The sequence below is a fragment of the Heyndrickxia camelliae genome (assembly GCF_002844575.1).
Taxonomy (GTDB): Bacteria; Bacillota; Bacilli; order Bacillales; family Bacillaceae_C; genus Margalitia; species Margalitia camelliae.
In genome coordinates, this window is the sequence record NZ_PIQO01000004.1 from 115,343 (window position 1) to 173,013 (window position 57,671).

At 36.3% G+C, this 57,671-nt stretch carries 58 protein-coding genes (2 of these 58 running past the window's edge); 42 read left to right on the top strand and 16 right to left on the bottom strand.

Annotated features, from left to right (window positions below; translation table 11 throughout):
• On the top strand, positions 1-239 hold the 3' portion of the coding sequence (gene proC / locus CWO92_RS07660; protein ID WP_101353627.1) for a pyrroline-5-carboxylate reductase. It extends 598 nt beyond the left edge of the window; 239 of the gene's 837 nt are visible here — the last part of the coding sequence; the start codon falls outside the window, past its left edge; the stop codon is at positions 237-239.
• Positions 240-434: 195 nt separating this feature from the next.
• On the opposite strand, the gene CWO92_RS07665 is transcribed toward proC, so the two are convergent.
• Entirely contained in the window at positions 435-1,697 is a 1,263-nt protein-coding gene (locus tag CWO92_RS07665; RefSeq protein ID WP_101353803.1) for an Nramp family divalent metal transporter, read from the bottom strand.
• 315 nt (positions 1,698-2,012) lie between these two features.
• Here CWO92_RS07665 and CWO92_RS07670 point away from each other — a divergent pair, with 315 nt between their 5' ends.
• The 10 genes from CWO92_RS07670 (at position 2,013) to CWO92_RS07715 (ending at position 10,831) form a co-directional block, all read left to right on the top strand.
• Positions 2,013-2,441 (top strand): MaoC family dehydratase N-terminal domain-containing protein, encoded by a 429-nt coding sequence (locus tag CWO92_RS07670; protein WP_235851576.1) that lies wholly within the window; start codon positions 2,013-2,015, stop codon positions 2,439-2,441.
• Positions 2,442-2,454: 13 nt separating this feature from the next.
• Entirely contained in the window at positions 2,455-2,841 is a 387-nt protein-coding gene (locus tag CWO92_RS07675; protein WP_101353629.1) for a MaoC/PaaZ C-terminal domain-containing protein, read from the top strand.
• Between the two features lie 127 nt (positions 2,842-2,968).
• Positions 2,969-3,436: a flavin reductase family protein gene (locus CWO92_RS07680; RefSeq protein ID WP_101353630.1), complete on the top strand. Its 468-nt coding sequence runs from the start codon at positions 2,969-2,971 to the stop codon at positions 3,434-3,436.
• Positions 3,437-3,646: 210 nt separating this feature from the next.
• Complete coding sequence (locus CWO92_RS07685) at positions 3,647-4,708, top strand: permease (RefSeq protein WP_233269927.1); 1,062 nt, start codon at positions 3,647-3,649, stop codon at positions 4,706-4,708.
• A 129-nt stretch (positions 4,709-4,837) separates the two neighbouring features.
• Entirely contained in the window at positions 4,838-5,467 is a 630-nt protein-coding gene (locus tag CWO92_RS07690) for a hypothetical protein (RefSeq protein ID WP_101353631.1), read from the top strand.
• A gap of 41 nt (positions 5,468-5,508) precedes the next feature.
• Positions 5,509-6,687, top strand: coding sequence for a sensor histidine kinase (locus CWO92_RS07695; RefSeq protein ID WP_165786633.1), 1,179 nt, complete (start codon positions 5,509-5,511; stop codon positions 6,685-6,687).
• Positions 6,684-7,349, top strand: a complete 666-nt coding sequence (locus tag CWO92_RS07700; RefSeq protein WP_101353633.1) for a response regulator — start codon at positions 6,684-6,686, stop codon at positions 7,347-7,349. The genes CWO92_RS07695 and CWO92_RS07700 overlap by 4 nt, the downstream gene beginning before the upstream one ends.
• A 153-nt stretch (positions 7,350-7,502) precedes the next feature.
• Complete coding sequence (locus CWO92_RS07705; protein WP_101353634.1) at positions 7,503-8,435, top strand: ABC transporter ATP-binding protein; 933 nt, start codon at positions 7,503-7,505, stop codon at positions 8,433-8,435.
• A gap of 11 nt (positions 8,436-8,446) precedes the next feature.
• Positions 8,447-9,658 (top strand): ABC transporter permease, encoded by a 1,212-nt coding sequence (locus CWO92_RS07710; protein WP_101353635.1) that lies wholly within the window; start codon positions 8,447-8,449, stop codon positions 9,656-9,658.
• 21 nt (positions 9,659-9,679) lie between these two features.
• On the top strand, positions 9,680-10,831 hold the full coding sequence (locus CWO92_RS07715) for an ABC transporter permease (protein ID WP_158176245.1): 1,152 nt from the start codon (positions 9,680-9,682) through the stop codon (positions 10,829-10,831).
• A gap of 226 nt (positions 10,832-11,057) precedes the next feature.
• Here the strand turns inward: CWO92_RS07715 and CWO92_RS07720 are convergent, their stop codons facing one another.
• Positions 11,058-11,333 (bottom strand): alpha/beta-type small acid-soluble spore protein, encoded by a 276-nt coding sequence (locus CWO92_RS07720; RefSeq protein ID WP_101353637.1) that lies wholly within the window; start codon positions 11,331-11,333, stop codon positions 11,058-11,060.
• A gap of 217 nt (positions 11,334-11,550) precedes the next feature.
• On the opposite strand from CWO92_RS07720, the gene CWO92_RS07725 reads away from it, so the two are divergent.
• Complete coding sequence (locus tag CWO92_RS07725) at positions 11,551-11,763, top strand: hypothetical protein (protein WP_101353638.1); 213 nt, start codon at positions 11,551-11,553, stop codon at positions 11,761-11,763.
• A 41-nt stretch (positions 11,764-11,804) separates the two neighbouring features.
• Here the strand turns inward: CWO92_RS07725 and CWO92_RS07730 are convergent, their stop codons facing one another.
• Genes CWO92_RS07730 through CWO92_RS07740 form a run of 3 tightly spaced genes read right to left on the bottom strand, consistent with a single transcriptional unit; the run spans position 11,805 to position 14,786 of the window.
• A complete protein-coding gene (locus tag CWO92_RS07730) occupies positions 11,805-12,689 on the bottom strand; it encodes a glycine betaine ABC transporter substrate-binding protein (protein WP_101353639.1) in 885 nt (294 codons plus the stop codon).
• Positions 12,689-13,537, bottom strand: a complete 849-nt coding sequence (locus CWO92_RS07735; protein WP_101353640.1) for an ABC transporter permease — start codon at positions 13,535-13,537, stop codon at positions 12,689-12,691. Before CWO92_RS07735 ends, CWO92_RS07730 begins: the two co-directional genes overlap by 1 nt.
• A 1-nt stretch (position 13,538) precedes the next feature.
• Positions 13,539-14,786, bottom strand: coding sequence for a quaternary amine ABC transporter ATP-binding protein (locus CWO92_RS07740; RefSeq protein WP_101353641.1), 1,248 nt, complete (start codon positions 14,784-14,786; stop codon positions 13,539-13,541).
• 247 nt (positions 14,787-15,033) lie between these two features.
• Between CWO92_RS07740 and CWO92_RS07745 the strand changes: the two genes are divergently transcribed.
• The 3 genes from CWO92_RS07745 to CWO92_RS07755 all read left to right on the top strand — a co-directional run bounded on the left by CWO92_RS07745 (position 15,034) and on the right by CWO92_RS07755 (position 17,164).
• The gene (locus tag CWO92_RS07745; RefSeq protein ID WP_101353805.1) at positions 15,034-15,573 is read left to right on the top strand and encodes a GbsR/MarR family transcriptional regulator; all 540 of its coding nucleotides are present in this window, start codon (positions 15,034-15,036) and stop codon (positions 15,571-15,573) included.
• A gap of 99 nt (positions 15,574-15,672) precedes the next feature.
• Complete coding sequence (locus CWO92_RS07750; RefSeq protein WP_101353642.1) at positions 15,673-16,059, top strand: helical membrane plugin domain-containing protein; 387 nt, start codon at positions 15,673-15,675, stop codon at positions 16,057-16,059.
• A gap of 169 nt (positions 16,060-16,228) precedes the next feature.
• Entirely contained in the window at positions 16,229-17,164 is a 936-nt protein-coding gene (locus tag CWO92_RS07755; protein WP_101353643.1) for an NADP-dependent oxidoreductase, read from the top strand.
• 150 nt (positions 17,165-17,314) lie between these two features.
• On the opposite strand, the gene CWO92_RS07760 is transcribed toward CWO92_RS07755, so the two are convergent.
• Positions 17,315-17,791, bottom strand: a complete 477-nt coding sequence (locus CWO92_RS07760; protein WP_101353644.1) for a GNAT family N-acetyltransferase — start codon at positions 17,789-17,791, stop codon at positions 17,315-17,317.
• Between the two features lie 473 nt (positions 17,792-18,264).
• Here CWO92_RS07760 and CWO92_RS07765 point away from each other — a divergent pair, with 473 nt between their 5' ends.
• From CWO92_RS07765 to CWO92_RS07780, 4 genes are all read left to right on the top strand, one after another.
• The gene (locus CWO92_RS07765; RefSeq protein ID WP_101353645.1) at positions 18,265-18,654 is read left to right on the top strand and encodes a CidA/LrgA family protein; all 390 of its coding nucleotides are present in this window, start codon (positions 18,265-18,267) and stop codon (positions 18,652-18,654) included.
• Positions 18,632-19,318: an LrgB family protein gene (locus CWO92_RS07770; RefSeq protein WP_101353646.1), complete on the top strand. Its 687-nt coding sequence runs from the start codon at positions 18,632-18,634 to the stop codon at positions 19,316-19,318. The genes CWO92_RS07765 and CWO92_RS07770 overlap by 23 nt, the downstream gene beginning before the upstream one ends.
• A gap of 167 nt (positions 19,319-19,485) precedes the next feature.
• The gene (locus CWO92_RS07775) at positions 19,486-21,105 is read left to right on the top strand and encodes a long-chain fatty acid--CoA ligase (protein ID WP_101353647.1); all 1,620 of its coding nucleotides are present in this window, start codon (positions 19,486-19,488) and stop codon (positions 21,103-21,105) included.
• A gap of 73 nt (positions 21,106-21,178) precedes the next feature.
• A complete protein-coding gene (locus CWO92_RS07780; protein ID WP_101353648.1) occupies positions 21,179-21,790 on the top strand; it encodes a lytic transglycosylase domain-containing protein in 612 nt (203 codons plus the stop codon).
• Positions 21,791-22,125: 335 nt separating this feature from the next.
• Here the strand turns inward: CWO92_RS07780 and selD are convergent, their stop codons facing one another.
• Complete coding sequence (gene selD / locus CWO92_RS07785; protein ID WP_101353649.1) at positions 22,126-23,181, bottom strand: selenide, water dikinase SelD; 1,056 nt, start codon at positions 23,179-23,181, stop codon at positions 22,126-22,128.
• Positions 23,182-23,295: 114 nt separating this feature from the next.
• Between selD and selA the strand changes: the two genes are divergently transcribed.
• Positions 23,296-24,705: an L-seryl-tRNA(Sec) selenium transferase gene (selA, locus tag CWO92_RS07790; RefSeq protein WP_101353650.1), complete on the top strand. Its 1,410-nt coding sequence runs from the start codon at positions 23,296-23,298 to the stop codon at positions 24,703-24,705.
• Between the two features lie 153 nt (positions 24,706-24,858).
• Here the strand turns inward: selA and CWO92_RS07795 are convergent, their stop codons facing one another.
• The gene (locus CWO92_RS07795; protein ID WP_101353651.1) at positions 24,859-25,005 is read right to left on the bottom strand and encodes a small acid-soluble spore protein P; all 147 of its coding nucleotides are present in this window, start codon (positions 25,003-25,005) and stop codon (positions 24,859-24,861) included.
• 113 nt (positions 25,006-25,118) lie between these two features.
• On the opposite strand from CWO92_RS07795, the gene CWO92_RS07800 reads away from it, so the two are divergent.
• Positions 25,119-25,376, top strand: a complete 258-nt coding sequence (locus CWO92_RS07800; RefSeq protein WP_101353652.1) for a hypothetical protein — start codon at positions 25,119-25,121, stop codon at positions 25,374-25,376.
• Between the two features lie 54 nt (positions 25,377-25,430).
• On the opposite strand, the gene sspO is transcribed toward CWO92_RS07800, so the two are convergent.
• Positions 25,431-25,580, bottom strand: coding sequence for a small acid-soluble spore protein SspO (gene sspO, locus CWO92_RS07805; RefSeq protein WP_101353653.1), 150 nt, complete (start codon positions 25,578-25,580; stop codon positions 25,431-25,433).
• A gap of 293 nt (positions 25,581-25,873) precedes the next feature.
• On the opposite strand from sspO, the gene acnA reads away from it, so the two are divergent.
• From acnA to CWO92_RS07840, 7 genes are all read left to right on the top strand, one after another.
• Complete coding sequence (gene acnA / locus CWO92_RS07810) at positions 25,874-28,585, top strand: aconitate hydratase AcnA (protein ID WP_101353654.1); 2,712 nt, start codon at positions 25,874-25,876, stop codon at positions 28,583-28,585.
• 109 nt (positions 28,586-28,694) lie between these two features.
• The gene (locus CWO92_RS07815) at positions 28,695-29,291 is read left to right on the top strand and encodes a TlpA family protein disulfide reductase (protein WP_165786634.1); all 597 of its coding nucleotides are present in this window, start codon (positions 28,695-28,697) and stop codon (positions 29,289-29,291) included.
• 186 nt (positions 29,292-29,477) lie between these two features.
• Complete coding sequence (locus CWO92_RS07820) at positions 29,478-29,612, top strand: FbpB family small basic protein (RefSeq protein ID WP_101353656.1); 135 nt, start codon at positions 29,478-29,480, stop codon at positions 29,610-29,612.
• Between the two features lie 57 nt (positions 29,613-29,669).
• Positions 29,670-29,813, top strand: coding sequence for an acid-soluble spore protein N (locus tag CWO92_RS07825; RefSeq protein ID WP_101353657.1), 144 nt, complete (start codon positions 29,670-29,672; stop codon positions 29,811-29,813).
• A gap of 100 nt (positions 29,814-29,913) precedes the next feature.
• Entirely contained in the window at positions 29,914-30,147 is a 234-nt protein-coding gene (tlp, locus tag CWO92_RS07830) for a small acid-soluble spore protein Tlp (protein ID WP_101353658.1), read from the top strand.
• 116 nt (positions 30,148-30,263) lie between these two features.
• The gene (locus tag CWO92_RS07835; protein WP_101353659.1) at positions 30,264-30,698 is read left to right on the top strand and encodes an acyl-CoA thioesterase; all 435 of its coding nucleotides are present in this window, start codon (positions 30,264-30,266) and stop codon (positions 30,696-30,698) included.
• Between the two features lies 1 nt (position 30,699).
• A complete protein-coding gene (locus CWO92_RS07840; RefSeq protein ID WP_101353660.1) occupies positions 30,700-30,999 on the top strand; it encodes a hypothetical protein in 300 nt (99 codons plus the stop codon).
• Positions 31,000-31,043: 44 nt separating this feature from the next.
• Here CWO92_RS07840 and CWO92_RS07845 read toward each other — a convergent pair whose 3' ends face one another.
• Positions 31,044-31,337, bottom strand: a complete 294-nt coding sequence (locus CWO92_RS07845; RefSeq protein ID WP_101353661.1) for a HesB/YadR/YfhF family protein — start codon at positions 31,335-31,337, stop codon at positions 31,044-31,046.
• Between the two features lie 177 nt (positions 31,338-31,514).
• Between CWO92_RS07845 and CWO92_RS07850 the strand changes: the two genes are divergently transcribed.
• Positions 31,515-33,200: an FAD-binding dehydrogenase gene (locus tag CWO92_RS07850; RefSeq protein ID WP_268877583.1), complete on the top strand. Its 1,686-nt coding sequence runs from the start codon at positions 31,515-31,517 to the stop codon at positions 33,198-33,200.
• A 50-nt stretch (positions 33,201-33,250) separates the two neighbouring features.
• Here CWO92_RS07850 and CWO92_RS07855 read toward each other — a convergent pair whose 3' ends face one another.
• Positions 33,251-34,399 carry a CapA family protein gene (locus CWO92_RS07855; RefSeq protein WP_101353663.1) on the bottom strand — a complete coding sequence of 383 codons (1,149 nt, stop codon included), beginning with the start codon at positions 34,397-34,399 and terminating at the stop codon, positions 33,251-33,253.
• Positions 34,400-34,666: 267 nt separating this feature from the next.
• Entirely contained in the window at positions 34,667-35,266 is a 600-nt protein-coding gene (plsY, locus tag CWO92_RS07860; RefSeq protein WP_101353664.1) for a glycerol-3-phosphate 1-O-acyltransferase PlsY, read from the bottom strand.
• A 202-nt stretch (positions 35,267-35,468) separates the two neighbouring features.
• Here plsY and CWO92_RS07865 point away from each other — a divergent pair, with 202 nt between their 5' ends.
• The 12 genes from CWO92_RS07865 to bla all read left to right on the top strand — a co-directional run bounded on the left by CWO92_RS07865 (position 35,469) and on the right by bla (position 53,427).
• The gene (locus tag CWO92_RS07865) at positions 35,469-37,187 is read left to right on the top strand and encodes a glycosyl hydrolase family 18 protein (RefSeq protein WP_165786635.1); all 1,719 of its coding nucleotides are present in this window, start codon (positions 35,469-35,471) and stop codon (positions 37,185-37,187) included.
• Positions 37,188-37,228: 41 nt separating this feature from the next.
• Positions 37,229-38,524, top strand: coding sequence for a purine/pyrimidine permease (locus CWO92_RS07870; RefSeq protein ID WP_101353666.1), 1,296 nt, complete (start codon positions 37,229-37,231; stop codon positions 38,522-38,524).
• Positions 38,525-38,671: 147 nt separating this feature from the next.
• Positions 38,672-39,085 carry a CoA-binding protein gene (locus tag CWO92_RS07875; RefSeq protein ID WP_101353667.1) on the top strand — a complete coding sequence of 138 codons (414 nt, stop codon included), beginning with the start codon at positions 38,672-38,674 and terminating at the stop codon, positions 39,083-39,085.
• A gap of 327 nt (positions 39,086-39,412) precedes the next feature.
• Entirely contained in the window at positions 39,413-41,389 is a 1,977-nt protein-coding gene (parE, locus tag CWO92_RS07880; protein WP_101353668.1) for a DNA topoisomerase IV subunit B, read from the top strand.
• Positions 41,389-43,827 carry a DNA topoisomerase IV subunit A gene (gene parC, locus CWO92_RS07885; protein WP_101353669.1) on the top strand — a complete coding sequence of 813 codons (2,439 nt, stop codon included), beginning with the start codon at positions 41,389-41,391 and terminating at the stop codon, positions 43,825-43,827. Before parE ends, parC begins: the two co-directional genes overlap by 1 nt.
• Before the next feature lie 171 nt (positions 43,828-43,998).
• Entirely contained in the window at positions 43,999-44,754 is a 756-nt protein-coding gene (locus CWO92_RS07890; protein WP_101353670.1) for a YybI family spore inner coat protein, read from the top strand.
• 60 nt (positions 44,755-44,814) lie between these two features.
• Complete coding sequence (locus CWO92_RS07895; protein ID WP_158176256.1) at positions 44,815-45,285, top strand: staygreen family protein; 471 nt, start codon at positions 44,815-44,817, stop codon at positions 45,283-45,285.
• Between the two features lie 163 nt (positions 45,286-45,448).
• A complete protein-coding gene (gene glpK / locus CWO92_RS07900; protein ID WP_101353672.1) occupies positions 45,449-46,939 on the top strand; it encodes a glycerol kinase GlpK in 1,491 nt (496 codons plus the stop codon).
• 671 nt (positions 46,940-47,610) lie between these two features.
• Positions 47,611-49,536: a penicillin-binding protein PBP4(5) gene (gene pbp4 / locus CWO92_RS07905; protein WP_101353673.1), complete on the top strand. Its 1,926-nt coding sequence runs from the start codon at positions 47,611-47,613 to the stop codon at positions 49,534-49,536.
• Between the two features lie 231 nt (positions 49,537-49,767).
• Complete coding sequence (locus tag CWO92_RS07910; RefSeq protein ID WP_101353674.1) at positions 49,768-50,157, top strand: BlaI/MecI/CopY family transcriptional regulator; 390 nt, start codon at positions 49,768-49,770, stop codon at positions 50,155-50,157.
• On the top strand, positions 50,157-51,953 hold the full coding sequence (locus tag CWO92_RS07915) for a BlaR1 family beta-lactam sensor/signal transducer (protein ID WP_207767786.1): 1,797 nt from the start codon (positions 50,157-50,159) through the stop codon (positions 51,951-51,953). Before CWO92_RS07910 ends, CWO92_RS07915 begins: the two co-directional genes overlap by 1 nt.
• Before the next feature lie 565 nt (positions 51,954-52,518).
• Positions 52,519-53,427 (top strand): class A beta-lactamase, encoded by a 909-nt coding sequence (gene bla / locus CWO92_RS07925; protein WP_101353677.1) that lies wholly within the window; start codon positions 52,519-52,521, stop codon positions 53,425-53,427.
• Positions 53,428-54,333: 906 nt separating this feature from the next.
• Here bla and CWO92_RS07935 read toward each other — a convergent pair.
• Positions 54,334-54,777, bottom strand: a complete 444-nt coding sequence (locus CWO92_RS07935) for a carboxymuconolactone decarboxylase family protein (protein WP_101353679.1) — start codon at positions 54,775-54,777, stop codon at positions 54,334-54,336.
• A 213-nt stretch (positions 54,778-54,990) separates the two neighbouring features.
• On the opposite strand from CWO92_RS07935, the gene CWO92_RS07940 reads away from it, so the two are divergent.
• Positions 54,991-55,482 (top strand): RrF2 family transcriptional regulator, encoded by a 492-nt coding sequence (locus CWO92_RS07940; protein WP_101353680.1) that lies wholly within the window; start codon positions 54,991-54,993, stop codon positions 55,480-55,482.
• A gap of 306 nt (positions 55,483-55,788) precedes the next feature.
• On the opposite strand, the gene CWO92_RS07945 is transcribed toward CWO92_RS07940, so the two are convergent.
• The 3 genes from CWO92_RS07945 to CWO92_RS07955 form a co-directional block, all read right to left on the bottom strand.
• Positions 55,789-56,301 (bottom strand): CBO0543 family protein, encoded by a 513-nt coding sequence (locus tag CWO92_RS07945; protein ID WP_101353681.1) that lies wholly within the window; start codon positions 56,299-56,301, stop codon positions 55,789-55,791.
• Positions 56,302-56,698: 397 nt separating this feature from the next.
• On the bottom strand, positions 56,699-56,983 hold the full coding sequence (locus tag CWO92_RS07950) for a hypothetical protein (RefSeq protein WP_101353682.1): 285 nt from the start codon (positions 56,981-56,983) through the stop codon (positions 56,699-56,701).
• A gap of 470 nt (positions 56,984-57,453) precedes the next feature.
• Positions 57,454-57,671 carry the 3' portion of a DUF4179 domain-containing protein gene (locus CWO92_RS07955; RefSeq protein WP_101353683.1) on the bottom strand. The gene runs 808 nt beyond the window's last position, so 218 of the gene's 1,026 nt are visible here — the last part of the coding sequence; the start codon falls outside the window, past its right edge; its stop codon occupies positions 57,454-57,456.

Here is a 57,671-nt window from a genome sequence, read left to right on the forward strand (position 1 = left end):
TTCGCTACGCTATTGCGCAAACGGTATTAGGAGCAGCAAAAATGGTTCTGGAACAAGAGGAATCCTTTACAAAGCTTATTCAAAACGTAGCCGCTCCTAATGGTCCTACTGCAAAAGGATTAGAAGCACTTGAAATTTTTGGCGGTAACCAAGCAATAAAAGAAGCAGTAAAAGCTACTGCGGAGAGATCCAAAGAAATGGGGGAACCTTTTAATAAGGTGCCATCTATAAATCATTAACGACTTCTGAAGCAGGCCTGCTAAATATGCAGCCTGCTTTTTGCTATTTTCAGAACTGTCGATACCGGCAATGTCTATCACGAAACAATAAACCAAAAAAATGTTGTGATGCTAATAGCACTCACAACATTTTTGGGAAAAGAGTTTCCGGTAACAGTGCCAAAGGGGGTGGACAAGGCGCTGTTGTTTTTCTTATTAAAATATTGTCTCAAATAAAAGGAATATATTTAAAGCTACGACTAATCCTGCGACAATCCAGCCAATTATGGTTGTTATCCGATGATTCACCAGTGCTCCCATAATCTTTTTATTACTTGTAAAGATGATCAAAGGGATTAAGGCGAAAGCAATTCCAAAGGAAAGGATGACTTGGCTGATTACTAACGCGCTTGTTGGATTTACACCAAATATGATGATGGCTAATGGCGGAATCATCGTAATGGCTCTTCTTAGATAAAGGTTAATATGGCGGTTAATAAAGCCTTGCATCACGACATCTCCGGACATAGTACCAACTGATGAACTTGATAGTCCAGCAATAAGAAGGCCAAGTCCGAATGATATTGATGCTATAGGACCGACATAATGGTTGAATTGGTCAAAAGCAATATGCAAGTCTTCCACTACTAATCCGTGCTTATGGAATAGTGCTGCAGAAACCATTAGCATACTCATATTAATGGCACCTGCAATAATCATGGCAATTACAATATCAAAAAACTCAAATTTAAAAATTTGTTTTTTCTCGCGGTCATTTTTTCCGACAATCCGATTTTGAGTTAGTGAAGAATGCAAGTAAATCGCATGTGGCATAACGGTAGCTCCAAGTATACCAGCAGCGAGCAAAATACTATCAACTCCTTGGAATTTCGGGAACACTAATCCTTTTGCAACATCAGCCATGTCTGGTTTTGCTAAGAAAGTTTGTAAGGCAAAGGCTAATACAACAATTAACACCATAGCAGCAATTCCAGCTTCTAGGGAACGGTATCCTCTTCGCTGCAGTTCTAAAATAGCGAAGGAGCCGACAGCAGTAATCAATGCTGCTGGAACCATTGGTATATCGAATAATAAATATAGTCCTAAAGCTGCTCCAATAAATTCTGCTAAATCCGTTGCAATGATTACGAGCTCGCTTTGAATCCACAGGAATATTGAAGCTGCTTTTGGAAATCTTTCTCTTGCAATTTCAGGAAGATTTTTCTGAGTAGCGATTCCTAATTTTGCAGATAAAGATTGAATAAGGACTGCCATTAAATTCGATACAGCAATCACCCAAAGCAAAAGATAACCGTATTTCGATCCCGCTGTAATATTAGTTGCAAAGTTTCCTGGGTCTATATAAGCAACAGCTGCGATAAATGCTGGCCCTAAGAAAGGCAGAATCCTTTTAATACCGGTAACTTCCCCTCTTAGTACTGCTTTTGCGTTGGAAGTCGTCTTATTCATTTTTGGCATATATTTGCGTGGTAATGTTTTATCGTTCAATTTTTGTTTCCTCCCCGCTCAAAAGTAAACCTTCGACAAAAAAGTTTCCTTAGGGAAAATTCTAATATATTTACATTGTATTCATGTAATTCGAAAATGTAAACTATTTTTACTTGATTTTTAGATAATTAGTTTATTAGATTTTCTTGCTTATCTTTTGTGTTACTTAAATGATGCCCAATTTCTCTTTTTTTCACTATTGTTATAATCTTGTGAAAAATCGAAAAGTGTTATAATGAAATTATGTTCTTATTTTGTTTCAAGAAAGGAGCTAACATGCAGAGTATGAATAAAACAGGGAAAACATTTCATGTACAACCCTTTACAGTTGAACGAGGAAAGATTAAAGAGTTTGCAATGGCTATTGGGGATGATAATCCCATTTATTATGATGTTGAAAAAGCGAAAGAACAGGGTTTTCGTGATATTCCGATTCCGCCTACTTTCCCAACTGTTATGGAAATGTGGAGCGGTTTAGATTTTGAAACATTAATAAGGGAATTAGATTTAGACCCATTAATGGTTTTACATGGGGAACAGGAATATGAGTATTTGGAAGATATTTGTGCTGGTGATGAGATTACCTGTACCGCAAAAGTTATCTCACATGTCGAAAAAAGAAGGATGACCTTCATTACCATCGAAAATCGTTTTTCGCGTGACGGGAAGATTGTTTTAATTGCACGCAGCAATATTATAGAAAGAAATCAATAAAAGAGGTGATAAGATGAGTGAATTAGAAATCATTCAAAAAGAATCGATCACATTTACACAACTTGTTCGCTATGCAGGGGCATCTGGAGATTTTAACCCAATACATACTGTTGTTCCCATCGGAGAAAAGGCTGGATTAGGTGGAGTAATTGCCCATGGAATGCTGATAATGGGAATGGCGGGAGAAGCATTAACAAAATGGTTTCCGAGACAAAACATTAGAGCGTTTAAGGTACGCTTTTCGGCCATGACCAGACCTGGTGAAAAATTGTCTATTGAAGGGTATATAGATGAAGAAAAAACGGTAAACGGAGAAGAACGATTGGCTGGAAAAGTTTTCGTTAAAAATGAAAGCGGCGAAGTGAAACTAAAAGGCCAATTCGAAGTTAAAAAATCGTAAATGCCAAAAACTTTTCCTTCTCCTTTTTAGACAGCGGTTCAGAACGATATTTTTGACATTGTTTTGAAAAGAATTGTATCATTTTATTCATGAGCATGTTTACATATGAAGGGGAGAGGAATTTAAAATGGATTCTAGAGTCTTTCGCAATGCTATGGGGAATTTCGCAACCGGAATTACCATCGTTACAACCGAGTCCGCTGGGGAAGTGTATGGCATGACCGTAAATGCATTTATGTCTGTTTCACTGGATCCGATGTTAGTGGTTGTTTCCATAGATAATAAAGCAAGTATGTATGAGATTCTTCAAAAAACAAAAAAATATGCGGTAAGCTTTTTAAAAGAGGAACAAACAGAATACTCCATGATATATGCTGATCAAATACCTGGAAAAGACAAGGTAGTGTATAATCGGCTTGGAGGACAGCCAGTTTTACAAGATGCTTTAACCACCATTGCATGTGACGTTCAAGATATGGTGTTAGCAGGGGATCATATGCTGTTTATTGGAAAAGTGACGGAAATTGCTATATCTGAGGGTGATCCACTCTTATACTTTGGCGGAAATTACCGTACATTAAAGGACATCGAATAAGATGTTCTTTTTTGCTTTTAAAAGATTTAATTCACGATGTATTTTAACACTGGAAAACGCAAATCCAATCTATGTTCCTCTTTCTTAAGACAATAGATTTTTACAAACATAAAAAGGGCAATAATCAAATTTGACCCATATAATTCTCTTTGATAGAATTTAAAGGTTAAAAAATTATAGATTTGTAATTTTAAATAGGAGGGTTCTCTTGTGGATTCAGACATGACACATGGCCAACCCATTAGCAAAAAATGGTTTGGTGTAGCCGTATTTTTTATTGTTTTTGCAATCGGTTTATATTGGGCTAAATGGAATCCATATTTTCACAAAGCCATATTAGCTTCCAAAGACCATAATATAGGAACTTCACTATTAGCAGAGATGTCAGCAGGGAATTTTACAGATGTAGTTACGTCTGCCTGGAATTATTCCATTACTTACTTTTTAGCAATTTGGAAAGCTTTATTAGTTGCAACTGTGGTTGCGTCGCTTATGCAGGTAATCATTCCGAGAGAATGGCTTACGCGTGTTTTAGGAAAAACCGGTTTTCTTGGTTCGGTAAGCGGCGGATTATTAGCATTGCCAGCCATGATGTGCACATGCTGTGCTGCACCGGTAGTATCAGGTTTAAGAAAATGTTCTAGTTCGGTAGGCGCTGCCATTGCCTTTTGGTTTGGAAACACTGCACTAAATCCTGCCGTCCTTATTTTCATGGTATTTGTTTTAGGCTGGAAATTTACTATTTTAAGACTTATTCTAGGAATCATCCTAGTATTCGGTGTAAGTTACTTAGCAAATCGCTTTAGTAAAAATGAAATGGTCGATACCGCAATTCTTGAGAAGATGAATATTGAGAATGTCAAAAGCAATAAACCATTATTGGTTCGTTGGATATATACATTTGGTAAAATGGTAGTAACCATTCTTCCTCTGTATATAGTATCTGTATTTGTTATGGGCCTGCTTATTTCTTGGTTATATCCAGCTTTAAACGGTCATGCAAGCAATACATTTGGGCTAATTATTGCCTTTGCCATTATCGGTACCTTATTCGTAATACCTACAGCAGCAGAAATCGCTATTATACAAGGAGTCTTGGCATTAGGCCTTGGACATGGTCCAGCTGCAGCTTTACTAATAACATTACCTGTTATTAGTATTCCATCCATTATTATGGTTCGGAAAGCATTCTCTAAGAAAACAATCGTTTTCTTAACAGGCAGTGTAATGGTGCTTGGCATCATTGCAGGCTGTATCGGTACATTACTATAATCTATTCTTGGGATCATGTTGATGGCATGATCCCTTTCTTTCTATTCGAATATTATTTTTCACATTAATAAAGGAGATTCCACGCGTTTTGCCGAATAAAGAGTCGATTACTACTTAGGAGGGAAAAGAATGAATGTTTGGTATGTTAGCTACGGATCCAATTTGTATCGTGATAGATTTATGTGCTATATCCAAGGGGGGCAGCCAGAAGGCTCTGAAAAAGTCGAAAAGGGATGTCGTGACCAAACTCCTCCGAAAGCCGATGAAAAAATAGAATTGAGATACCCGTTATATTTTGCTAAGAACAGAAGCAAATGGGGAAAAGGCGGAGTAGCATTCATTGATCATCAAGAGAATCCCGATGTGAAAACAATCGGCAGAATGTACTTAATCACCAATGAACAATTTGAGGATGTTGTTGCACAAGAGAATAATGAGGAAAATCTCACCATACCATTAGAAAAAGTGATTGATAATGGGTTTCATAACATTAACGAAAACTGGTATGGAAGAATAGTCTTTTTAGGATATAAAGAAGGAGCACCAATGTTTACTTTTACAAATCCTGTCTCGATGAATGGTGAAACCTTTTTCACACCGCCATCCTCTTATGTAAAAATCATTTCCAAGGGACTGGAAGAGCTTGGAATGTCTAGAAATGATATCGTCCATTATTTCAAGCAATGTGGTGGGATAAAAGATTCATTCACGAAAGAGCAATTATATCGATATATTTATCGTGAGCAAGGAAAACAATGAAAAGCGTTTCTTTATTTTCTTTGTCATCCTTAAGGGTTATTATGTTTCTTTTATTAAGCAGTTCCTATTTTCCCTTAACTGCTGAAGACGATACATATAGGCGAGCATACATTATTATTGCCATGGTTATTTTTTTCGTCAATCATTTTATTCAATTTTTAAAGGAAAAATTGCCTCTTCGGATCGTGTGCATTTCTATTGACTTTCTTCTTAGTGCAGGATTTGGATTAATATTTCCGAAGGATGGCGGGCTATTATATTTAATTTTCTTTGGGGTGATTTCCACCACCATTTTTTTAGTTATCGATAATAAAAGAATTTTATTTGCGTTTTCCATTTGCTTTATCGTATCATGGCTGATTATCAGTTTTGAGAAATATACTTTAACAAAGGATCTTTCTATTGGAAATAACCTGATAAGCTTTTCGTTTGTCGTCTATGGTGCTATTGTTGGAAGCTTGATACGAAATTTATTACGTGCACGTGAAACCATTTCCACTCAATATGTTCAGTTGACGGCTTCACATAAAGCATTAAGTCAAGCACACCAACAGTTAAGTGATTATTCGAAACAAGTGGAGGATTTAACTGCTATCCAAGAACGGAATCGAATTGCCCGTGAAATCCATGATACAGTGGGTCATAACATAACAGCTTTGTTAGTCCAAATCCAATTAGCCAAGGAACTTATGAAAATAGATGTAAAGAAGGGAGTAGAAGTAATAGAGGTATGTGAAAAATTAACGCGAAAATCATTGGAAGAAATTCGCTTATCTGTTAGAACCTTGAGAGAAGAAGATTCCGGACAGCTTTCCTTTATTCCTTCGCTTAGAGAGATGTTATCTGATTTTTCCGCTGTATCAGGTCTGGAAACAACCTTAGATATCATAGGTGATCCAAAACTTATCAATACATCCCTGCAGCATACCGTGAAGAGAGTAATTCAAGAGTCCTTAACAAATGCCAAGCGGCACGGCTTGGCAACGATTTATAAGGTATCCCTACATATATCCGAACACCGTGTCATGGTGGAAATCTTTGATAATGGCCAGGGAACAAAAAATGTGGTGCCAGGTTTTGGATTGCTTAATATGAAGGAACGCATAGAAGAACATGGTGGAGAGATACATTTTGAAGGTAAAGTTGGGGAAGGATTTTATATCAATATTTCCATCCCATTAAAGCAGGTTCAATGGAGTTCTATGGAGGTAAGAGGATGATTAAGATAATCATTGTAGATGATCAGCCACTTGTTCGCGAGGGTCTTGGCACACTTTTAAATTTACGGCCAGAAATAGAAGTTGTGGGCATGGCAAGTGACGGAAACGAAGCCATCACTTTGGCACTTGAGAAAAAGCCAGATTTAATTTTAATGGATATTAGGATGCCAAATATGAATGGAGTAGATGGAACTAGAGTATTACGGGAGAAGTTGCCTGATATTAAAGTGTTGATGCTGACAACTTTTAATGATAGTGAGCTTATTTATGATGCTTTGCAAGAAGGGGCATGCGGCTATTTGCTGAAGGATATGTCAACGGATACGATCGTGCAATCCATCATGACGGTTCATCATGGGGGCGTTGTTCTGCCGAAGGATTTCACGAATCAAGTATTGGCGGAGAAACGAAAGACAAGTTCTATAATTGAAAAAGTAGATGAAGTACCAATCCTTATAAAAGATTTAACGGACCGTGAATTAGAAGTACTGAAACTTTTGGGGCTTGGATTAAATAATAAGGAAATAGCAAACACATTGTATATTACAGAAGGTACTGTCAAAAATCATGTTTCCAATCTTATTCAAAAATTAAATATTAGGGATCGTACGCAAGCAGCTATATTTGCGGTTCGATACGGGATCACTACGTTCACCGAATGACTTTCGGCATAGTGAAGATATGAAAGACGACACAATCGTGTCGTTTTTTTTATACGCTAAAATCTATCTGCAGCGTGATGGAAACCATCCCTTTTCCTTTTACAATAAAAACACTAAAGATGAGTGGAACATACAAGTTAGGAGGAAAAATAGATGTTATCAATATCAAATATAAAAAAGAGTTTTGGTCATCACCAGGTAGTAAACGATGTCACATTTGAAGTACAAAAAGGGGAAGCGTTCGGACTGCTTGGTCCAAATGGGGCGGGAAAATCAACCACCATTTCAATGATTTGCGGTTTGATTCCTTATGACGAAGGGGACATTCAAGTTGATGGGTTATCGGTGCAGAAAAAACCAATGAAAATCCGCGAAAAAATTGGTGTAGTACCACAAGATATTGCTCTCTATCCAACCATGTCCGCATTGGATAACTTGGTTTTTTGGGGAAAGATGTACGGAATAACGGGTAGGAGAGCGAAACAAAGGGCATTTGAAGTGTTAGAAATAGTCGGACTTACAGATCGAGCAAAAGATAAAATTGAAACCTTTTCAGGAGGAATGAAAAGGCGAATTAATATTGGAGCCGCCCTTATGCATAATCCAGAGCTTCTCATTATGGATGAACCAACCGTTGGTATTGATCCACAATCAAGAAATCATATTTTAGAAACGGTTAAAAGGTTGAATGAAGAAGGCATGACCATTATTTATACGAGCCATTACATGGAGGAAGTTGAATATCTGTGCAAAAGGATTGGAATCATTGATCATGGGAAACTGATTGCAATCGGCGACAAGACAGAGCTTTGTAATCGTTTGGCAGGCGGCCATGTTCTAGAATTAATCGTTGATAATCCTAATGTTGACTTGTTAGTTAATCTGGAGAATATAGAAGGCGTTGAAAATACGAATGGAAAAGAGGATGGAACCATAGAAATTATGCTTTCTGATAAGAAAAACATTCTGCCTGAAATCATATCCCTGTGCGGCACACATGACATTTCCATCCAAACAATTCAAATAAAAGAACCAAACTTAGAATCCTTATTTTTACAATTAACGGGAAGGACATTGAGGGACTAGGAGGAAAATAAATGAAAAGCATCGTTGTTGCTATAAAAGATTTTTCGATTCGTATCAAAGATCGAAGGGCATTCATGATGATGATTCTAATGCCAATCGTTCTAACAATTATTCTAGGTTCTGCTTTAAAAGGAGTGATGGGGGATTCTTCGTCCGCTCCAAAAACAATCATTGCCTTATATCAACAGGATCAGCATCCTCTGAGCAAACAATTTGTTCAAGGAGTTTTAGAAAATACACAATTAAAAAACTCGATTGTAGTGAAAAACGTTTATTCTCAAAAGGAACTAAACCAATTCATTCATGAAAAGAAAGCGGATGTGGGGGTAGTGCTTCCAAAGAACTGGGGAACACAACTTGCGAATGGTAAAACTGAACCTGTAACCATTAAAGTTTCTGATGGAAAGGATTTTGAAGCAAATTTTGTCCAGCAATTAACGGTATCGTATGTAAAAACAACAAATGCTGTAACAGCATCAGCAAAAATGGTTCTCTCTGATTTAGCATCTCAAGGAAAGAGCGGAAAAGAGTTAAAGTCAATTGGAGCTGGGTTAACTAATAACCTTGGGAAGGAAGCAGAAGCTAATGCATCGTTCGTATACGACAAACCAGTAGGAAAAAACCAAGTTTCTTCTTTACAATATTACGCAGCCGCAATGGCAGCCATGTTTTTGCTATTTAATGCCATGGTTGGGGGAAAATCAATCCTATCGGAACGTGCCAATCTAACGTTATCAAGAATGATGATTTCACCTACTGATAGAGTATCCATTATGACTGGGAAATTTTTAGGCACTTTCCTGTATACAATGGTTCAATTCCTGATTTTTATGGGAGCGACTCATTATATTATTCAAGTGAACTGGGGGAGTAATCCAGGACAAATAATCATGATTGCCATCGCCTACAGCATTTCAGTATCAGGCTTATCAATGATTGTTGCTGCCTTTATGAAAACAGAAAAAACAGCCGATTCCTTAGGTGGGATGCTTGTTCAAGTATTATCTTTACTTGGCGGTTCGATGATACCTATTTCCGTTTTTCCAGAAACATTACAGAAGATTTCTAAAATCACACCTAATTCATGGGCATTAAATAGTTTTACCAATATTATGTCCGGGACCTCATGGAATAGCTTGATAATACCACTTTGCATTCTTATTGGCATTGGAATTATTGCAACTATAATTGGATCCTTGCGCTTCCGAATGATATCGAATTAAATAAAGAAAGGAGTAATGGTGATGAAAGCTATATCTGTTTGTTTATTTGAAATGAAAAGGACTTTAAGCAAACCATCCGCATATATATTAATGCTCGTCATGCCGATTATTTTCACCTTACTATTCGGTAGTATTTTTGGAAATGCTTCTTCGCAAACACTTACACTAGCAGTGGTAGATAAAGATAAAAGTCATTTATCAGAAGCCCTAATAAACCGCCTGCATCAAGATTCCACTTTAAAACTGAAAGAAAGTAATGAAAGGACATCTAATGAACTATTGAAGAATCACAAATTGGATGGGGTTATCACGATTGAGCAAGGCTTCCAGGAGCAGTTAGCAAGTTCTCTAAGTCCAAAAATTTACTTCCAGCATCAACCTGGTTCACCAAGTACGAGTATGGTCAAACAATCGTTGAATCAAGAAATCAATAGAATGAAATTACAAGTTATTGCAGCAGTAGAATGGAGCAAGTCGAGTAAGGACATCGATTGGTCAAGTATGTTTGATAAAATATCGAAATCGGAAGGCCAAACAAATAAATACACTACAGTCGTATCCGCTAATAATCAGAAGAAAACTTTAAGTGGGTTATCCTACAGCTCTGCAGGATTTTCCATTATGTTTGTCATGTTTATGATGATGTCTGTCACAGGTGTTATTATTGAAGCAAAAAACACAGGTGTGTGGTCAAGATTATTAACCACTTCTATAACAAAATCCGAGCTTTTATTAGGTTATTTATTATCATTCTTTCTAATTGGTTGGGTTCAGTTCGCAATATTAATGGTCTTTTCCTCGATTGTCTTTCATGTAGTATGGGGAAACATTGTTGGATTAATCGTACTCATTTCTGCATTATTATTATGTGTGGTAGGACTCGGTTTAGCGATTGCGAGCATGGTTAAAACAACTGAGCAACAAACTGCTATTGGTTCTTTAATCATCGTTTCTACCTGTATGCTTGGGGGAGTTTATTGGCCGCTTAGTGTAGTTCCTACAATCATGCAAAAAATTGCCAATTTTGTGCCTCAATCATGGGCAATGAAAGGATTTACTAATCTCATTGCAGACGGCGGGGCACTACCTGATATTTTACAGCCAGTAACGATATTATTAGCATTTGCAGCTGTATTTCTGTCCTTTGGATTATTAAGAGTACGTATCCAGTGAAAGGAGCAAAACGGAATCGCTTTGCGATTGCGTATGGATGAGTGAAATTTAAAGTCTAAATTCACCTCCGTAGTCTCCGACTGAGATAAAGGAAACACAGGGAGATAGTTTACTGGCTATAGAAAACAGCACTTCTATTTTACTTGTTGCTGACTTGAGCGGCATAATCCACTAGCCGATAGGCACTCAAGCTGGATATAGGGAAATAGTGCCGAGTTCTGCGGCACTATTTTTTTTGCAGTTGTTCTTGAGCCATTCTAATCATTTCCTTTACCATGTTGCCTCCGATTGGGCCGCCAACTTTTCCAGCCTCTTCTGCGGATAAATTACCATTATACCCTTTATGCAAAGGAACTCCTTGTTCTTTTGCTACTTCATATTTGACACTGTTTGGGTCTTCCGGATCTACCTTGTACCCTTGCCTTGCCATTACTTGTCCTTTGAACGCATCAAGCGCATTTCTAGTTCCTGGTACAAGAGGCTTCCTGTTTCTTCTAGCCATTTAGAATCCCTCCTTATACCTTAGTTTTTCCTAAGGATTGTTTTTTCATGAGGAAGTATATCTTTCCATTTTCGGAACAAATTAAAGAATTGGACACAGCGGACGGAGTAGGACAATACACATTTTAAAATACTAATGGATAAAAACATAATCGTTTTATTCATATGTTGAATTAAATGTAATGACACCTACATATCATGTACAGAGGGGATGAAACGTGGATTTCAGAAGAACGATAGCCTTTAAAAATTATGAATGGGTGGAAATTGACTTTAGGCAGCTGCGAAAAGGGGACAACTTTAGGATGTTTGAACTAAATGGGGAAGAAGTTCTTGATGAATATGGAAATAAAATAATGAAAGCTAAATCAGACCCATATTACGATCTTGAACTTGAGTGCTGGCTAGTAGACTTAGAGGAAATGAAATAAAAATAAGAGCTCTTTAAACAGAGACTCTTATTTTTTATTGATTATTTTTTTAAATCTTCAATAGAATCGATTTTCATGTATTTAGGTACTACAAGACCGATTTTCACACCTGTTATACTGGTTCCGATATCTTCAAATTTACCATTAAATTTATCGGCATAAGTCTTATGTGTCAATGGGAGCCATGCAGAAAGAGAAGCATCGGCACTGCCATCTGCGATAGCGGTCCACATTGGTCCAGCTTCAACTTGTGTTAAAGAGACCTTATATCCTTGTTTTTCAAGAACTTTCCCAATAACGTTTGTACTAGCAATTTCACTGTCCCAGGCAACATATACAAGTTTTATTTTCTTACCATTTACTTTTTTCGTGCCTTCTGTCCATTTTGCAACTTTGTCAGAATTATTTTTAACCCATTTAGCAGCTGCATCTTCTGGTTTAGTACCTTCTTGGATATCCAGCATTACTTTCCCCATATCATCCTCGTTCCACTTAAAGTTACTTAAAATCTTATAAGCTTCCGGAAGATCCTCTTTCAATCCTTTTCTGGCAATGGTATGAATTTCTTCTGCACTTCCATATACGCCTTTTGGATCTTTAAGATATTTTAGGTCATATTTTGCGAACATCCAATGTGGGTTCCAGCCTGTAATAATAATAGGATCTTTTTTATCATAGGCTTTCTTTAAAGCTGCCGTCATAGCAGCACTAGAACCGGAAATTACTTGCCAATCATCTAATTTGTAATCCTTCAAAGCTTTATCCGTAGCTTGCATAATCCCTGCACCAGGATCAATCCCAATTATCTTATAATGTACGCTGTCCCCAACTGATGACTTATCAGAACTTGCTTTATCACTTCCGCAAGCAGCGAGGCTAAGGGATAATGCCGCTACAGACGCCAGCCCGATTATTTTTTTCCACATTATACATTCCCCCTTTTTTTCCTTTTACCAGCATTTTGTGTAATTCTATCTAATACGATGGCCACAATGACAATTGCGATACCAGCTTCCACACCGACACCAATTTTTAATTGTGTTACTGCCCGATACACTTCTTCTCCTAACCCCGGTGCACCCACCATCGATGCGATAACGACCATGGAGAGAGCCAACATAATGCTTTGGTTTATACCAGCCATAATGGTAGGCATTGCAAGCGGCAATTGCACTTTCATTAACCTTTGTGCAGTAGTGGAACCGAAGCTTTCAGTCGCTTCAATAATGTCTGCCGGAACTTGCTGTATTCCTAAAATGGTAAGTCTTATCGTAGGCGGCATCGCAAAAATGACGGAAGCAACCACACCTGGTACTACACCTATATTAAAAAAGAAAATAGCAGGTAGTAGATATACAAACGCTGGCATAGTTTGCATAAAATCTAGAATTGGTGTGACGATTTTACGGACCATTTGTTTTTGCGAGGACCATATACCTAATGGAATACCTACAACAATGGAAATAATAACCGAAGTTAAGACAAGAGCCAATGTATTAAGCATTGCATCCCAATAACCTAGATAATCAATAATGAGGAATCCAATAAATGTAAATACAGCAATGCTTTTTTTGGTTAGCCATAAGGCAAGCAACCCAATTATAATCGTGAGTACGATAGGAGGGAAAAGTCCTAATACATTTACCATTCCATCCACTGAGTTTTCTACTCCCGAAGAGACTCCATCAAACAGTCCTCCAAAAGTAGATGTTAGCCAGTCAACAAAGGAATCAATCCAATCAGCTAATGGAATTCTAGGAAGCCACTTATTCATGTTAATTCACCTCCTTTAATACAGAAGGTTCCATGATTTCGGATTGATGAATATAAGAATCATTACCTGCTAGGGCACCGATTAATGCACCTCGAATAACAATACCTCTCATTCTATTACGATCATCCACTACTGCGACAGGAATACTTGCTGTTGATACCATTTCAAAGAGGTCTGTTAATAATGTTTCACTAGGAACAGAGGTAACTTCTCCTTCTAATACATCTAGTAGGGAAACACCGTTTTCGGCTGCATCTTTGGCATTTTGAGCCGTTACTGCACCTAATAACCGATTTTGTTTATCCACTACATAAATGGAGGAGATACCAAGATTTTTCATTAAGGTCAAAGCAACTCTTGGTCCTTTTTCAACCTGTACCGTTTCTGCACGCTTCATAATATGACCTGCTGTTAATACCTTAGAGAAATCAACGTCTTCTATGAATCTTTCAACATATTCATTGGAAGGATTCATTAGGATTTCTTCTGGAGTACCTATTTGTACGATATTGCCATCTTTCATTAGAGCAATGCGGTCACCTATTCGCAGTGCTTCATCCAGGTCGTGGGTAATGAAAATTATCGTTTTCCCCATGGAATCATGCAATTCCAGCAATTCATCTTGCATATCTTTTCTGATTAATGGATCCAGAGCACTAAATGCTTCATCCATTAACAAAATATCAGGATTATTTGCCAATGCTCTTGCCAAACCAACCCTTTGCTGCATCCCACCGCTCAATTGGTCCGGATACTGGTCTTCGTAACCTTCTAAGCCTACTAATTTTAAAGATTGGAGTGCCTTTTCATGCCTCGTTTGTTTAGCGATTCCTTGGATTTCTAATCCATATTCCGTATTTTGGAGGATAGTTCGGTGAGGTAATAAAGCAAATTTCTGAAATACCATACTGATTTTTTTCCTACGGACATTACGAAGCTGTTCCTTTGACATCGAAATAATATTTTCGTTATCAATAAGAACTTCACCATATGTTGGTTCTATTAATCGGTTCAGCATTCGGACTAGTGTAGATTTACCACTTCCGGAAAGCCCCATAATAACGAAGATTTCCCCGTCATAAACCTCAAAATTAGCCTGATTTACTCCAATGGTGGCGCCGGTTAATTTTAAGATTTCCTGTTTTGATTTTCCATTTGACAATAGCTGAGATGCTTTTTTTGTATGTTTGCCAAATATTTTTGTGACATTGCTTACTTTCAATTTTATCTTTTTGTTTTCTTCTGTCATCCAATCACCCCTCTTAATTGTCACTCTATCATTGTATAGAAAGACGAAGGGTGCACTCAAACTTGAAAATCCTCTATATTCTGTATGTACAGTCCGTAAAGTAAAAACTGTACGGACTACATTTAGTGTATTCTCTTTTTTCCTCCTATTTCCTCTTGAATCCTCGTTGAACAATGCTCTTTACTTTCCAAGATGAAACAGATAGATTAATACATGAGGATTTTTTATGATTAGGATGTGAATTTTGTTGAATGCGAAGGACCAGCTTGAAAAAGTTAGAGAAAGGGTCATCGAATCGATTGCACAAAATATGAACCTATACGGGATTGCGCCTTCTATTGGAAGATTATATGGAATGATGTTTTTTCATCATGAGCCGTTGACTTTAGATGAGATGAAAGATGAGCTTGGGATGAGCAAAACCAGTATGAGTACTTCTGTTCGGACTTTATTAGAATTAAAAATGGTAGATAAAGTATGGAAAAAAGGGGTACGTAAAGATCTATATACAGTAGAAGGAGATTGGTATCAGAATTTCATCGATTTATTTTCCGTAAAATGGAGAAGCGCGATTTCCATGAATACAAATACAATCTCAAAATCCATTAAAGAACTTCGGAATATGTTAGAACAAGAAGAAATAGACATGAAAATGAAGGATATAATTAAAAGTGATATTGAAAAATTAGAATATACGTTGGAATATTATGAATGGCTAAATCGTTTAGTTGATACATTTGAAAGTCACGAGATTTTCAAATTTGTACCAAAGAAACAACAAAAGTAGATTCAACTTTTGTTGTTTCTTTTTTTTGCGGATATTAGCATGAACTAATAAAATTTTTCATACGTTTAAAGGGTGAATCCATTGTCGGAGGTTTTGTTTATGAAACATTCAATCAGTAATTCAGATTTATTTGCCAATAGTAAAAAAAAGGACACGGAAGAAATGAATCAATTTTTAGAGAAAAATAAAGAACATGTTTTTGAACTGATACATCTAGTAAAGCATTTGCAAGAATATAATCTTCTTACCATCGTAAATGAATCCATTTTAAAGCATTCCAATGAATTACATAGAATCAATGATAAAAAGTTGGAACAATTAATAAATGGAATCAAAAAAGGTATGGAGGAGGGAGCTAATAACAGGGATACTGCCAAAGATATTAATGCATTTCAATTAATGAAGTATATGAAGGATCCTGATATAAATCGTGCGATAAATTATCTAGTCCATTTTTTAAAAGGAATGGGTAGAACGCTGGAATAAAAGCGGAGCGGTGCCATTTTTGTTTTTTAAAAATTATAGTTAACTATAATTTTTATTATGTAAACTTAAATAAAAAAGCTGTTTTTGTAGAAAGTACTATTAAGAGCAAAAATCTTGCCCTCACACCATAAATATTTATACTTGATGTAGAAAAGAGGAGGTAATATAGATGAAGGCAATTGTTATTGAACAATATGGCGGTAAGGATCAATTAAAAGAAATGGATGTTCCAATTCCTGAAATAAATGATCATCAAGTTTTGGTGGAAATGAAAGCTACTTCAATTAATCCAATTGATTGGAAATTAAGAGAAGGATATTTAAAACAAATGCTGCCTTTTGAATTTCCAATTATTCTAGGATGGGATGCAGCGGGAGTTATTAAAAAAGTAGGAAAAAATGTAAAGGGATTTCAAGTTGGAGATGCCATTTTTTCTCGTCCGGCAACAACTCGCTATGGAACATATGCAGAGTTGACGGCAATTGATGAGGATCTTTTAGCAAAAAAGCCAGAAAACATCAGTTATGAAGAAGCAGCTTCTATTCCATTAGCAGGGCTAACCGCATGGCAAGCTCTTTTCGATTTTGCACAACTGCAAAAAGGCGAAAAAGTGCTTATACACGCAGGAGCTGGGGGAGTTGGAAGTTTAGCGATTCAGCTTGCAAAGCAAAAAGGTGCTTATGTCGCAACGACAGCAAGTGAAAAGAATCATGCCTTTTTAAAAGAACTTGGTGCAGATGAAGTGATTGATTATAAAACCGCTAATTTTGAAGAAGTTTTACATGATTATGATGTTGTCTTTGATACAATGGGCGGTGAAATCCAAGCCAAAAGCTATCAAGTGCTTAAAAAAGGCGGAAGATTAGTATCAATTGTAAATGCGCCTGATCAAGATCAAGCAGCTGAATACGGTGTAAAAGCCAGCCATGTTTGGCTTGAACCAAATGGTAAGCAATTAGAGCAGCTAGCTTCATTACTACAAGAGGGAAAACTAAAAGCAATTGTAGGACATGTATTGCCTTTTTCTGAACAAGGATTAAAAGAAGCACATGCACTTAGTGAGAGTCATCATGCAAAAGGAAAAATTGTAATTACTTTTGAATAAATAAGCATGGAGTATTCCTTTAAGTAGTTCCGATGGACGTGCAGAAAATCTAAAAACACAGCCAAAATAACATACTTTTTAGAATAGCTAACAAAAAGCTTGGGATAATCCCAGGCTTTTCCTCTGTTCTGTTCAATTAAAGCTGCTACGTTAGTTCAATATAATCTCCATTTTTCTACTCTTCGTTGTCATCCCAAGAGACCTATAAAATTCAATGGCAGATGTATTTTCCTCGGATACTCCCAATTCAATACTATCTACCTTGAGGCTTCTTCCAAAATCAAAAACGTATTTAGTCAGTTTTTTTCCAATACCTTTCTTTCTATGTGTTTCAATAACGCATAAACTCTTTATATATAATACTTTCCTTGCTTTAACAAAAGAATTTTCAGTTACTTCTTCTTCCTTTGTCACTACAACGCCAACTATATCATGGCCTAAGGTAGCCACAAAAATATGCTGTTTGTCATCAATCAATTGGCTTTCAAAAAACTCTTGTTCGACTGGAGTGGAATTCTCTTTGTACAAATCGGGTCTGATAAAAACGTGGTATTCATGAACCTGCCTAAATAAAGGCAACAGTGACTCGTAATCGCTTTGCTTAGCGTTTCTAATAAATATATCCATATTTTATCTACCCCCGATATTTGTTTTTAGATTGATATTTAGCACTTCTCACTCTTGCTCAAAATGCTTGATTAATCATTTTGCTCGTTAGTTGGAGAACTGAATTTTGAAAAATCTTTAACTCTATTTTACCAGATAATGCTATTTATCCTTTGATTTACTCGAAAGATCAAAATAGACCTATCAAGTAAGTAACAAGTAAAATATCACTTCCTTCACTCAATGACAATATTTTATTTTCAAGATGCTATTAAGGGCTTGTTTTATTATAAAATGTTCATATTTAACGATAATAGGTCAACTATTTACTTTACTCAAAAGATTACTAATCCATATTTTATTTATAATGGTTCTCCACAAAGATGGAACACCTAGAATTCTTTCTTCAGGCTTTTTTATTTCTATGGAAAAAGGAAATTGGCCCAATAAATCGAATAGATATAACAATACCACAATAACAAGGAGCAATCATCATGAAGAAAATAGGGATTATTTTTATTCAATTATTTATTCTTTGGGGGTTAAATGAAGCAGGGACACTGCTTGTAACACTTACTCATATTCCTTTGCCCGGAAATGTGGTCGGAATGGTGTTGTGCTTCTTCCTATTGATGACAGGAGTAATTAAAGTTCAGTGGATTGATGGGACGGCTTCCTTTTTGATACGTCATCTTTCCTTCTTTTTTATACCGATTTCAGTCGGTCTTATGACACTAGGGGGAATTTTTCTAAAAAAAGGCTTTGTGCTGATGTTCATATTGTGTGTAAGCGCCGTTATCGGCATATGCAGCTCAGGCTATTTATCTCAAAGATTAATGAGAAAAGAAGGAGAGAGAATACATGATCACCATCACAGCCTATAGCATCATTCTGACGATTTTCGTCTATCTATTCGCTTTACTAGTGGCTAAAAAATTTCCTTCACCGTTTACAACTCCAGTATTTTTAAGCACCTCCATTATCATTTTTGTACTTGTAGTCAACCATATTTCCTATGAGGAATACCAACCTGCAAAGACTATTATGACGTATTTACTTGGACCAGCTACCGTTGCGTTAGCTGTACCTCTATATAAAAACCGACATATTCTGTTTAAAAATTTTCTACCAGCGCTTGTTGGGGTTTTTACTGGTACATTATTTACTATAATAACTGCTATTTTGCTTGGGAAATTATTCAAGCTGTCAAACCTGATACTCACTTCTTTAAGTATTAAGTCCACCACCATACCGGTTGCATCCGAGATTTCAAAAATAATAGGAGGAGATCAACTATTAGTTGCTGCTTTTGTCATGATTACAGGAATGTTCGGCGCTATGTTCGGGTTAAAAATATTGAATGGAATAAAAGTATCGAACCCTTTTTCACGAGGATTATCATTAGGAACGATTTCGCATGGAATCGGGACTTCTGAAGCAGTGAAAGAGGGGGAACTGCAAGGAGCGGTTTCGGGTGTTGCCATGGGAATCTCAGCAATTATCACTTCTATTATTGTTCCCTTATTGATTCCATGGTTAATAAAATAATGTTGATATTATTTATGCCTCTTGAGCAGGTATTTTGGTCTATGGGTCGAAATGATTGAATATAACCATCTTAGAAACCTCCAAAATGAAATCCGTTATCTGAGCAGACCGTGCACACCTAGATTATTAGAGTTGATTTTAAACAAATGATGAGGGGGAATGTAAATATGATGGACACACCGCTACTATTGACCTCTATGATTGAACGTGCTGAGAAATATTTTCCTCAAAAAGAAGTTGTATCAAGAACATTATCCGGTATTCACAGATTTACTTACAAAGAAATTGGAGAAAGGACAAGAAGATTAGCTAGTGCATTAACCAAGATTGGTATGCAGAAAGGAGATAAAATAGGTACATTTGCATGGAACCATCACCGCCATTTAGAAGCTTATTTTGCTGTGCCTTGCAGCGGTGCTGTCCTTCATATGGTTAATATCCGTCTTTCATTAGATCACCTAACATATGTTATCAATCATGCGGAGGATAAAATATTACTCATCGATCCAGACCTATTACCCATTATTGAAAAAATTAAAGATCAATTAACAACGGTTGAAAGCTTTGTAATTATGTCCGATGAAACATTACTGCCGGAAACAACCCTAACGCCTGTTTATTCATATGAACAACTGTTAGAAGAGGGAGACCCGTCATTTTCATTTATTTCTGATATGGATGAGCGTACTCCTGCTGCAATGTGCTATACATCTGCCACAACTGGTAATCCTAAAGGAGTTGTATATACTCATAGGGGAATTGTCCTTCATAGTTTTGCTATTGGTCTTGCCGACACGCTTGGACTATGTGAAAGAGATGTTGCCATGCCAGTAGTGCCGATGTTTCATGTTAATGCATGGGGACTTCCTTTTGCTTCTGTATGGTACGGAACAAAGCAAGTATTGCCAGGTCCGGCTTTTACTCCAAAACTATTAGCCGAATTGATTGAACAAGAGAAAGTGACCATTACTGGAGGAGTTCCGACTATTTGGATTGGTCTATTAAAAGAGTTAGAGGAAAATCAGTATGATATAAGCAGCATTCGAGCCCTTATTTGTGGTGGAGCAGCATCACCAAAAGGATTGATTCGTGCGTTTGAGGAAAAATATCAGGTGCCATTTATCTCAGGTTATGGAATGACAGAAACAAGTCCAATTGTTAGTTTATCTACTTTAACAAGTGAAATGGACTCACTTTCTCTAGAAGAAAAAATAAATATACGGGCAAAAACGGGGTTAGTAGTTCCTGGATTAGATATTCGAGTTGTGAACGAAAATGGAGATGTTCCACGTAATGGAGTAACAATGGGTGAATTAATTGTCAGAGGTCCTTGGATTGCAAGCGAGTATTATAAGGATGATCGAACAAAGGAAGCATTTAAGGACGGTTGGCTATATACTGGCGATATTGCGGTTGTCGATGAGGACGGATATATTCGAATTACCGATCGGACAAAGGATTTGATTAAAAGCGGCGGAGAATGGATTTCTTCTGTTGCTATTGAAAATGCTCTGATGTCACATGATGCCGTATTTGAAGCAGCTGTAATTGCCATTCCACATCCAAAATGGCAAGAGAGACCGTTAGCATGTGTAGTTCTCCAAGAGGCCTATAAAAATCAAATCACTGAAGAAGAACTCAAAACCTTTTTAAAGGGGCAATTTTCCAAGTGGTGGGTGCCAGACAAGATTATTTTCCTAGAGGAAATTCCAAAAACATCTGTAGGGAAATTTCTCAAAAGGACATTAAGGGATCAATGGCAGCATTACTATACAAACGCTAAATAAAACTTGTTGTATAATGTATATAGTGAAAACCTTACGAAGTAGTGGTTGGGAAAGGAAACGATAGAACGAAAAAATGGCAGCAAAGAAAAAATCATACAAGAAGAAAAAGAGGAAACAATCTCCATTTATCATTTTACTAATACCAGTTACTGTTATTGCTCTCTATATTCTTATTAATCAACATGACGACAAGAGGGAGCCTTCTGGAAATTATAATAAAGATATCCCTGCTAAATTTATCCCGATTTATAAAGCGGCAGAAAAGAAATACGGGGTCCCATGGTATGTTTTGGCTGCCCATCATCGTGTGGAAACACGCTTTTCTAACATGAAAACAATGGTGTCGCCCGTGGGAGCAGAAGGACCAATGCAATTCATGCCTTGTACATTTGTAGGATGGAAACATCCTTCTTGCTCTGGATTAGGAAAAGGGAATATTCCAAAGAAGGAAAAAGAAAACCCTGCCGTCATTCGAAAATATGGGGGCTATGGCGTAGATGCCGATGGAGATGGAATAGCAGATCCATATAATATTTACGATGCTGTATTCAGCGCAGCGAATTACCTTGCACATAATGGTGCTGCTGATGGAAATTTAAAAAAAGCAGTATATTCATACAATCATAGTAATGAATATGTAAAAGAAGTACTACATTTTGTCAAAATGTACAAAAATGAATTTTAGTCCTTTTGGTGCTAGACACCATTCGTGGACAACTTCATAAACTGTCCTGTTAATTTATAGAGATATTAATCTAAGTGGACAGAGGGGCCGTTATCTATGGCAAAAGCGATTATTTCATGGGAGGGGAGGATACACATTCCGCTAATAGAGGCAAAAACAAGCACTTTTATAGGAATTCTCATGTAGTAAATGAACATGTTTCTCTCTATAAAAACATTGGTTTTCAAAGGAATAACGGATCGTGCGTCCGGCCAGTCAGTTGGTATGCACAATGAGAAAAATCCCCTTCGGAAGATCAATCTTCTAAAGGGGAATTCTCTTACATTTTTCAACTATTATTTTAAAACCCGAATTGTCTTTTCTTCTTTTTCTATTACATGTCCAATAATCGAAGCATCTTTAATACCTTTTTGCTGAAGATCTTCCACGTACAATAAGGCATCCGTTTCCTTCATGGCAACAAGCAATCCACCTGATGTAACAGCATCACATAAAATTAGCTGCTCCTCTAAAGACATAGATGGATCATATGAAATATCATCCGCCAACCATTGATGATTGGATTTAGAACCTCCGGGAACGACCCCATTCTTCGCTAGTTCATAGGTACCATCTAGAATAGGCACGTTATCATATTCAATGGTAAATGTAACGTCACTACCACCAGCCATTTCGCTTGCATGTCCTAATAAACCGAATCCTGTAACATCTGTAACCGCATGCGGTTCAAATTTTTGCAAACAATCTGCCGCTTCTTTATTTAACATTGCCATTACATCTGTTACTGTTTTCTCTTGTTCACCAGTTACAGAATTGCGCTTAATTCCGGTTGTCATGATGCCGACTCCAATTGGTTTTGTTAATACGAGAGCATCACCCGGTTTTGCCCCAACATTTTTCCATACTTTCTTTGGATGGACAATACCTGTGACAGATAGACCAAATTTAGGCTCCTGATCATCAATAGAGTGTCCGCCAATTGTTATGGCTCCCGCTTCATGAACTTTATCAGAAGCACCTCGTAGTATTTCTGCTAAAGTGTCCGCTCCAAGTTTCTTTATAGGATATCCAACAATATTTAAGGCTGTTTTCGGTGTTCCACCCATTGCAAACACATCACTTAAGGCATTTGCTGCCGCTATCTGTCCGAACATATATGGATCATCCACAATCGGAGTAAAATAATCTATCGTCTGTACTAATGCAATTTCATCTGTTAATTGATATACTCCTGCATCGTCCGATGTCTCATTTCCAACTATTAATTCAGGTACATTTTGTGGTTTTGGTAATTTACGCAAAACTTGCGCAAGGTCCTCGGGACCAATTTTGCAGCCTCAGCCAGCTTTAGTAGAAAGAGCTGTTAAGCGTAATTTTTCATGCTCACTCATCCATACCACCTCCAATACCTTAGTTTATCCTTTTTTACCTTAGCTGAAAACAAATTTGCAATAGGAATACAATCAATAATACAATGATATTAAGATTAACTTGGAGGAAAAGGTATGCTTGAAAAGGTTCGTTTAATACCACCTATACATGAACTGCAAAGAAATGATTTATTTCAGCAAATTTTGCATAAATATCATATTCCATATGAACAATTATCTATTATTTTAAAAAATGAAATTAATACCATTCGTCAATCCATTTTAAAAAATAATTGGGAAGGCAGTGAACCGGGAACAACAAAATTCATCAAAGAGTTGTTTAACAAAGTCGAAAAATCGTCAACTAAGCTTTTTACCTATTCCATAAAAAAGGTTATTAATGCTACCGGTACAATCTTACATACTAATGTGGGAAGGGCGCGATTAAGTGAAGAAGCTGCACAACATGTTATGGAAACTGCCCTTTCCTATACGAATCTCGAATATGATATTGAAAAAGGGATACGGGGATCAAGACACTCTCATGTGGAGGAATTGATAAAAAAACTGACAGGAGCAGAAGGTGCATTAGTCGTTAATAACAATGCAGCAGCTGTTTATTTTATTTTACATACATTCGCAAAAGAGAGGGAAGTCATTATCTCTAGAGGAGAACTTATTGAAATAGGAGGATCGTTTCGAGTTTCCGCAATTATGGAGGAGTCCGGAGCAAAACTTGTTGAGGTCGGGACTACGAATCGTACTCACTTAAAAGACTATGAAGACGCAATTGGTGATAAAACTTCTATCATCATGAAAGTTCATACAAGTAATTTTACAATCAAAGGATTTACTTCTTCCGTGGAAACAGATGTGCTTCGTCTTCTGAAACAAAATCATCCATCATTTCTATTATATGAGGACCTTGGCAGCGGTGCATTGATGGATTTACACCCTTTTGGAATTGGAAATGAACCTGTGGTAAGCGATAAATTAAAAGCTGGCGCCGACATCGTATCCTTTAGCGGAGACAAGTTACTTGGTGGACCACAAGCTGGCATTATTGCTGGAAAAAAAGATTATATTGACCAATTAAAAAAACATCAGCTTGCTCGTGTGCTCCGAGTTGACAAAATGACTTTAGCTGCACTGGAAGCGACTTTGCTGCATTACATGAATGGAGAGGCACTTTCTAAAATCCCTGCCTTGTATTCTATGACCATGGATGCAAAGACGATAAAAGCAAGAGAAGAAGCATTTAAAGAAAAGTTATCAAAAGCAAGAGCAGATCTTACTGTGACGATAAGGGAGGAAACAAGCCAAATAGGAGGGGGATCACTGCCGGATGTTGCCTTAAAAACATATGTTCTATGCATAAAACATAAAAATATCTCAGCTGAGGATCTCTCTGAACAATTGAGAACTGGGCAAACTTGCATTTTAACGAGAATTCAACAAGATGAAATAATAATGGATTTTAGAACCATTAAGGAAGAAGAAGAAAGCCTTCTTTTCGATGAATTAAAAAAGATACCAAGCAATTAAAGCTTTGGTAGATATTCCATAATAGATATAAAAAATCTTTCGCGAGAATTTATTTTAAACATTATGAGTTAGTTTCATTTCTGACTTAGCTTCAGCATCTATCGGCTAGCGGATTTCGCCGAATACTACGAAATCCGCTAGAAGCTTTTCTACTTACATATCATGATTCTGATTATGTTTTGCACGAGTATGGTTACGATTTTTTACCTTTTTGGAGCCGCTTAATGGTTCAGGTTGTCCATTGTCATGCCCCTTTTCGGCATTTTTGCGCATATCTTTACTATCATTTTTATTCGTCATCTAATATCCCTCCTGTTTTCTAGATTGTGCCGTCAACAATAATTTATACAGAATAAAAATTAATATATTGCACATTCTATTTCTGCAAGGATATAGGGAAGGGAAGAAGATATATGCCGTATCACAAAGATAAGCAACAAGCTTTTCAAGCAGCTCAGCAAGGTGCTAAGCAACTTCAGGATGTATACAATAATCTCGAAAAAGATAGTGCCAGTTACGGACAACAATTAAAACATTTAAGACAAGAAGTGAATGAAACCTATCAGCAAATTGAAAATGCGTTGGAAGTAGCAAGTGAAACACAAAGAGCACAGTTAGAGAAATTCAGGACGGATCTTCAACAAATTGTAAATGAAGTGAATGAAATTTAACCTAGGGTAAAGAAAAAACTCGCAAATTTGCGAGTTTTTTCTTTATAAATATCTTTATTGGTTTTTCTTCTTTTTCTTGTTGTTTTGCTTTTGTGCTGCTGTTAATGGTTCGTTAGAAAATTCCTCATTATAGCCTGTTCCCATCCCTTGTGCTTTTGCTGCATTTGCCCCGGGAATGATATGATTCGCTTTTCTTTTGCCCACTTAACTCACCTCTAAAATAAAATTTTTCTCATTCCACTCTAATAGGGAGTTTCACTTTATTTTTGCACCAAAACATCAAGATTAAACGGAAAAAATCTTTTACAAAATTTGATAAAAAATTGTTTTAGCACTGTGATAAGTAATACTTATGAAAAACAATAACATTCTTGTTATTTACTTATGTAATTTCTTGTATTAAGATGTTAATGTGCGAAAAGTAAGAGACTATCATTCGAGCTTTTCTTCCAAATATCGATTTAAGATGCATTTTGAAAAAGAAGGGGGAATCTCAGGTGGCTAAAAATGACGTATTTAACGCTCGCACTTCCTTTGAATTAGAAGGCAAACGTTACAACTTTTATCGTCTTGCAGCTCTTGAAGAAGCAGGTATAGCAAAAGTATCACGCTTACCTTATTCCGTAAAAGTATTATTAGAATCTGTTCTTCGCCAAGTAGATGGCCGTGTAATTACAAAAGAACATGTTGAAAATCTAGCAAAATGGGGATCTGAAGAAGTAAAAGATGCAGAAGTGCCATTCAAGCCTTCTCGTGTAATCTTACAAGACTTCACAGGTGTTCCTGCCGTAGTTGACCTTGCGTCTCTTCGTAAAGCGATGGCTGATTTAGGCGGAAATCCTGATAAAATTAACCCAGAAATTCCTGTAGATCTTGTTATTGACCACTCCGTACAAGTTGATAAATATGGTACTACTGATGCTTTAAAAGCAAATATGGATTTTGAATTTCAACGCAACGCTGAGCGCTATCAATTTTTAAGCTGGGCAACAAAAGCATTCGACAACTATCGTGCGGTTCCGCCAGCAACTGGTATCGTACACCAAGTTAACCTTGAATACTTAGCTAGTGTTGTTCATGCAATTGAAAATGCAGAAGGTGAATTTGAAACATTCCCTGACACATTAGTTGGTACTGACTCTCATACAACTATGATCAACGGTATCGGTGTTCTTGGATGGGGTGTTGGTGGTATTGAAGCAGAAGCTGGTATGCTCGGTCAACCTTCATACTTCCCAATTCCTGAAGTAATCGGAGTTAAATTAACTGGTGAAATGCCAAACGGTGCAACTGCTACTGACTTAGCGTTAAAAGTTACTCAAGTTTTACGCCAAAAAGGTGTTGTAGGTAAATTTGTTGAGTTCTTCGGTCCTGGTGTATCTACACTTCCACTTGCTGACCGTGCAACAATTGCTAATATGGCTCCTGAATATGGTGCAACTTGCGGTTTCTTCCCAGTTGATGCAGAATCTCTAGAATATCTTCGTCTAACTGGACGTCCAGAAGAGCATGTAAAACTAGTAGAAAAATATTTACAAGAAAACAATATGTTCTTTACTCCAGAAAACGAAGAACCAGTTTACACTGATATTGTGGAAATCAATCTTTCTGAAATCGAAGCAAATCTTTCTGGTCCAAAACGTCCACAAGATTTAATTCCTTTATCCAAAATGCAAAAAGCATTCCAAGATGCTTTAACTGCACCTGTTGGTAACCAAGGATTCGGTTTGAAAGATTCTGAAATCAATAAAGAAGCAGTTGTTAAATTTGATAATGGTGACGAAGCAACTATGAAAACTGGTGCAGTTGCCATTGCAGCTATCACAAGCTGTACAAATACTTCCAACCCTTATGTTATGCTTGGCGCTGGTTTAGTAGCGAAAAAAGCAGTTGAAAAGGGCTTAGAAGTGCCTAAATATGTAAAAACTTCATTGGCACCGGGATCTAAAGTTGTTACAGGGTACCTAAGAGACTCTGGTTTACAAACATACTTAGACAAGCTAGGATTCAACCTAGTTGGTTATGGATGTACAACTTGTATCGGTAACTCTGGTCCATTAAAAGACGAAATTGAAAAAACAGTTGCTGAAAATGACTTATTAGTAACTTCTGTTCTTTCTGGTAACCGTAACTTCGAAGGTCGTATTCATCCATTAGTAAAAGCTAATTACTTAGCTTCACCACCTCTTGTGGTTGCTTATGCTTTAGCTGGAACAGTTGATATTGACCTAGTTAACGATCCTATTGGAAAAGATAAAGATGGAAACGATGTTTACATGAAAGACATCTGGCCAACTACAGAAGAAGTAAATGCAGCAGTTAAAGAAACTGTAACACCAGAATTATTCCGTAAAGAATACGAAAATGTATTCAACGATAATAAACGCTGGAATGAAATTAAAACAAGTAATGATCCATTATATACTTGGGATGAAGAGTCAACTTATATCGCTAATCCACCATTCTTCGAAAATCTATCACCAGATCCAGAAGAAGTAAAACCACTTAATGGTTTACGTGTAATCGCGAAGTTTGGGGATTCTGTAACAACAGACCATATCTCACCAGCTGGTGCAATCGGAAAAGATACACCTGCAGGTAAATATTTACGTGAACGTGGAGTAGAACCTCGTGAATTTAACTCTTACGGTTCTCGTCGTGGTAACCACGAAGTTATGATGCGCGGTACATTTGCGAATATCCGTATTCGTAACCAAATCGCACCAGGAACAGAAGGTGGCTATGCTACTTACTGGCCAACTAACGAAGTAACATCTATTTATGATGCTTGTATGAAATATAAACAAGATGGAACTGGTTTAGTTGTTCTTGCTGGCAAAGATTACGGTATGGGATCTTCTCGTGACTGGGCAGCAAAAGGTACAAACCTTCTTGGTATCAAGACAGTTATCGCTGAAAGCTTCGAACGTATTCACCGTTCAAACCTTGTATTGATGGGTGTTCTTCCACTTCAATTCAAGAAAGGTGAAAATGCTGAAACTCTTGGCCTAACTGGTAAAGAAGTAATCGACGTACAAGTTGATGAAAATGTAAAACCACGTGACATCCTTAAAGTTACAGCTACTGATGAAGCTGGAAACAAAAAAGAATTTGAAGTATTAGTACGTTTCGACTCTGAAGTGGAAATTGACTACTACCGTCATGGCGGTATCCTTCAAATGGTATTACGTGATAAATTACAAGCGTAATAAAATTTTAAACACATCTCGTTTTTACGGGGTGTGTTTTTTTCTTCTTCTAAATAATATATATTTACATAAGATAACCTATATCATTAGTAAATTAATGGAGGAAGAAATGAAACGAAAAATCACCGCTTTGACTTTGCTTTTGTTTTTAACCAGTGTTGCCATCGTACAAGCTGTTGATCAAAAGAAGCAAGCTTTCGATCATGAAACAAGTAAAATTATAAAGCAAAAGGAGCAAATTAAACCGGTCCAAAAACAAAAAGCCGATGAAATAGAAACTGCTCTCTCTAATATAGGGTTGTCCATCGGCCAAAAAGCCCCTAATATAAAAGCCGCTGGATTTAATGGAGATTCCATTGATCTATCCACGTACAAGGGAAAAAAAGTGCTGTTAAACTTTTGGGCAACATGGTGCCCGCCTTGTAAAGCAGAAATCCCTGACTTGGTAAAATTTTATAATAAACATCAATCGGAATTTGTAGTAATTGGTGTGAATATCGAAAGTAGCAAGAACCAAGTAAAAGATTTTATTAAACAATACGGTATAACATATCCCATCATAATGGATAAAAAAGAAACGATTAGTGATAAGTATCAAATCCAACCGATACCGACCACTTATTTTATTGATGAAGATGGCATAATTTATCATAAACAGATTGGTGCGGTAACGTATAATGAATTAACAAAAATGCTAAAGAAATGAACACTTCCTACAGAGGTGTTCATTTCTTTTTAAAAGAGATAAGTAATATAGTTTTTTAATCAGCTAACAGAAGTAAAAAGCACTAAAGCTTTTTTAATAAGCAAATGTTCAAAAAATATTATAATTATGCAAATAACTGACCATACTAAAAAGTAGAAAAAATAATAATTCCTAAGGAGACTTTACATGAGAAAAGCAATGAAAAAATCATTTTTAGATTTAGTAATGGAAAATAAGCAAGAGCTTCTAAAGGATCGTGACGCCATGGATCGGATTGAAGAAAGATTAGAACAAAAACGAATGATAAAGAAAGCTGAATAGATGTCACATATTCCCCCCTTTTTCGGAAAAACTGTATGAAAAGGGGGGAAGTTTTTCATGAGCAATCCAAAAAGAAAACCACAAGCTTTTGTACCAAGCCATATAGGAACACAGAAAAGATCTGCAGGAGGAAATAATGGGAAAAAGATGCAAGATACATCTGGACAACATGCACAAGTAATGCAAACAAAGGGTGAGTAAGACATCCTTCAATTTCCATCAATTCTTTTTTGACAACTAGGTACACTAATGATGTACCGAGTATTTGGTGCACTTATTTTCTTCAAGGAGGAATAAGCGTATGGCATGGAACAAACCGAAACCAGATGATCGCAGTGATAACGTAGAAAAACTGCAAGATATGGTACAAAACACGATTGTAAATATGGAAAAGGCAGAAGCAACAGCAGAATTTGCTGAAGGGGAACAACGAGCACAAATTGAAGCAAAAAATGAGCGCCGCCGTGAAAGCATTGAAGCCATGCGCAGTGAGATAAAAGATGAGGCAAGAGCTCAAGAAAATAATTATCAATAAATGTATGAACAAGCCGGCATAAGCCGGCTTTCTTTTTGAACAAAACCTTTTATTTTCCGAACAATCATTTGCATGATAAAATAGAGGTATTAGTCATTTTACTTGAGGTGAACAGAATGTTACTTTCAAAAAAGAAAATCGAAGTAAGATATGCAGAAACGGACCAGATGGGTATTGTATATCATGCAAATTACTTAGTTTGGATGGAATTAGGCCGGACACAATTGGTAGAAGATCTTGGCTTTAAATATGCAGATATGGAGGCGCAAGGAGTGCTTTCTCCTGTCATTGATATCGAAATCTCTTATAAAAAGCCTGTGTTATATGGTGAAATAGCAACGGTTAAGACATGGATAGAATATTATGATGGAATCCGTATCACTTACGGCTATGAAATTTATAAAGAAAACGGCGAACTATCGGTAACCTCCTTTTCTAAACATGCCTGTGTGAAAAAAGAGTCCTTCCGCCCAATCTCTATTAGAAAAGTTTTCCCAGATTGGCATGATGCCTATGAAAAGGCTAAAAAGGCAGAGCAGGGTGTGAAATAAAGTGGCATTTGGAATTACAAAAGATGCACTAACAAACTGGAAAAAATCCATTGATAATGGAGAAATCGCCTTTTTAACTCATTATTGGCTAGATGATCGCTTTCCAGAAGCAAGATCTGTCACAAAGGTAGGCTGTAATGATTTACATAAGCTTCAGGAATGGGGCGCTAGATACGGGTTAAAGAAGGAATGGATCCATCATCGTAAAGATGGATACTCCCACTATGATTTACTAGGAATACGGCAAAAGGAAATTTTGGCGATGGAAGGAATTCTACATAAATATGAGAAATTCCTCTAAATATAAAAACCTCCATACCGAATATTATCGGATGGAGGACAACCTCAGCCTTTTTTATATTCAAATACAGGTTCGTCTAAGGTTGGGTTATAGCCAACATGCAAATCATGCCCGTCAAAATACCATACGTCCTTTTCTTCCACAAAAAATAAAATGCCATTTTTTGTTGTGGTAACAGCAGGGTCTTCGGCTTCCTCCTTCATTAATCCAAGGGAAAATCCTTCTTGAACAGCAGTGGAACCTCCATATTTAACAAAGAAGCGAATAGAATCGCCTTCCTCAATATCCATCTCATCGCGAAACCACTTTTCTGCATCATCCGATACAAATATTTTCATATATCCCATACCTCCTATGTATAAGAGCATTGTAGTACACTTCTATAACATAAAATATTATTATGAAGACCATTTTATCAAAATGGACATGATTAAGAAAATAATTAGCTTTAATTAAAAATTCATAAAATATTGAATTTAACAACCTGCATATATATACTATGTATAAAAATCTAGATCAAAAAATCAAAAAATCAGTGGAGGCTATATATGGATTATGATGTTATTGTTGTTGGAGCTGGTCTAGCTGGCTTAGTTGCGACAACGGAAATAGCGGATGCCGGGAAAAAAGTCCTTCTCCTTGATCAAGAACCTGAAAGCTCATTAGGCGGACAGGCATGGTGGTCGTTTGGCGGTTTATTCTTAGTGGACTCTCCCGAACAACGCCGAATGGGCATTAAAGACTCAAAAGAATTAGCTTGGCAAGATTGGCTTGGAACAGCAGGATTTGATAGGGGAAAGGAAGACTATTGGGGAAAAAAATGGGCTCAGGAATATATTGAGTTCGCTGCAGGAGAAAAACGTGAATGGTTGCGTAATATGGGGGTCCGATTTTTTCCAGTTGTCGGATGGGCAGAACGAGGCGGTTATCTTGCAGATGGACATGGAAATTCGGTACCTAGATTCCATATTGTATGGGGAACAGGTCCAGGTATCGTGGCTCCCTTTGAACGTAAACTGAGAGAACAAATAAAAAATAGGTTGGTTGAATATCGGCCTCGCCATCGTGTGGATCAACTTCTAACGCGCAATGGTACTGTGGAAGGAGTAAGCGGAGCTATTTTGGAACCTAGTTCTGTATCAAGAGGAGAAGAAAGCTCCCGAGTAGTGATAGGTGAATTTGAATTTACATCCTCCATCGTTATGGTAACAAGTGGAGGAATAGGAGCAAATCATGATTTAATCCGGCAAAATTGGCCAAAGCGACTTGGAACACCGCCAAAACAAATGCTTTCCGGTGTACCTGCACACGTAGATGGAAGAATGCTGACAATAACGGAACAAGCAGGAGGGCATATCGTCAATAGAGATAGGATGTGGCATTACACGGAAGGGATTAAAAATTGGAATCCTATTTGGAATCTACATGGAATTCGAATTTTACCTGGTCCATCTTCCATTTGGCTAGATGCAAAGGGGAAAAGATTTCCTTCCCCAAATTTTCCAGGCTTTGATACACTAGGAACATTAGAAGCCATTCAAAAAACGGGATATAGTTATTCTTGGTTTATCTTGACACAAAAAATCATAGAAAGGGAGTTTGCTTTGTCGGGTTCAGAGCAGAATCCTGATTTGACTGGGAAAAGTATTAAACAGGTATTGGGTAGAGCATTACCAGGGGCTTCCGCTCCTGTACAAGCCTTTATGGATAAAGGGGAAGACTTTGTCATTGCAGATAATTTACCCATACTTGTTGAGGGAATGAACAACTTGACAGAGGAAAAGTTACTCCACTTAGAAGAAATTGAAAAGCAAATTCAAGCACGCGACCGAGAAATCGAAAATTCTTTCACAAAAGACTTACAAATTACTGCCATACGTGGTGCACGCAATTATCTTGGTGATAAATTAATACGTGTTGCAAAACCGCATAAAATACTTGATCCTAAAAATGGACCTCTTATAGCAGTAAGATTAAATATTATTAGTCGAAAGACTCTGGGTGGGCTCCAAACAGATCTATCTGCACGAGTTCTTGATTCGTCAGGAAATCCAATTCCTGGACTGTATGCAGCAGGGGAGGTTTCAGGGTTCGGAGGCGGAGGAGTACATGGTTATCGTGCATTAGAAGGAACGTTTTTAGGAGGCTGCCTTTTTAGCGGAAGGGTGGCTGGCCGTGCAATAGCTAAGGAGTTACAATAAAAAAGAGCTAATTCTCTACAGTAGATATGCAGAGAATTAGCTCTACTATGCTATTTGATTCCATCCATCATATGTGCCATTATCTCCTGATAAGAGTGATCCGCCATTCCTTTTGCATATGCTTCTTGCAAAGGATATAAACGGAAGTTTTTCATCTTCTGATTATGCACAAAAGTAGGAAAGAATTTTACATTTTCTAATTTGATACTGCTTCCACTAGAAGTAACGTATTTTGAAACTTTTACTTCAAACATTCCGCCAATATTTTTGTAATCCCACATCTGACCAGAAATGAAGTTTCCAAGCGAGTATACAACAACGGCATCACGTCCATCTTTCGTATGGAGCTTTTGGATTGGTTGCAAGACATGAGGATGACTTCCCAATATGATATCTGCACCGCCATCAGTAAAAAGCCTTGCCATCTGTTTTTGCTCTTCATTTGGCTGACGTTGGTATTCAATACCCCAATGCATGCTTAACACGACAGCATCTGCTTGTTGGCGTGCAGTTTTGAGTTCCGATAGTATCTTATCTTTATCAATCAAATTGACAAGATAATCTTTTCCCTCAGGTACGGGAATTCCATTTGTACCATAAGTATAGGAGAGAATGGCGATTTTAATGCCATTTATATTTTCAATCCGTAGTGTTTCCTGATCCTCTTTACTTTTAAATGTACCTACATGTGGTAAATGAACCTTATCATAATAGGAAAGAGCACTTAATAATCCCTTTTCTCCCTTATCGAGAGCATGATTATTAGCCGTTGTAACAAAATCAACACCTGCATCGATAATAGCATCCACAATCTCATAAGGACTGTTAAAGCACGGATAGCTGGAAACTCCTAATTGCGTTCCTCCGGGAGTCGATTCTTGATTAGCAATTAAGAGATCGGGTTTTTGCATCATTGACTTTACATTTTGAAAAATCGGCTTAAAATCATAACCAGTCTTTGTTTTTGCGTCTTCATACACCCAGTCATGAATCAGTATATCGCCAATTGCACCGATTACAGCACTGGAATGGAACTTTTTTGTATTTACATTTAGTGTTCTTATCGTATTACTAGTAACCGTATGTGTTTTTCTAGAAAAAGCATTTTTCCAATCTTCGTATTGCTTGATGGATAATATCCCAATCAATATAAGCAGTACTATCAGTAATATCCCTGCACCCCTTTGTTTTCCCCTCATCCCATTACCAACCTTTACATTTATATCTATACAGTTATCTTACTATACCATTGTCATCAGCGGTAGAATTTTTGCGAAAATTGAAGAAAATTAGAAAGCGGAACCGCAAAGGCAGCGGTGTTTTGGCAGAAACAAGCTTTAGAAGTATAGTGAAGTAGATAAGCAGGAAAGGGACTGCAAGCAGTAGAAGAGATGAAAAATCCATTAAACACCATGAAAAAAACGCCCTAATCAACTATATTAGGACGTTCTTACGGATATGACTATTTATATCCATTTTACTTTAGGTTCCGTTTTATCTCGAATCCTTTTGATATTCGCGCGATGTCGATAGATAACAAAAAATGAAAGCGCAAAAATAACAATAAAGAATAGCCAGTCGTGACTAATCAACATATCAATAAGCGTATAAAGGATGGCAAAGATCCCACAAATAATAGAGGAAAGGGATACGTATTTAGATAGCTTTAAGCTTACAAGAAAAACAACCACTATTAATATAAATAATAGAGGACTATAAGCTAGAACAACACCGCCTGAAGTAGCCACAGCCTTACCACCTCTAAAACCTGCGAAGATTGGAAACATATGACCGACTACTGCAACTACTCCAACTAACAGCGGATGAAGACCTTCTGATACCCCAAATATAATCGGGAGATATGTAGCAAGCGTTCCTTTTAAAATATCTACAACCGTGACCACACTTCCAGCCTTTTTTCCTAATGTTCGAAAGGTATTAGTCGCTCCAAGATTGCCGCTCCCATGTTCACGTATATCCATTCCATAAAATAGTTTTCCAACAATTAAACCTGATGGGATCGATCCAAGCAAGTAAGCTACAATTAGTATTAGGGCATAGATCATTAACATAACTCCTTTTATCCTAGTTCAAAAAGAATACGTTCGGAATTCTTTTACTTAAACATAAATTTATTAGTGCTTTATTATTGTATCACGTATAGTTTGGGAAAGAAAAAAGAAATTTTATTTGAAAAGTCATATTTTTGCTCTTTTCACAGACTTTATCCTCCTGTACGATAAAACTATGGAGTTTAGGAGGATAGAAATGGAAACTTTACCTTTAAGATCAATTCCCAAAAGAAATCGAATATGGCCCTATGTTCTTATAGTGCTTTTTATCATCGTAACTGGGATTTTATTATATATCTATTATCCCTATGCATCTACTAAAAAAAACATGTATTTCACAGGGAAGTATCCGATATTAATAAAAGGGGCAATACAAGGAAATGCAATCCACAATGAAAATAGCCTATACATCCCTTTAAAGTTAGTAGAAAAACAAATCGATGATAGTATTTACGAAGAAAGCAAATCCCTTATCATTACGACCAAATTAAAGGTAATAAGAATTCCTTTTAATGAAAATGTTCTATATGTTAATGAAAAACCAAAACAAACCAATAATCCAATTGTGAAGATCGTTTCGGGTCAAAAATATATCTCGCTCGAAATACTTCAAGCTTTATATCCAATCGAATACCAATTGACAAAACATACGGGGATAGTTTGGATAAGGATGAACGGCGAACAATACCATAATGGAAAAATAGTTTCTCATGATGTTAGGAAAGCTTTTTTACGTCTTCGCACAAAACCAAATTTGCAATCCTCTTATAATGTTGAGGTAAAAAAAGGAGAAGCTGTACATATTGAACGCGAATTAAAAAATTACTACTATATTAGAACCCTTGAAGGGATTGGTGGATATATAAAAAAAGCTTATGTAATGAAGCAAAAGCTTGAAAATGTTCAAATCGCTTTTCCTAAAGAGGCAGTTACCTTACCAGCTATTGAAAAACCAATTCAAATGTCTTGGGAAGCAGTTTACAAGAAAACACCAGATCCATCTCAATTTCCTACGATGGCGGGGGTGAATGTTGTCTCTCCTACCTGGTTTCATTTGAAGGATGATAATGGGAACATTACCAATCTGTTATCCTCAAAATATGTAAAATGGGCAAAGCAGCAACATATGCAGGTTTGGGCCCTTTTTTCTAACTCATCCAATCCTGATTTAACAAAAGCTGCTTTGAGCACCTTTGAAAAAAGGAATCGAATCATTCAAACGTTACTAAAGGTTGCAAAGAAGGAGCATTTAGAAGGAATCAATATTGATATCGAAAATGTCCGCTCTAAAGATGGACCACTTGTAACGCAGTTTGTCAGGGAAATATCAGCTTACTTTCATGCTAATCATAAATATGTTTCGATGGATATAACCTTTATTGCAAAAGGCAATTGGTCTGAATTCTATGAGCGTAAAAAGCTTGGAAAAATAGTTGATTACCTCATTATTATGGCATATGATGAACATTGGGCAACATCTGCGGAAGCGGGAAGTGTTGCAAGCTTGCCGTGGGTAGAAAATGGTCTAAAGCCGATATTAAAATTGGTCCCTAATGATAAAATTATATTAGGTGTCCCTTTTTATACAAGACTATGGAAAGAGGAATGGAAAGATGGTCAGAAACAAACATCTTCCATCGCACTAACAATGGACCAAGCAAATAAATGGATCAAAAAGAAGAAAGCAACAATACAAATGGATACCGAAAGTGGTCAGCATTATACGGAATATATAGATTCCAAAACAAATACCACCTATAAAATGTGGATGGAGGATACATATTCTTTGGCGAAAAGAGCAGATATAGCCGGCCAATATAAATTATCTGGCATAGCCTCTTGGGCAAGAGCATTTGGGAATGAAGATGCATGGGTCGCCCTAAGATCCACTCTATCGGCTTATAATCAAAAATAATACAACTTGACAAGTACTTTTGTAGTAAGGAGTTTTATGGAATGAAAACATTTTTGTCAGCCATCCAGTGGATGGCTTTTATGATTGCCGGTTCTATTGCGGCACCAATCGCTATAGCTGATTTATTTCATTTAAATCCAATCGAAACGTCTGCGTTCGTACAAAGAACGATTTTCGTATTAGGTATTGCTGGTTTATTACAAGGATTTATCGGTCATCGGCTTCCGGTTTCAGAAGGGCCTGCGGGCTTATGGTGGAGCGTTTTTGCTATTTATGCCGGGTTTGTTGGAACTATATATTCCACTAGTATCGATTCGTTGAATGCGCTTTGCGGCGGCATGATTTTTAGTGGGATCGTTTTCTTTATCCTATCCATGTTTGGGTTAATCGAAAAACTTGCCAAACTTTTCACCCCCACTGTAACTTTTATATATTTATTCTTGCTAATCCTGCAGCTAAGCGGTTCCTTTATAAAAGGAATGCTCGGATTATCTGAAGAACAAGTACATATTCAACCATTGGTAGCTGTGTTATGTATCGCTATCATTCTTATAACCTTTTACCTAGGACAAGTGAAGATACAATGGGTACGTCAATTTTCGATTATGATTGGTTTATTAATCGGGTGGATTCTTTTTATCCTTTTCGGGCTTGCCCCAAAAGTTCCAAGCAGTCACGCAATCCTTTCTTTTCCAAAGCTTTTTCATTTTGGAAAGCCGAGCTTTGATGTTGGGGTATTAACCACCTCTTTCTTCATCACCATATTACTAACAACCAATATGATTGCATCCATTCGCGTTATGGAAGAGGTACTGAAAAGTTCGCAATCTAAGCCTGTTAGCTATAAAAAATCCGGTTTTATTTCCGGTATCAATCAAATACTAGGAGGGATCTTTTCTGCGATTGGCTCCGTTCCTATCTCTGGTTCTGCAGGCTTTGTGTCACAAACAGGTATTAAAAGCATAAAACCCTTTATTATTGGTGGGGTATTGGTAACAATTATTTCCTTGCTTCCGCCGCTGATGAACATTATGTCTGCACTTCCAGCACCGGTTGGATATGCAGTAACCTTTGTAATTTTCACGAAGATGATAGGGCTGGCGTTATCGGAAATCGAAAAAGTGACGGATCGTCAAATTACATACACCACGGCAGGAATTGCTTTAATGGTGGGTGTAGGAACAATGTTTTTACCTGCTGAAGCAACGGTTAAACTGCCTGCAGTTATCGGATCTCTTGTAAATAACGGACTTGTATTAGGAACGATTATTGCTATTCTTTCGGAGCAATACTTAAGATGGCAAAAGAAAAAGAAAGCATCGTCCCCTTCATCTTAAGTTGCAGGAATCCAAAGAAAAGCGTACGATTATAAGAAAAGCGGAAGCTCCTTGATCCATTGTGAGCTGCTGGCTTACACTATACTTAGCTTTACATGTATATAATTTCATGATTGAAAACTAACGAATAAACATGGGGGTTTTTAAATGACTATTGAAAATCCAAGCAGAGAAGAAATTAAAGCGATATTAAAAAAGGCTAAACGAATTGCGGTTGTAGGCTTAAGTGATAATCCTGAACGAACATCGTACATGATATCAGAAGCTATGCAAAAAGCTGGATATGAAATTATTCCAGTCAATCCTTCTGTCGATCATGTATTAGGTGTGAAGGCAGTTTCGTCTCTAAAGGAAATCGAAGGTCATGTGGATATCGTCAATGTATTTCGCCGATCTGAATATCTACCGGAGATTGCCAAAGAATTTGCTGAAATCGATGCTGATATATTTTGGGCACAATTAGGCCTTGAAAATGAAGAGGCATACCAATTTTTGAAAGATAAAGGATATACCGTCATTATGAATCGCTGTATTAAAGTAGAACACGCCTTAACAAAATGAGTTTCTTTAAACAAGCGTATTTCTTTTAAGGTACGCTTGTTTTTTATTCACATAAAGACACCCATGGTTTAACTCGTATTCTGAAATTATTTGTATAGATTTTTGTAGAAAAAGCTTGCTTGGAAGTAAAATTTTTAAGGCGGTTGTTCAGTTCCGTTTAAAAAGTAATTTGCCAAATGCGAATTTATCGCTAAAATAGTTCATAGACGCTTGTTCGGAATATGTTATAATGATAGGCGAACAAATGTTTGTTATATCATTTTTATTATGTTTTCAAAGTTTTTTTATATAGAGAAAGAGAGTAGTGTTGTTGAAAGGGGAATTTTTGTGACAAAGAAACAGGACTTAATTGAGTATAACGATGATGCCATCCAGGTACTGGAGGGACTTGAAGCCGTTCGGAAACGTCCAGGCATGTACATAGGCTCCACAGACGCACGCGGATTACATCACCTAGTATATGAAATAGTCGATAATTCGGTTGACGAGGCACTTGCCGGCAATGGTGACCATATTATTGTAAAAATCCATAAGGATAACAGTATTAGTGTCGATGATAAAGGGCGCGGTATGCCAACTGGAATGCATAAATTAGGGAAACCCACAACAGAAGTTATTTTCACTGTATTACATGCTGGCGGTAAATTTGGCCAAGGCGGATATAAAACATCTGGCGGATTACACGGTGTGGGTGCTTCTGTTGTAAATGCTCTATCCGAATGGCTGGTTGTAACCATTAAACGGGATGGATTTATATTTGAACAGCGTTTTAAAGACGGTGGAAAACCAGAGACTACCCTTGAAAAAATAGGGAAAACAAATCAAACAGGAACGAATATTCATTTTAAGCCTGATCCTACCATTTTTAGCACAACGACCTTTAATTACGATACATTATGTGAACGGTTAAGAGAATCAGCCTTTCTTTTAAAAGGCTTGAAAATTGAGATTATCGATGAACGCTATGGCCAAAGCGACACCTTCCATTATCAAAACGGAATAGAAGCTTTCGTAGAATACTTAAATGAAGGAAAAGATGTTCTGCATCCTGTTGTCATGATTGAGGGTGAGGCAAGCGAAATCGAAGTAGAATTTGCTTTCCAATTTAATGACGGTTTTTCGGAAAATATTCTTTCTTTCGTTAATAATGTACGTACGAAGGACGGAGGTACCCATGAAGTAGGTGCTAAAACAGCGTTGACTCGTGTCATGAACGAGTATGCCCGCAAGGTTAACCTCTTGAAAGAGCGTGATAAAAATTTAGATGGAACAGACATTCGTGAAGGACTATCTGCAATAGTATCTGTTCGTATTCCTGAAGAGCTTCTTCAATTTGAGGGACAAACGAAAGGGAAGCTAGGTACAAGTGAAGCGCGTTCTGCTGTTGATTCCGTCGTATCAGAGCATCTAGCTTATTTTCTCGAAGAGAATCCTGATGCCAGTAATTTATTAATTAAAAAAGCCATAAAAGCTGCTCAAGCGCGAGAAGCTGCTAGAAAAGCCAGAGAGGAAGCGCGCAGCGGGAAAAAGAAAAAGAAAGCGGAAAATATCCTGTCTGGAAAGCTTACTCCTGCACAATCACGAAACCCTGAGAAAAATGAATTATACCTAGTGGAGGGTGATTCGGCCGGCGGTTCGGCAAAACAAGGACGGGATCGTCGTTTTCAAGCTGTTCTCCCGCTTCGTGGAAAAGTAATCAATACGGAAAAGGCCAAGCTTCAAGATATTTTCAAGAATGAAGAAATCAATACCATCATTCATACGATTGGAGCGGGTGTCGGACCTGATTTTAATATAGAGGATGTTAATTATAACAAGGTAATTATCATGACGGATGCTGATACAGACGGTGCCCATATCCAGGTACTGCTGCTTACATTCTTTTACCGTTACATGCGGCCATTAATTGAAGCGGGCAAGGTTTATATTGCACTGCCGCCACTTTACAAAGTAAGTAAAGGAAGCGGTAAAAAAGAAGTAATCGAGTATGCATGGACTGAAAATGAACTGCAATCGGTTATTAAAAAGGTCGGAAGAGGTTACATGCTACAGCGCTATAAAGGTCTTGGTGAAATGAATGCAGACCAATTATGGGAAACAACCATGGATCCCGAATCAAGAACTTTAATCCGTGTACGAATTGATGATGCTGCAAGAGCGGAACGGAGAGTCACTACTTTAATGGGGGATAAAGTGGAACCTAGGCGAAAATGGATAGAAAATAATGTGGCCTTTGGTTTAGAAGAAGATCAAAGCATCTTGGAGAATGAAAATCTTACGGTCGAAGGAGGGGAACATATCTAATGTCAACAGCTGAACGTTTTCAAGATTTACCTTTAGAAGAAGTAATTGGTGATCGTTTTGGCAGATACAGTAAATATATTATTCAAGATCGTGCCCTTCCCGATGCTAGGGACGGTCTAAAGCCCGTACAAAGACGTATTTTATACGCGATGCATGTAGAGGGAAACACAGCAGATAAAGGATTCCGGAAATCTGCTAAAACAGTCGGAAATGTTATTGGTAATTACCATCCGCATGGGGATACCTCTGTCTATGATGCCATGGTGCGGATGAGCCAGGATTGGAAAGTACGCAATGTTTTAGTAGAAATGCATGGTAACAACGGTAGTATTGATGGAGATCCTCCAGCTGCAATGCGTTATACCGAGGCACGTCTTTCGGCAATCGCATCCGAACTTTTACTGGATATTGAAAAGGACACAGTTGATTTCATTCCGAATTTCGATGATACATCCAAAGAACCAACCGTCTTACCAGCCCGTTTCCCAAATCTATTGGTAAATGGTTCAACCGGTATTTCAGCAGGTTATGCAACAGACATACCTCCACATCATCTTGGTGAGGTAATAGACGGAACCATTATGCGCATTGAGCGTCCTGATTGTACAGTAGAAGATCTTATGACAATCATTAAAGGGCCAGATTTCCCAACTGGCGGAATTATTCAAGGAATTGACGGAATTAAAAAAGCATATGAAACGGGAAAAGGAAAAATGGTAGTCCGCGGAAAGACTGTGATTGAAGATGTACGAGGCGGAAAACAGCAAATTGTCATTACGGAAATACCATATGAAGTCAATAAAGCGAATTTAGTCAAGAAAATGGATGAATTAAGACTAGATCGAAAAGTAGAAGGTATTTCAGAAGTTCGTGACGAAACAGACCGAACAGGATTACGCATCGTGATAGAATTAAAAAAAGATGCTGATGCAGAAGGTGTCTTATACTATTTATTCAAAAATACCGACTTACAAGTATCTTATAACTTTAATATGGTTGCAATCCATGACCGCCGTCCAAAATTGCTCGGTATTCGTGAATTGCTGGACTCCTATATTGATCATCAAAAGGATGTTGTTACAAAGCGAACGAAATTCGATTTGCAAAAAGCAGTTGATCGTCAGCATATTGTAGATGGACTTATGAAGGCTTTATCTATTTTAGATGAAGTAATTGCAACTATTCGTAGTTCAAAAGATAAGCGTGATGCAAAGGATAACTTAATTACTAAATATGAATTTACTGAGCCCCAGGCAGAAGCCATTGTTTCGTTGCAACTTTATCGCTTAACCAATACAGACATTACTGCGCTTCAAAAAGAAGCAATGGAACTTAACAAAAAAATCGAAGAATTAACCGCTATTCTTGATAGTGAAAAAAATTTATTAAAGGTCATCAAAAAAGAATTACAAGAAATTAAAAAGAAGTATGCCGATGAGCGCAGAACGAAAATTGAAGATGAAATTGAAGAAATTAAAATTAATTTAGAGGTAATGATTCCTAATGAAGATGTAATGGTTACCGTCACGAAAGATGGCTATGTAAAACGGACAAGTATTCGTTCTTATACAGCGTCTAATGGGCTTGATTTAGCTATTAAAGAAACGGATCGCTTGTTATTCCAAGAAGAAGTAAATACAACTAATGTTATCTTGTTGTTTACAAATAAAGGGAATTACTTGTATTGTCCAGTGCATGAATTGCCGGATATACGTTGGAAAGACCTCGGACAGCATATAGCAAATATTGTCCCGATAGAAAGAGATGAACAAATCGTTAAAGTTGTGAATATAGAGGATTTCTCTGCAGCGCAGTTCTTATTATTCGTAACGAAAAATGGCATGGTAAAAAAGACAGAGTTAAATCAATATAATGCACAAAGATATTCTAAACCGTTAGTTGCCATCAATTTAAAAGGCGATGATGAAGTAGTAGATGTTCATCTGACTGATGGAAAAATGGATGTATTCCTTGCAACTTATTTTGGCTATGGATTATGGTTCAATGAGGAAGAAGTAAATATTGTAGGAGCTAGAGCTGCTGGTGTGAAAGGAATTAATCTAAAAGAAGGCGATTTTGTCGTCTCCGGAAAAATTATTTCCAATCCTGAGAAGGAATTCATATTCATCGCTACTCAAAGAGGTGCGATCAAGAAGATGAAACTCTCTGAATTCGAAAAAACTACACGCGCAAAACGCGGAGTGGTAATGCTGCGAGAGTTAAAAAATAACCCACATCGAATTGCAGGTATGGATATTGTGGAACTGAACGATTCAATCTTTGTCCAAACTGAAAAAAATAATATTGAACAGATTCATATCGGTGAAATGCGTGCAAACGATCGATATTCCAACGGTTCCTTTATTTTTGATGAGTCGGAAAACGGGGCTACTATTGTCATTTGGAAAGATACACTCTGCAAAAAAGAAGAAAACTAATTTTTATTCATAAAGAGATTACAAGAATGGTACTCACTACTGTTCGAATAATACCAAATTCAACTTGTCACTTTGGTGGCAAGTTGTTTTTTATTAAAGGGAGGGAAAATTTACATACTTTCTAACTATTTGCCAATAATAGTAACAATCGGAGAAAAAGGAGATTATAGAATGAAAAAAGAATATTTACTAGCCATTACGGCCTTTTTCATGCTGAGTTTTACAACTGTTGCTATTACTTATGCCGGTGAAGAAGCTACCCCAGTAAGCACCGTTATTAAAACATATAAAGAGGACATAAATGGGGATGGAAAAAAGGATAAGATTATATTAAAAGGTATCCCATATCAAAAGGGACAAACTTTCTTTAAAAAAATATGGGCGGAAATTGTCTTTCCAAAGCATTCTAAAATAACTATTGATTATAGTCCAGGATTACAACCGAAAATTCAATTTGTTGATTTAAATCATGATGGGATTAAAGATATGCTAGCATCCAGTGCAACTGGAGGAAGCGGTGGCATATATCATTATCATCTTAACACTATAAAAAATTATCAGGCAGTTGATATTCCATTGCCACCTCCAATAGATCTACAAGGGCAATTTGAAAATAACTTTAAAGCGATGCTAAATATTGCGGAAACAAAGGAAGTCATTCACTTAGACGTATCAAAGCGCAAAAAAGATTATGTACAAATAGGGCTATATCAGGAAAATGGTAAATTGAATGAACCGTCCGAATTAATGATTGATCCCGTTGCCATGCATAAGATTGTAAAAGTGAAAGGAAAAGGTTACGGTCTAAAATCGTACAGACAAATTAGCGGATCCTATCATGCTGATTTATTAGGCATACTAACAGCAACTTGGTTTTATGAAAATGGTAAGTGGGTATTAATCAAGACAAATTGGGTAAAAAGGTAACCGTTTCTAGGCAAGTATCATATACTGTGTTAAGTATATTGATTAAAGGGGATGCTTATCGTGAGCGAATGGACATCTGAAACATTTTCAGTGAATATTGCTCCTCCAGCGACAGCTTTTTACCCATTGGAAGGACGAAAATATACATTTTCACAGTCTGAATATACAGGGAACTTATTTTTATCCATTAGTAACCAATTTAGCAACTTAACAGTGGATTCAAATTTAACAGAAATCCTCCAAGCAGAATGGGTAACGTTCATGGGGGAATATGCTCTTAAAGGAAAAATAAGCATAAAGGGATCCGATAACGACCGAAGGCTGACACAAGTCCGCTGCATGATATTTCAAAAAGATCTGCCAAAATTGATTCGGGCACTTGTAACAGCAGATCAGCAATTTCTTAAGAATTATCCGTTACTATTAGATGCACCAATTATGATTCATTTTGATACCATTTTCCCAGAATACAATGGGTCTATTCAGCTTGGGAGTCCTAGACAGTATCTAATGAATCCAATTGTCACATAAAAAACTCTTTGGTTATATCTATGAAAACATAAAAAACATGAAGCAGTCTCGTCACTGTCTCATGTTTTTTATGTTTTCATAGATTATTTTTATATGCCGTGTTATTTTTGAAGTAATAAAAATTAAAAACAACTACAATTTATATTCTACGAGGGAGATCATAATGGAACAATATATACTATCACTGGATCAAGGGACAACAAGCTCGCGCGCAATATTATTTGATCACAAAGGCAAAATCGTTCATAAAGCACAGAAGGAATTTACACAGATTTTCCCAAAGCCGGGATGGGTGGAGCATAATGCAAATGAAATTTGGGGTTCGATACTTGCTGTTATTGCAACCGTTCTTTCTGAATCAGGAATTAAACCAAATCAAGTTGCTGCAATTGGGATAACGAATCAGAGAGAGACAACTGTTGTTTGGGAAAAAGAAACAGGACAGCCGATATATAATGCGATTGTATGGCAATCAAGACAAACTGCCGATATTTGTGAGGACTTAAAAACAAAAGGATACAATGATTTATTCAAAGAAAAGACCGGACTATTAATCGATGCTTATTTTTCCGGTACCAAGGTTAAATGGATACTGGATCATGTAGATGGTGCACGTACAAAAGCGGAGAATGGGGAGCTATTATTTGGTACAATCGATACCTGGTTAGTTTGGAAGCTATCAGGCGGCAAAACACATGTTACCGACTATTCGAATGCATCCAGAACGCTAATGTTTAATATTTACGAATTAAAATGGGATGAAGAATTACTGGAGCTCTTAACAATACCAAAATCTTTACTCCCGGACGTTCGTCCATCATCAGAGGTTTACGCAAAAACATCCGCCTCCCATTTTTTCGGGCATGAGATTCCCATCTCAGGGATTGCAGGCGACCAGCAAGCAGCTTTATTTGGTCAGGCATGTTATCATCCTGGCATGGCGAAAAACACTTATGGCACTGGCTGCTTTATGCTCATGAATACTGGTGAACAGGCAGTTAAATCTCAACATGGTCTATTAACAACAATTGCATGGGGCATTAACGGTAAAGTGGAATATGCTTTAGAAGGCAGCATTTTTGTTGCTGGTTCTGCTATTCAATGGTTGCGAGATGGTATGCGCATGTTTAACGAGTCAAGTGATAGTGAACTATATGCTGCAAAAGTTGAATCTACGGATGGTGTGTATGTGGTGCCTGCCTTTGTTGGTCTAGGAACACCATACTGGGATAGTGATGTGCGCGGAGCGGTCTTTGGGCTGACACGAGGAACAACAAAAGAGCATTTTATTCGTGCAACACTGGAATCACTTGCCTATCAAACGAGAGATGTATTAACGGCAATGGAAGCAGACTCCGGTATTTCATTAAAAACACTTCGTGCAGACGGTGGTGCGGTAAAAAATAACTTTCTAATGGAGTTTCAAAGCAATATATTAGGGGTAAGGGTGGAGCGACCAAAAGTAAATGAAACAACGGCTCTTGGCGCTGCATTTTTAGCTGGTTTATCAGTGGGATTTTGGAGCAATCAGGAACAAATCGCTTCACAATGGCATGTTGACCGTCAATTTGAACCAGATATGACAGTGGCAAAAAGGGAAGAGCTTTATGATGGCTGGAAAAAAGCAGTTCAAGCTGCAAGAGTTTTTAAATAGAATAGAAATACTAGGCATGAGATTGAATATTCAAGGAGTACAAATAGTATTAGGAAATAGACATACTAGTTTTTAATTGTGTAGCTGATCGAAAAAGCATGAATAACGAAGTTTAATACATAAAAATATGTAACTTTGACTAAGTTACATATTTTTACTTTAAATAAGGATTCTTTATGATATAGTAAATACTACAAATGTAGTATTTGTATTCATTAAGTAATAAATTCCAGAATAACATGTTATTCAATTTGAATGGAATGTGTATATTGTCTATATGTTATATCTTATAATAGCTATTTCAACTGTTTCATTGATCTTTATCAAATGTTATGTTAATTAAATTACTACAAGTGTAGTATTTTCGGGTGATAAACAATGCATATACATTGAGTTAAACAAGAAAAATATTACAAGGGAACGATAATGGTTCCATTTCATTTCACTGTTTATTGACTATACAGAAGCGATTGTCCCTGGTGAATCACTAATGGATAGACCATGAAAATTTTGGGGAATCTATTGAATTGTGTACAACGCACTCAATTAAAGAAATAATTCTAGAAATCAAAGAAAGATCCGACTCAGATGACGGAATTATTTTTGCGTGATTGCTGTTAAAAATACTACGTTTGTAGTAATTTGATTCGAGGAGATGGAGGGAAAGTAGGTTGAATAGCAGAGTGGAAAGAAAAAAGAACAAAATTAAACCATATTTATTAACGGTATGCATCACTATGGTTGGGATTGGGGGGATAAGTTTATTCTTATTACTGCATAAAAAAGATAATAGTAGTCAAGTTCAACAAACAGCAGATACATTTATACGTATTTTGGAAAATAAAGAGTATGGAAAATTGGGAGATGTATTGGAAAAACAATCATATCAATCGGCGGGATATACGTTGAAAGATGTAATCAATAAATATGATCATATTTTTAACGGAATTAATATTCATGACATTCATGCCACTCAAATTAGATTAAAAAAGCTGAATAATGATGAGCAAGAATTATCCTATCAGTTAAGCTTTACAACTCCATTAGGAAGATTAAATAACTTACACTACCATACAAAACTAATAAGAACCGATAGTCAGTATACAGTACAGTGGAAGCCCTCATTAATTTTCCCTAGTATGGAAGGCAAAGATAAGGTAGCATTTCACCAATGGAATGCGGAACGAGGAGAAATTACCGATCATCTTGGCAATGGGCTTGCAGTCAATGCCGACTTTAAAGAGGCAGGAATTGTACCAAAAGATCTATCTCAAGGAAATGAAAAAGAAAAAAGGATACAAACCATTAGCCGTCAATTCAATATCCCTGTAAAGGAGATAAAACAGAAACTAAATCAAGGTTGGGTAAAAGATGATTTATTTGTTCCACTTACAATAATGGAAGCAAATAATGCCGAAATAGTACCTGGAATTTCCTATCAAAATACAAAACTTCGTTTTTACCCTTTAAAGGAAGCGGCAGCTAATTTATTTGGTTATATAGGGAAAGTAACAAAAGATGATTTAGATAAGCATACTGATTTAAAAGAAGGTGATATGATTGGCAAAACCGGGTTAGAAAGAGCCTTTGATCAAGAGCTAAGAGGGAAGGATGGAGGAGAGATTATTATTGTCGATGAGAGCGGGGAAAGGAAACAAGAAATTCAAAAGATTGAAAAGAGAGATGGAAAAGATATAAAACTGACCATTGATGCTTACATCCAAATGGAGGCATATAAATATTTGAAAGATAAACCTGGTGCTACTGTAGTAATGAATCCGAAAGAAGGAGGTCTCTATGCTGTAGTTAGTTCCCCATCCTATGATCCAAATAAAATGGTTCAAGGCATATCCGAGCAGGAATATAAAAAATATGCCAATGATAAGAACAAACCATTTATATCTAAATTTTCATTAGGATACGCACCCGGCTCAACATTTAAAGCGATAACCGCTAGTATTGGGCTTGATGCACATGTGACATATCCGGATAAAGTTAGAACAATAAACGGTTTAAGATGGAAAAAAGATGAATCATGGGGAGGGTATTCTGTTACTAGGGTTTCCAATGTACAAAATGTGGATATGAGAAAAGCATTAATATATTCTGATAATATTTATTTTGCTCAAGAAGCGTTAGAAATGGGAGAAAAAACCTTTAGAAATGGATTGAATAAGTTTATCTTTGGAGAGGATTTAGATTTACCAATTGCAATGAATCCAGCGCAAATATCAAATCATCAGTCCTTTAATACAGAAATTTTACTAGCAGATACGGCATACGGACAAGGAGAATTATTGATTTCCCCAATACAACAAGCAGCTATGTATACTATGTTTCAAAATGAAGGAAAAATTGTTTATCCAAGATTGCTAGATATGAAAGGTGAAAGAAAAACAAAATCTGTCATAACTAATGCAACAGCAAATGAAATGAAAAAAATTCTGAAAGAAGTGGTAAGTGATCCTAATGGAACTGCCCATTTACTCAATAATCCACAGCATAGGTTAGCTGCCAAAACTGGTACAGCCGAATTAAAAATGCAACAAGGGCAGCAAGGGGATGAGAATAGCTTTTTACTTGCTTTTGATATTTGATACGGAGCATGATTATTTTCTCCTCCTTTCACTAGTAGAACATTATAAGGCAGGAAGTTCTGCTACCCAGTTAAATAAATCATTCATTGATGAGTTATATGATTATTTGCAAAGGCAATAAATGATATCTAGTACATTTTCACCTTATCCTAGGTATATTAACGCTTTCATCAATTGGCCCTTCTTGCTATAATAAATACTACAAATGTAAAATATACGAGGAGGGCTATGATGAAAGAGATTCCTCAAATTTCCGAAGCCGAACATGAAGTGATGAAAGTAGTATGGAAATATGAACCGATATCTACTCCAGAGATAGTGGAAAAGGTATCGCAAAAAATTGATTGGAAACCAAATACTATTCAAACAATGCTAGTACGCTTAGTACGAAAAAAAGTATTACAAACAGAGAAAGAAGGCCGAGCATTTATTTACACATCTCTTGTAAAAGAGAGCGAATATGTCGAGCAAAAAAGCAAATTATTTCTAAAGCAATTTTTTGACGGTACATTAAACTCAATGGTATTAAATTTTATTGAAAATGATCAATTGTCAAAGGAAGATATTGACGAACTAAAGAGCATTTTATCTGAGAGGGATAAAAAGAAAGGAGAAAAATGATGGATGCCGTTATACTTCGATTTTTACTAAGTACTGTAGTGGTGTCCCTCCTTATCTTGGCAATCCTTGCAACAAAAAAATTATTTCATAGTCATATGTCGAAGCAAACACATTATAAAATTTGGTTATTTCTTTTTATGCCACTTATTTCTTTTATTTTCCCATGGGATTTTTTACGATGCGGAGAAATGCTTCAATATTTGAAAAGCTTCCTTTTCATGAAGAGTGATACAACATTAAATCATGAAAACCTAGGGAAATTAGATGTTTCCCACTCATCTAATAATGATATATTGCATAATTTTACGATATCTGCGAACAAGTCAACTCCAGATATTTTTTATCTTCCTTTTATGGCATTTTGGATCATTGGAATAGCTATTTTCATCGGAGTAACCATTTATGCAAATTATAAGGTCCAACAAATAAAAAAATCAGCTGTGACTATTAAGGATGAACAAATAAATGAACTGTTAGAGAAGTGTAAAGCGGTGGTGGGAGTGAAAAGAAAAATAATTTTACAAGAAAGTTCCCTTATTTCCTCACCAATTACACTTGGAATTATGCAACCTTATATATTCTTACCAACCAAAACAAAAGTAGAATTTTCGTTAAAGGATTTAAAATATGTCTTTTTACATGAATTAAGTCACCAAAAAAGCAAAGATATAGTTACTAATTATGCCATGTGGCTTTTCCAAATAATTTATTGGTTTAATCCTTTAACATGGTTGGCATTAAAAAGAATGCGGATAGATCGAGAGCTGGCTTGTGATGTTGCTGTTCTAAATCTCTTAGATGAAAGAGGATATATCGAATATGGCTATACTATTATTCAATTTGCCGATAAAAAACATAACCATGCTTTTGGTCAGTTTTCTTCAGGAATTGGAGGAACAAAGAAACAACTTAAACAAAGAATCCAAAGTATTGCTAATTATTCAGGAGATTCTCATGTTTTGAAATGGAAAGGTAAAATAATTTATACCATTTTAGGAATTGTGATGTTGTTCCTTACTTCGCTTTCCTCAGCTATAGCCAGTACAGATAATGTGTACCATTTGAAGGAGAAAAATGTAAAATATGAAGATTTGAGTGCTTATTTTAATGGCTATAGAGGCAGTTTTGTTTTATATGATGCAACAGAAAAACAATATCAAATTTTTAATCGCAAATTAAGTGAACAAAGGATTTCTCCTGACAGCACATATAAAATATATTCTGGCTTATTCGCTTTAGAGACGAACGTAATTTCTCCGAATAACAATGAACAGAAATGGGACGGAACAATCTATCCTTTTAAAAAATGGAATGAAAATCAAACGATAACAACTGCATTAGGAAATTCAGTAAATTGGTATTTTCAAAATCTTGATAATAAAGTAGGAAAAAAGCAATTACAGTATTATTTTCATAAAATAAAATATGGAAATGAGGACTTGTCTGGAGGTATAGATAATTATTGGCTAGAATCTTCATTAAAAATATCGCCAATAGAACAAGTGCAATTATTAAGTAAGTTAGATAATAATGCATTTGGCTTTAATAAGGCAAATGTTCGTACGATAAAAAAGGCAATCTTTATTAAAGGTCAAAAGCAAAAGCAACTATATGGGAAAACCGGAACTGGAACAGTAAATGGTAAAGACATAAATGGTTGGTTTATCGGCTTCGTAAAAAAAGACAATAACACTTATTATTTTGCAATTAACATTCAAAATAATAATGGAAAGGCTAATGGAGCGAAGGCTGCCGATATAGCAAAGCAAATATTACATGAAAAACATATTTTCTAATGGCAGTTCTCGGTTAGATGGTGCTTTCTTGACCATATTCTAAAAATGGCGGTCAGGAGTCGTTAGATGTGGTTAGATATTAATGAACAGTTTGGTGGATTACAAACAAATGTTCGTGGTGTGAAAAAACAAACAGTAGTAGATTAGTTGTTTAATGTACAGCTACAAATCCATACATTAGTGCAAATAGGAAAATAAATGTTAAAATAGCACCTAAAATAGTTTGATTATAAGTGCTTTTCCCATCCTTTAAGTTCTTCAAAAAAGAAGTGAAGGTTAAAAACAATAAAACTCCTAATGATGGAATTACAAACAAGAAGAAAATTAACATTAATCGACCACACCCTTACCATTTTATGTATATTACTTAAATTGTAGTATATCATAGGTTTTTAATGCATTTACGGAAACAGCCTTTCAAAAAGTAACACCCAAAAGAGTACGACTCTTTTGGGATAATTTTTAAGTTAATTACTACAATTGTAGTATTTTGGAGGGGGTGATAAAACCCATCTATATTGCAAGAAAAATTTATTAGAATCACAAAATATTTGAAGGAGTGATCATGTTGAAAAATTTAAAGGTGCTAAAAATCGGGTTGTGTGTTGGACTACTAGGTATAAGTCTCTTCGCAGGCGGATCTATACTAACGGAAGCAAAGGACAAAGTAATCCAAACAAAAACTACAGAACACGCAATAAATCAAAAGTTCGTTCACCTTGAGAAAAAATTTGATGCACGACTCGGTGTCTATGCTATTGACACTGGAACAAAACGAACTATAGCATATCGATCTGACGAACGATTTGCTTACGCTTCCACCTATAAGGTACTTGCAGCAGGCGTTGTGCTACAGCAAAATTCAATTGACCGTCTCGACGAAGTTATCCATTACAGCAAAGATGACCTTGTTTCATACTCGCCAATTACAGAACAGCATGTTGATACCGGGATGACTCTAAAGGAAATCTGCGATGCGGCCATTCGTTATAGCGATAATACAGCAGGGAACCTTCTGTTAGAGAAATTAGGCGGGCCAAAAGGTTTCGAAAAATCATTACGTGAGATTGGCGATACTATCACCAGATCTGATCGTTTTGAAACGGAGTTAAATGAAGCAACACCAGGAGATTTACGAGATACAAGCACTCCTAAGGCACTTGCGAAAAGCCTTAAAGCTTTTACAGTCACTAATGTACTCCCAAGCGACAAACGTAGGATTCTTACTGATTGGATGCGCGGCAACACTACCGGTGACAAACTTATTCGCGCAGGTGCACCTAAAGGCTGGGCGGTAGGAGATAAATCAGGAGCAGGAAGCTACGGAACTAGAAATGACATTGCTATTGTATGGCCGCCTCATAAAAAGCCAATTATTATTGCAATTTTGTCCAGTCACAAAACAAAGGATGCAACTTATAACGATGAACTTATAGAGAATGCAGCTAAAGTAGCTCTCAATGCTTTTAAGTGATTTATAAATGATCACGTAGAGGCGACTTTAAATAGCAGTGTATTATAGTTTTAGAAAATTAATATAATAGTAAGCATAAAGATATTATGTAAACTAAGGTATGAAGTGCAAATGAATTGAATTAGAAGTAACAATAGTAAAACTATGAAAGAAACCGGGAAAGAAAATAAATTTTTATAGCGTATAGTTTAATAATCAAATCTATTTTGAGAAAAACTATATGGATTGATAAATTAAATTGTATAACGAAAAAAATTTTAGGTGCAGTTCAAAAATTTTATTCTGTCTCATTATTTAAAGTAATCTTTTGATATGAGACAGAATTCTTTATTTATACGTTGCTTCCTATAATATATATTATGTAAACTAGAATTTTTTGCGTTATATAAAGGGCTATCCCCTATAGTTCCTATAATATCTATACTTGTGAAGGTTCCTTCGGTACTTTACTGATAATTTTTTGGATTATTCATGTGAACGATATCCTTCTTTTTGAACTTGAGAAAAATTACTCATCGCATAAGATTGGCACTTATGAATATAATTTAAAGCAATTTTTATCCTTTTTAGAGGATCATACGTGTTCCACAGAGCTTTGCTATTATCAAAGCCCAAGTTTACCGGTTTATTTAGCACCAACTAGGAAACGGCAAACAACAGCCACGATCCATCAATCGGAAAATTTCTTGTTTAAAATCTTTCACCAAATACTTGATACAAATGGCATTGAAATACCATATACATAAAAAACACCACTTTATCTTTTTGCGGTGTTTTTCTTTAAAATATATAATTTCTTACTAAACTAAGGCATCCTTTAGTTTAGTAAGAGATTTTTTTACAATCTATCTTGATGTAACTTCAAATGGAAAAGCATAGAACACTAGAGGATTTCGTTGGGAATAATTATTTTTCAGTTGCTGTAATTCCCATTGAAATAGAAATTCTGTTCCAACTGTTAATTTGATTAATTATAAGAACAAGATCAACATACTGTTTTTCGTCATAATGTTTCCGAACTCTATGATAAAGCTCTTCAGGAACTCGTTTTGTTGGAATTAAGGTCACATGCTCTGTCAACTCTAAAGCTACTTTTTCTGCTTCTGTATAGAATTCACACTCTTGCCAAGCACTAACACAGTATATTCTTTGTTCTGTTTCACCCATTTTTCGAGCATCTGCTGTATGCATATTCAAACAATATGCACAGCCGTTTATTTGAGAAGCCCGAATTTTTATAAGTTCACGAAGTTTACGGTCGATTCCTGTAGTTTTCGTATACTTTTCCATTTCCCTCATTATTTTAAGTGCTTCTGGTGCTACATTGTAATAATCAATTCGTTGTTCCAACTTTATTTCCTCCTTTTCCCCTTTAAAATGAAATTCAGATGCTAATCATGGACTATATTAATCGCCGATTAATATAGTCCATGATATATGTTGTAATTATTTTTGTCAATTTATATGATATATCCAAAAGATATTTCTTTAATTTGACTAACACTCGAAATACTCATAAGATACAATTTGTAACCCCTTAAATTTAAAAGCAGGTGAGTTTATATGCAATATAGTGTCGGAGTTGAATATGCTTTACATTGTCTGGTTTATTTAATTGATGCTCCTTCCAATGAAAGTATTGGGATAAAAGATTTGGCAGAATTTCAAGGACTTTCTGAGACATTTCTTTCCAAGGTTTTCAGTAAATTATCTAAGGCAAACATTGTAATTTCAGTCCCTGGTGTAAAGGGCGGATATAGGTTATCTAAGCCCCCGGAAGATATTTCCTTTTGGGATGTAATTGAAGCAGTTGAAGGACCTAAGCCTATTTTTCAATGTAAAAATATTAAAGACAATGGATATTTGTACAGAGAAGGTTGTTGTTCAGCACCATCTTCTTGCACCATCAATTTGGTTATGCTCTCTGCGGAAAAACAAATGCGTGATTACTTGCGTAAGAAAACACTGGCATGGTTAAATGAAGAGCTTGATCGTGACTTGTCCAAACAAGTACGCGAAGAGACACGGAAATATTTTTCGAAGAGCAACAAATAAAAAAGCCTCTCGTAAAATTCCAAAATCAAAAGGAATTTAGAGAGGTTTTTCCTTGTTCAAGGTAAATGTATCTTTAAATTTTCTATTAATAACTACACTACATCCTTAACTATCCTGCCCCTTTTGTCGAATAAAAAAGCCACCAGATTGGTAGCAGGATCTTTAACACTCTTCCACCCGTTAGTTCAATGCTTTAGGAGAACCAACAACAAAACTTTTCAGGTTGTCTCTAAAACCATTAATGGACATTCCTACACGCCACCAGTTTACGGCGCAGAAATATAGGTAGTTAGTTAAATACATTATTTATTTCATTTTGCTAACAGGGACTTTAAATAGGAATAACAGTCCTACAATCATTAGTACTGAGAGTCCGTAGGCTAATAATGGCTTTTTATAATGGAGCCGTATAAAAGGCATTTGCACAAGATAAAAAATTACAGACCACCCGAAATTCCAACCATTATGGTAACTCATTAAACCCATTTTGTGGTTTACTAACTCTACGAAAGATAAAAGGGTCACCCAGAAAATGATCCAGGCAACCTGTTTTGCCCATCCAATTGGATACCGTCCTAAATATATAAATACAATAGATGGATAAGAAAGAAACGTTACAAGCAGGTTGTTAAGAGTATGATTCGGAATAATATCAGTAGGATCATATTCCCACATCGGATAATTATATGTAAGAAAGTTATATAACAAGTCCAGTAGAATAACAAAGAGAAAGGTGGACTGATACTTCTCCCAATTCCTCCAATCTCCCCAACGCCATGCTGCAAGAATCCATAACATCATGCGAAAAATAATGTACATTTGCACCATCCTATTAAGAATAAAAACTAGCCATTATATTATGGCTTATTTTTATTCGAAATATTAGTTCCGATTCGCGAGTATTCTCAGTATTTTATAGTATGTTACTTTTGAGGTTTACACTTGCATCTATGGTTGTATTTTATCTCGTAAGGATATTTTTGAAGCAAAAAGACTGATAGTCATTCGGCACTCAATTACAAAATTTTGCCGTTTTACTACCGGATTCCGTGTCTTCCCCAATTATTATGCGAACAATATCCCCTTTTTTTCGTTGATTTTAGAAGCCGTTTCTATTCCACCTTTCCGAAAGATTCATTTGATAGGTTGATTTAATCAGTATTCTTAAAGTAATAGCCTCGTCCTTTTGTAAAGAAAGAAAATGTTCGAGATTCCGTCATGAATTTCGAATTAATCGACTAAAACATAAACTATATTCAGTATTCCAAAATCTATCTGCTTTCATATCTTCCACTATTTTTTCAAAAAGCGGAATAATTTTTTCTGATTTTTCCACAGAGTTAACTTGTACAAACGTATTCTCATCACTTCTACCTTTCTCTGTACAAGGATAGATTTGAATAATATAAGGTTGCTTGTAAAAATAAGTATTAAGTGCTATTTCTACAAACCAGTGTGTTGCATATGGGTAGTAAGTATACCCATCATTTACAAATTTCATTTTATCTTTTTCTCCCATTGGGACAAGTGCATAAGCTATTTATTTTGTTCCTTTTCTTCTATGTTTTTGTCGTTTAGCTCGCTTTAATAAATCATATCTATTCCCCAATTTATTCTTTAATCTTTTTTTCATTATTATCTCCCCTATAACAATATTTTATTATTAATTTTAACAGTACTGTTAAGATTAATAATGTGTTGATTTTATTTTGTAAACACTGATAACTTAATTCCATTAGGGGAAATATTTTTTTGAAGAAAGGTTGCTTTTAATAATCAACCTGTTTACAGTTTCATTAGTGCATCAAAGTTTAATTTGGTTTCGCTTCCATTCAATAGAGTTCGGGAGCAATAATACCCATAGCCTCTTCAACGTTAGACTTTGAAAGATTGTATTCAGGCACCACTTTTTTACATGCAGTAAATCCCACTAATATTTCCTAGAAGGAAGTTGAGTTGGACATCCTGTTTTTAATTTAACCTTTTTTTATCTTTACTTGTTATTTCAATTTTATAATGGTCATCTTTAATAACTTTATTAATTATTGGAGAGGAAAGAAATTCACGAATTTCTTGTTCGATAACTTTTGCTTTTTCTTTTGCACTTGGATTATCTCTCAGAATGTCTAATTGAACATATAATCTAACATTGTCATTAATGGAAGAACCAAAGGAATTAATAGGATATT

Excerpts from the sequence above, each read along its gene's own strand:
- CWO92_RS07665 (WP_101353803.1), bottom strand. The coding sequence starts at position 1,697 with ATGCCAAAAATGAATAAGACGACTTCCAACGCAAAAGCAGTACTAAGA.
- CWO92_RS07670 (WP_235851576.1), top strand. The coding sequence starts at position 2,013 with ATGAATAAAACAGGGAAAACATTTCATGTACAACCCTTTACAGTTGAA.
- CWO92_RS07675 (WP_101353629.1), top strand. The coding sequence starts at position 2,455 with ATGAGTGAATTAGAAATCATTCAAAAAGAATCGATCACATTTACACAA.
- CWO92_RS07680 (WP_101353630.1), top strand. The coding sequence starts at position 2,969 with ATGGATTCTAGAGTCTTTCGCAATGCTATGGGGAATTTCGCAACCGGA.
- CWO92_RS07690 (WP_101353631.1), top strand. The coding sequence starts at position 4,838 with ATGAATGTTTGGTATGTTAGCTACGGATCCAATTTGTATCGTGATAGA.
- CWO92_RS07695 (WP_165786633.1), top strand. The coding sequence starts at position 5,509 with ATGTTTCTTTTATTAAGCAGTTCCTATTTTCCCTTAACTGCTGAAGAC.
- CWO92_RS07700 (WP_101353633.1), top strand. The coding sequence starts at position 6,684 with ATGATTAAGATAATCATTGTAGATGATCAGCCACTTGTTCGCGAGGGT.
- CWO92_RS07705 (WP_101353634.1), top strand. The coding sequence starts at position 7,503 with ATGTTATCAATATCAAATATAAAAAAGAGTTTTGGTCATCACCAGGTA.
- CWO92_RS07710 (WP_101353635.1), top strand. The coding sequence starts at position 8,447 with ATGAAAAGCATCGTTGTTGCTATAAAAGATTTTTCGATTCGTATCAAA.
- CWO92_RS07715 (WP_158176245.1), top strand. The coding sequence starts at position 9,680 with ATGAAAGCTATATCTGTTTGTTTATTTGAAATGAAAAGGACTTTAAGC.
- CWO92_RS07720 (WP_101353637.1), bottom strand. The coding sequence starts at position 11,333 with ATGGCTAGAAGAAACAGGAAGCCTCTTGTACCAGGAACTAGAAATGCG.
- CWO92_RS07730 (WP_101353639.1), bottom strand. The coding sequence starts at position 12,689 with ATGTGGAAAAAAATAATCGGGCTGGCGTCTGTAGCGGCATTATCCCTT.
- CWO92_RS07735 (WP_101353640.1), bottom strand. The coding sequence starts at position 13,537 with ATGAATAAGTGGCTTCCTAGAATTCCATTAGCTGATTGGATTGATTCC.
- CWO92_RS07740 (WP_101353641.1), bottom strand. The coding sequence starts at position 14,786 with ATGACAGAAGAAAACAAAAAGATAAAATTGAAAGTAAGCAATGTCACA.
- CWO92_RS07750 (WP_101353642.1), top strand. The coding sequence starts at position 15,673 with ATGAAACATTCAATCAGTAATTCAGATTTATTTGCCAATAGTAAAAAA.
- CWO92_RS07755 (WP_101353643.1), top strand. The coding sequence starts at position 16,229 with ATGAAGGCAATTGTTATTGAACAATATGGCGGTAAGGATCAATTAAAA.
- CWO92_RS07760 (WP_101353644.1), bottom strand. The coding sequence starts at position 17,791 with ATGGATATATTTATTAGAAACGCTAAGCAAAGCGATTACGAGTCACTG.
- CWO92_RS07765 (WP_101353645.1), top strand. The coding sequence starts at position 18,265 with ATGAAGAAAATAGGGATTATTTTTATTCAATTATTTATTCTTTGGGGG.
- CWO92_RS07770 (WP_101353646.1), top strand. The coding sequence starts at position 18,632 with ATGATCACCATCACAGCCTATAGCATCATTCTGACGATTTTCGTCTAT.
- CWO92_RS07775 (WP_101353647.1), top strand. The coding sequence starts at position 19,486 with ATGATGGACACACCGCTACTATTGACCTCTATGATTGAACGTGCTGAG.
- CWO92_RS07780 (WP_101353648.1), top strand. The coding sequence starts at position 21,179 with ATGGCAGCAAAGAAAAAATCATACAAGAAGAAAAAGAGGAAACAATCT.
- selA (WP_101353650.1), top strand. The coding sequence starts at position 23,296 with ATGCTTGAAAAGGTTCGTTTAATACCACCTATACATGAACTGCAAAGA.
- CWO92_RS07795 (WP_101353651.1), bottom strand. The coding sequence starts at position 25,005 with ATGACGAATAAAAATGATAGTAAAGATATGCGCAAAAATGCCGAAAAG.
- CWO92_RS07800 (WP_101353652.1), top strand. The coding sequence starts at position 25,119 with ATGCCGTATCACAAAGATAAGCAACAAGCTTTTCAAGCAGCTCAGCAA.
- CWO92_RS07815 (WP_165786634.1), top strand. The coding sequence starts at position 28,695 with ATGAAACGAAAAATCACCGCTTTGACTTTGCTTTTGTTTTTAACCAGT.
- CWO92_RS07820 (WP_101353656.1), top strand. The coding sequence starts at position 29,478 with ATGAGAAAAGCAATGAAAAAATCATTTTTAGATTTAGTAATGGAAAAT.
- CWO92_RS07825 (WP_101353657.1), top strand. The coding sequence starts at position 29,670 with ATGAGCAATCCAAAAAGAAAACCACAAGCTTTTGTACCAAGCCATATA.
- tlp (WP_101353658.1), top strand. The coding sequence starts at position 29,914 with ATGGCATGGAACAAACCGAAACCAGATGATCGCAGTGATAACGTAGAA.
- CWO92_RS07835 (WP_101353659.1), top strand. The coding sequence starts at position 30,264 with ATGTTACTTTCAAAAAAGAAAATCGAAGTAAGATATGCAGAAACGGAC.
- CWO92_RS07845 (WP_101353661.1), bottom strand. The coding sequence starts at position 31,337 with ATGAAAATATTTGTATCGGATGATGCAGAAAAGTGGTTTCGCGATGAG.
- CWO92_RS07855 (WP_101353663.1), bottom strand. The coding sequence starts at position 34,399 with ATGAGGGGAAAACAAAGGGGTGCAGGGATATTACTGATAGTACTGCTT.
- plsY (WP_101353664.1), bottom strand. The coding sequence starts at position 35,266 with ATGATCTATGCCCTAATACTAATTGTAGCTTACTTGCTTGGATCGATC.
- CWO92_RS07865 (WP_165786635.1), top strand. The coding sequence starts at position 35,469 with ATGGAAACTTTACCTTTAAGATCAATTCCCAAAAGAAATCGAATATGG.
- CWO92_RS07870 (WP_101353666.1), top strand. The coding sequence starts at position 37,229 with ATGAAAACATTTTTGTCAGCCATCCAGTGGATGGCTTTTATGATTGCC.
- CWO92_RS07875 (WP_101353667.1), top strand. The coding sequence starts at position 38,672 with ATGACTATTGAAAATCCAAGCAGAGAAGAAATTAAAGCGATATTAAAA.
- parC (WP_101353669.1), top strand. The coding sequence starts at position 41,389 with ATGTCAACAGCTGAACGTTTTCAAGATTTACCTTTAGAAGAAGTAATT.
- CWO92_RS07890 (WP_101353670.1), top strand. The coding sequence starts at position 43,999 with ATGAAAAAAGAATATTTACTAGCCATTACGGCCTTTTTCATGCTGAGT.
- glpK (WP_101353672.1), top strand. The coding sequence starts at position 45,449 with ATGGAACAATATATACTATCACTGGATCAAGGGACAACAAGCTCGCGC.
- CWO92_RS07910 (WP_101353674.1), top strand. The coding sequence starts at position 49,768 with ATGAAAGAGATTCCTCAAATTTCCGAAGCCGAACATGAAGTGATGAAA.
- CWO92_RS07915 (WP_207767786.1), top strand. The coding sequence starts at position 50,157 with ATGGATGCCGTTATACTTCGATTTTTACTAAGTACTGTAGTGGTGTCC.
- bla (WP_101353677.1), top strand. The coding sequence starts at position 52,519 with ATGTTGAAAAATTTAAAGGTGCTAAAAATCGGGTTGTGTGTTGGACTA.
- CWO92_RS07940 (WP_101353680.1), top strand. The coding sequence starts at position 54,991 with ATGCAATATAGTGTCGGAGTTGAATATGCTTTACATTGTCTGGTTTAT.
- CWO92_RS07945 (WP_101353681.1), bottom strand. The coding sequence starts at position 56,301 with ATGTACATTATTTTTCGCATGATGTTATGGATTCTTGCAGCATGGCGT.
- CWO92_RS07950 (WP_101353682.1), bottom strand. The coding sequence starts at position 56,983 with ATGAAATTTGTAAATGATGGGTATACTTACTACCCATATGCAACACAC.